Annotated in this window: 60 protein-coding genes and 1 riboswitch (2 of these 61 running past the window's edge); of the genes, 28 read left to right on the top strand and 32 right to left on the bottom strand. The window is 64.8% G+C overall.

Annotated features, from left to right (window positions below; all coding sequences use genetic code 11):
- A protein-coding gene (locus AB7G19_RS36735; protein ID WP_063985583.1) for a class I SAM-dependent methyltransferase crosses the window boundary here: on the top strand, positions 1-809 show its 3' portion. Its footprint begins 31 nt before the window's first position; only the last 809 of its 840 coding nucleotides appear in the window; its start codon lies beyond the left edge, outside the window; the stop codon is at positions 807-809.
- Positions 810-858: 49 nt separating this feature from the next.
- On the opposite strand, the gene AB7G19_RS36730 is transcribed toward AB7G19_RS36735, so the two are convergent.
- From AB7G19_RS36730 to uvrC, 7 genes are all read right to left on the bottom strand, one after another.
- Positions 859-1989, bottom strand: coding sequence for a YihY/virulence factor BrkB family protein (locus AB7G19_RS36730; protein WP_085403345.1), 1131 nt, complete (start codon positions 1987-1989; stop codon positions 859-861).
- 1 nt (position 1990) lies between these two features.
- Entirely contained in the window at positions 1991-2578 is a 588-nt protein-coding gene (locus AB7G19_RS36725; protein ID WP_085403344.1) for a hypothetical protein, read from the bottom strand.
- A gap of 90 nt (positions 2579-2668) precedes the next feature.
- Positions 2669-3628 (bottom strand): 50S ribosomal protein L3 N(5)-glutamine methyltransferase, encoded by a 960-nt coding sequence (gene prmB, locus AB7G19_RS36720; RefSeq protein WP_071909540.1) that lies wholly within the window; start codon positions 3626-3628, stop codon positions 2669-2671.
- Entirely contained in the window at positions 3628-4125 is a 498-nt protein-coding gene (locus tag AB7G19_RS36715) for a molybdenum cofactor biosynthesis protein MoaE (RefSeq protein WP_071909541.1), read from the bottom strand. Before AB7G19_RS36715 ends, prmB begins: the two co-directional genes overlap by 1 nt.
- A gap of 3 nt (positions 4126-4128) precedes the next feature.
- Complete coding sequence (gene moaD, locus AB7G19_RS36710; RefSeq protein WP_015688556.1) at positions 4129-4380, bottom strand: molybdopterin converting factor subunit 1; 252 nt, start codon at positions 4378-4380, stop codon at positions 4129-4131.
- The gene (gene pgsA, locus AB7G19_RS36705; protein ID WP_014491974.1) at positions 4377-4994 is read right to left on the bottom strand and encodes a CDP-diacylglycerol--glycerol-3-phosphate 3-phosphatidyltransferase; all 618 of its coding nucleotides are present in this window, start codon (positions 4992-4994) and stop codon (positions 4377-4379) included. The genes moaD and pgsA overlap by 4 nt, the downstream gene beginning before the upstream one ends.
- 96 nt (positions 4995-5090) lie before the next feature.
- Positions 5091-7154 carry an excinuclease ABC subunit UvrC gene (gene uvrC, locus AB7G19_RS36700; RefSeq protein WP_085403343.1) on the bottom strand — a complete coding sequence of 688 codons (2064 nt, stop codon included), beginning with the start codon at positions 7152-7154 and terminating at the stop codon, positions 5091-5093.
- A gap of 249 nt (positions 7155-7403) precedes the next feature.
- Between uvrC and AB7G19_RS36695 the strand changes: the two genes are divergently transcribed.
- Positions 7404-8027: an outer membrane protein gene (locus AB7G19_RS36695; protein WP_014491976.1), complete on the top strand. Its 624-nt coding sequence runs from the start codon at positions 7404-7406 to the stop codon at positions 8025-8027.
- An 85-nt stretch (positions 8028-8112) separates the two neighbouring features.
- Here the strand turns inward: AB7G19_RS36695 and AB7G19_RS36690 are convergent, their stop codons facing one another.
- The 4 genes from AB7G19_RS36690 to AB7G19_RS36675 form a co-directional block, all read right to left on the bottom strand.
- Positions 8113-8328: a cold-shock protein gene (locus tag AB7G19_RS36690; RefSeq protein WP_063986700.1), complete on the bottom strand. Its 216-nt coding sequence runs from the start codon at positions 8326-8328 to the stop codon at positions 8113-8115.
- Positions 8329-8582: 254 nt separating this feature from the next.
- Entirely contained in the window at positions 8583-9443 is an 861-nt protein-coding gene (locus AB7G19_RS36685; RefSeq protein ID WP_085403342.1) for a 23S rRNA (adenine(2030)-N(6))-methyltransferase RlmJ, read from the bottom strand.
- Between the two features lie 179 nt (positions 9444-9622).
- Positions 9623-10342: a ribonuclease T2 family protein gene (locus AB7G19_RS36680; RefSeq protein ID WP_085403341.1), complete on the bottom strand. Its 720-nt coding sequence runs from the start codon at positions 10340-10342 to the stop codon at positions 9623-9625.
- Positions 10343-10464: 122 nt separating this feature from the next.
- Positions 10465-10926, bottom strand: coding sequence for a hypothetical protein (locus tag AB7G19_RS36675; RefSeq protein WP_063985577.1), 462 nt, complete (start codon positions 10924-10926; stop codon positions 10465-10467).
- 183 nt (positions 10927-11109) lie between these two features.
- On the opposite strand from AB7G19_RS36675, the gene AB7G19_RS36670 reads away from it, so the two are divergent.
- Together AB7G19_RS36670 and AB7G19_RS36665 are read left to right on the top strand one after the other, a co-directional pair.
- Complete coding sequence (locus tag AB7G19_RS36670) at positions 11110-11403, top strand: hypothetical protein (protein WP_063985576.1); 294 nt, start codon at positions 11110-11112, stop codon at positions 11401-11403.
- 30 nt (positions 11404-11433) lie between these two features.
- The gene (locus tag AB7G19_RS36665) at positions 11434-11964 is read left to right on the top strand and encodes a DUF3617 domain-containing protein (RefSeq protein ID WP_063985575.1); all 531 of its coding nucleotides are present in this window, start codon (positions 11434-11436) and stop codon (positions 11962-11964) included.
- A gap of 169 nt (positions 11965-12133) precedes the next feature.
- Here the strand turns inward: AB7G19_RS36665 and AB7G19_RS36660 are convergent, their stop codons facing one another.
- The 3 genes from AB7G19_RS36660 to AB7G19_RS36650 are packed head-to-tail and all read right to left on the bottom strand — an operon-like array spanning position 12134 to position 14811.
- On the bottom strand, positions 12134-13522 hold the full coding sequence (locus tag AB7G19_RS36660; RefSeq protein WP_028151545.1) for an ATP-binding protein: 1389 nt from the start codon (positions 13520-13522) through the stop codon (positions 12134-12136).
- Positions 13523-13540: 18 nt separating this feature from the next.
- Positions 13541-14272 (bottom strand): response regulator, encoded by a 732-nt coding sequence (locus AB7G19_RS36655; protein ID WP_028169830.1) that lies wholly within the window; start codon positions 14270-14272, stop codon positions 13541-13543.
- Positions 14269-14811, bottom strand: a complete 543-nt coding sequence (locus AB7G19_RS36650) for a MarR family winged helix-turn-helix transcriptional regulator (RefSeq protein WP_063985573.1) — start codon at positions 14809-14811, stop codon at positions 14269-14271. The genes AB7G19_RS36655 and AB7G19_RS36650 overlap by 4 nt, the downstream gene beginning before the upstream one ends.
- Positions 14812-15147: 336 nt before the next feature.
- On the opposite strand from AB7G19_RS36650, the gene AB7G19_RS36645 reads away from it, so the two are divergent.
- The 5 genes from AB7G19_RS36645 to AB7G19_RS36625 all read left to right on the top strand — a co-directional run bounded on the left by AB7G19_RS36645 (position 15148) and on the right by AB7G19_RS36625 (position 19533).
- Positions 15148-16230 (top strand): branched-chain amino acid aminotransferase, encoded by a 1083-nt coding sequence (locus AB7G19_RS36645; RefSeq protein WP_085403340.1) that lies wholly within the window; start codon positions 15148-15150, stop codon positions 16228-16230.
- A 138-nt stretch (positions 16231-16368) separates the two neighbouring features.
- Positions 16369-16893, top strand: coding sequence for a YegJ family protein (locus AB7G19_RS36640; protein WP_085403432.1), 525 nt, complete (start codon positions 16369-16371; stop codon positions 16891-16893).
- A gap of 84 nt (positions 16894-16977) precedes the next feature.
- The gene (hisS, locus tag AB7G19_RS36635; protein ID WP_085403339.1) at positions 16978-18630 is read left to right on the top strand and encodes a histidine--tRNA ligase; all 1653 of its coding nucleotides are present in this window, start codon (positions 16978-16980) and stop codon (positions 18628-18630) included.
- Positions 18631-18685: 55 nt separating this feature from the next.
- The gene (locus AB7G19_RS36630) at positions 18686-18934 is read left to right on the top strand and encodes a tautomerase family protein (RefSeq protein WP_071909549.1); all 249 of its coding nucleotides are present in this window, start codon (positions 18686-18688) and stop codon (positions 18932-18934) included.
- A 206-nt stretch (positions 18935-19140) separates the two neighbouring features.
- Positions 19141-19533, top strand: a complete 393-nt coding sequence (locus AB7G19_RS36625; protein ID WP_063985570.1) for a thioesterase family protein — start codon at positions 19141-19143, stop codon at positions 19531-19533.
- A gap of 150 nt (positions 19534-19683) precedes the next feature.
- Here AB7G19_RS36625 and proC read toward each other — a convergent pair whose 3' ends face one another.
- On the bottom strand, positions 19684-20520 hold the full coding sequence (proC, locus tag AB7G19_RS36620; RefSeq protein ID WP_244623315.1) for a pyrroline-5-carboxylate reductase: 837 nt from the start codon (positions 20518-20520) through the stop codon (positions 19684-19686).
- 191 nt (positions 20521-20711) lie between these two features.
- Positions 20712-21212, bottom strand: a complete 501-nt coding sequence (locus tag AB7G19_RS36615; protein ID WP_028169834.1) for a YbjN domain-containing protein — start codon at positions 21210-21212, stop codon at positions 20712-20714.
- 387 nt (positions 21213-21599) lie between these two features.
- Positions 21600-21775, top strand: a riboswitch (FMN riboswitch).
- Positions 21776-21849: 74 nt separating this feature from the next.
- On the opposite strand from AB7G19_RS36615, the gene AB7G19_RS36610 reads away from it, so the two are divergent.
- From AB7G19_RS36610 to AB7G19_RS36570, 9 genes are all read left to right on the top strand, one after another.
- Positions 21850-22407: a 6,7-dimethyl-8-ribityllumazine synthase gene (locus AB7G19_RS36610; protein ID WP_071909551.1), complete on the top strand. Its 558-nt coding sequence runs from the start codon at positions 21850-21852 to the stop codon at positions 22405-22407.
- A 100-nt stretch (positions 22408-22507) separates the two neighbouring features.
- Positions 22508-23710 (top strand): MHYT domain-containing protein, encoded by a 1203-nt coding sequence (locus tag AB7G19_RS36605; protein WP_085403431.1) that lies wholly within the window; start codon positions 22508-22510, stop codon positions 23708-23710.
- A 365-nt stretch (positions 23711-24075) separates the two neighbouring features.
- Positions 24076-24939, top strand: a complete 864-nt coding sequence (locus AB7G19_RS36600; protein WP_085398496.1) for an FAD binding domain-containing protein — start codon at positions 24076-24078, stop codon at positions 24937-24939.
- A 13-nt stretch (positions 24940-24952) separates the two neighbouring features.
- On the top strand, positions 24953-25453 hold the full coding sequence (locus AB7G19_RS36595; protein WP_063985567.1) for a (2Fe-2S)-binding protein: 501 nt from the start codon (positions 24953-24955) through the stop codon (positions 25451-25453).
- Entirely contained in the window at positions 25450-27870 is a 2421-nt protein-coding gene (locus AB7G19_RS36590) for an aerobic carbon-monoxide dehydrogenase large subunit (protein WP_085398486.1), read from the top strand. Before AB7G19_RS36595 ends, AB7G19_RS36590 begins: the two co-directional genes overlap by 4 nt.
- A 2-nt stretch (positions 27871-27872) precedes the next feature.
- The gene (locus AB7G19_RS36585; RefSeq protein ID WP_085398487.1) at positions 27873-28739 is read left to right on the top strand and encodes an AAA family ATPase; all 867 of its coding nucleotides are present in this window, start codon (positions 27873-27875) and stop codon (positions 28737-28739) included.
- Positions 28736-29944, top strand: coding sequence for a vWA domain-containing protein (locus tag AB7G19_RS36580; protein ID WP_441268765.1), 1209 nt, complete (start codon positions 28736-28738; stop codon positions 29942-29944). The genes AB7G19_RS36585 and AB7G19_RS36580 overlap by 4 nt, the downstream gene beginning before the upstream one ends.
- 11 nt (positions 29945-29955) lie before the next feature.
- Positions 29956-30795: an XdhC family protein gene (locus tag AB7G19_RS36575; protein ID WP_085398489.1), complete on the top strand. Its 840-nt coding sequence runs from the start codon at positions 29956-29958 to the stop codon at positions 30793-30795.
- Positions 30796-30805: 10 nt separating this feature from the next.
- Complete coding sequence (locus AB7G19_RS36570) at positions 30806-31264, top strand: SRPBCC family protein (protein WP_085398490.1); 459 nt, start codon at positions 30806-30808, stop codon at positions 31262-31264.
- A 145-nt stretch (positions 31265-31409) separates the two neighbouring features.
- Here the strand turns inward: AB7G19_RS36570 and AB7G19_RS36565 are convergent, their stop codons facing one another.
- The 4 genes from AB7G19_RS36565 to AB7G19_RS36550 form a co-directional block, all read right to left on the bottom strand.
- A complete protein-coding gene (locus tag AB7G19_RS36565; RefSeq protein WP_063985561.1) occupies positions 31410-32444 on the bottom strand; it encodes a D-alanine--D-alanine ligase family protein in 1035 nt (344 codons plus the stop codon).
- Positions 32441-33469 carry a putative zinc-binding metallopeptidase gene (locus tag AB7G19_RS36560; protein ID WP_063985560.1) on the bottom strand — a complete coding sequence of 343 codons (1029 nt, stop codon included), beginning with the start codon at positions 33467-33469 and terminating at the stop codon, positions 32441-32443. The genes AB7G19_RS36565 and AB7G19_RS36560 overlap by 4 nt, the downstream gene beginning before the upstream one ends.
- Positions 33470-33723: 254 nt before the next feature.
- A complete protein-coding gene (locus tag AB7G19_RS36555) occupies positions 33724-34677 on the bottom strand; it encodes a ribose-phosphate pyrophosphokinase (protein ID WP_028151562.1) in 954 nt (317 codons plus the stop codon).
- A 193-nt stretch (positions 34678-34870) separates the two neighbouring features.
- On the bottom strand, positions 34871-35485 hold the full coding sequence (locus AB7G19_RS36550; protein ID WP_085398491.1) for a hypothetical protein: 615 nt from the start codon (positions 35483-35485) through the stop codon (positions 34871-34873).
- An 87-nt stretch (positions 35486-35572) separates the two neighbouring features.
- Here AB7G19_RS36550 and AB7G19_RS36545 point away from each other — a divergent pair, with 87 nt between their 5' ends.
- Positions 35573-36145, top strand: a complete 573-nt coding sequence (locus tag AB7G19_RS36545) for a hypothetical protein (RefSeq protein WP_135216021.1) — start codon at positions 35573-35575, stop codon at positions 36143-36145.
- A gap of 38 nt (positions 36146-36183) precedes the next feature.
- Here AB7G19_RS36545 and pgeF read toward each other — a convergent pair whose 3' ends face one another.
- The 4 genes from pgeF to AB7G19_RS36525 are packed head-to-tail and all read right to left on the bottom strand — an operon-like array spanning position 36184 to position 39679.
- Entirely contained in the window at positions 36184-36951 is a 768-nt protein-coding gene (gene pgeF / locus AB7G19_RS36540) for a peptidoglycan editing factor PgeF (RefSeq protein WP_085398493.1), read from the bottom strand.
- Complete coding sequence (locus AB7G19_RS36535; RefSeq protein WP_085398494.1) at positions 36948-38066, bottom strand: class I SAM-dependent methyltransferase; 1119 nt, start codon at positions 38064-38066, stop codon at positions 36948-36950. The genes pgeF and AB7G19_RS36535 overlap by 4 nt, the downstream gene beginning before the upstream one ends.
- Positions 38067-38087: 21 nt before the next feature.
- Positions 38088-38933: a prolipoprotein diacylglyceryl transferase gene (gene lgt, locus AB7G19_RS36530; RefSeq protein ID WP_085398495.1), complete on the bottom strand. Its 846-nt coding sequence runs from the start codon at positions 38931-38933 to the stop codon at positions 38088-38090.
- A 14-nt stretch (positions 38934-38947) separates the two neighbouring features.
- Positions 38948-39679, bottom strand: a complete 732-nt coding sequence (locus AB7G19_RS36525; RefSeq protein ID WP_085398497.1) for a dienelactone hydrolase family protein — start codon at positions 39677-39679, stop codon at positions 38948-38950.
- Between the two features lie 167 nt (positions 39680-39846).
- Here AB7G19_RS36525 and AB7G19_RS36520 point away from each other — a divergent pair, with 167 nt between their 5' ends.
- The 4 genes from AB7G19_RS36520 (at position 39847) to ychF (ending at position 42841) form a co-directional block, all read left to right on the top strand.
- Entirely contained in the window at positions 39847-40107 is a 261-nt protein-coding gene (locus AB7G19_RS36520) for an accessory factor UbiK family protein (protein ID WP_071909564.1), read from the top strand.
- Positions 40108-40305: 198 nt separating this feature from the next.
- Entirely contained in the window at positions 40306-41022 is a 717-nt protein-coding gene (locus AB7G19_RS36515; protein WP_071909565.1) for a 50S ribosomal protein L25/general stress protein Ctc, read from the top strand.
- Positions 41023-41083: 61 nt separating this feature from the next.
- Complete coding sequence (gene pth / locus AB7G19_RS36510; RefSeq protein ID WP_085399290.1) at positions 41084-41689, top strand: aminoacyl-tRNA hydrolase; 606 nt, start codon at positions 41084-41086, stop codon at positions 41687-41689.
- A gap of 54 nt (positions 41690-41743) precedes the next feature.
- Positions 41744-42841 (top strand): redox-regulated ATPase YchF, encoded by a 1098-nt coding sequence (gene ychF / locus AB7G19_RS36505; protein WP_135216022.1) that lies wholly within the window; start codon positions 41744-41746, stop codon positions 42839-42841.
- A 160-nt stretch (positions 42842-43001) separates the two neighbouring features.
- On the opposite strand, the gene AB7G19_RS36500 is transcribed toward ychF, so the two are convergent.
- The gene (locus AB7G19_RS36500; RefSeq protein WP_063985551.1) at positions 43002-43298 is read right to left on the bottom strand and encodes a DUF4282 domain-containing protein; all 297 of its coding nucleotides are present in this window, start codon (positions 43296-43298) and stop codon (positions 43002-43004) included.
- Positions 43299-43454: 156 nt separating this feature from the next.
- Between AB7G19_RS36500 and AB7G19_RS36495 the strand changes: the two genes are divergently transcribed.
- The 3 genes from AB7G19_RS36495 (at position 43455) to AB7G19_RS36485 (ending at position 44732) form a co-directional block, all read left to right on the top strand.
- Positions 43455-43907: a MaoC family dehydratase gene (locus AB7G19_RS36495; protein WP_085399292.1), complete on the top strand. Its 453-nt coding sequence runs from the start codon at positions 43455-43457 to the stop codon at positions 43905-43907.
- Entirely contained in the window at positions 43907-44386 is a 480-nt protein-coding gene (locus tag AB7G19_RS36490; protein ID WP_085399293.1) for a MaoC family dehydratase, read from the top strand. Before AB7G19_RS36495 ends, AB7G19_RS36490 begins: the two co-directional genes overlap by 1 nt.
- Positions 44387-44585: 199 nt before the next feature.
- Positions 44586-44732, top strand: coding sequence for a hypothetical protein (locus AB7G19_RS36485; RefSeq protein WP_166103493.1), 147 nt, complete (start codon positions 44586-44588; stop codon positions 44730-44732).
- A gap of 42 nt (positions 44733-44774) precedes the next feature.
- On the opposite strand, the gene AB7G19_RS36480 is transcribed toward AB7G19_RS36485, so the two are convergent.
- The 5 genes from AB7G19_RS36480 to AB7G19_RS36460 form a co-directional block, all read right to left on the bottom strand.
- On the bottom strand, positions 44775-44912 hold the full coding sequence (locus AB7G19_RS36480; RefSeq protein ID WP_014492018.1) for a hypothetical protein: 138 nt from the start codon (positions 44910-44912) through the stop codon (positions 44775-44777).
- A gap of 419 nt (positions 44913-45331) precedes the next feature.
- Positions 45332-45754 (bottom strand): hypothetical protein, encoded by a 423-nt coding sequence (locus tag AB7G19_RS36475; RefSeq protein WP_071909569.1) that lies wholly within the window; start codon positions 45752-45754, stop codon positions 45332-45334.
- Between the two features lie 215 nt (positions 45755-45969).
- On the bottom strand, positions 45970-46893 hold the full coding sequence (locus tag AB7G19_RS36470) for a hypothetical protein (RefSeq protein WP_085399294.1): 924 nt from the start codon (positions 46891-46893) through the stop codon (positions 45970-45972).
- Between the two features lie 381 nt (positions 46894-47274).
- On the bottom strand, positions 47275-47715 hold the full coding sequence (locus tag AB7G19_RS36465; protein WP_441268764.1) for a nuclear transport factor 2 family protein: 441 nt from the start codon (positions 47713-47715) through the stop codon (positions 47275-47277).
- A gap of 237 nt (positions 47716-47952) precedes the next feature.
- Positions 47953-48405, bottom strand: coding sequence for a nuclear transport factor 2 family protein (locus tag AB7G19_RS36460; protein ID WP_085399295.1), 453 nt, complete (start codon positions 48403-48405; stop codon positions 47953-47955).
- Between the two features lie 292 nt (positions 48406-48697).
- Here AB7G19_RS36460 and AB7G19_RS36455 point away from each other — a divergent pair, with 292 nt between their 5' ends.
- Entirely contained in the window at positions 48698-48934 is a 237-nt protein-coding gene (locus AB7G19_RS36455; RefSeq protein ID WP_028151579.1) for a hypothetical protein, read from the top strand.
- Between the two features lie 97 nt (positions 48935-49031).
- Here the strand turns inward: AB7G19_RS36455 and uvrB are convergent, their stop codons facing one another.
- Positions 49032-52004 carry an excinuclease ABC subunit UvrB gene (gene uvrB, locus AB7G19_RS36450; RefSeq protein WP_135216023.1) on the bottom strand — a complete coding sequence of 991 codons (2973 nt, stop codon included), beginning with the start codon at positions 52002-52004 and terminating at the stop codon, positions 49032-49034.
- Between the two features lie 245 nt (positions 52005-52249).
- On the opposite strand from uvrB, the gene AB7G19_RS36445 reads away from it, so the two are divergent.
- On the top strand, positions 52250-53806 hold the full coding sequence (locus AB7G19_RS36445) for a hypothetical protein (RefSeq protein ID WP_135216024.1): 1557 nt from the start codon (positions 52250-52252) through the stop codon (positions 53804-53806).
- A gap of 15 nt (positions 53807-53821) precedes the next feature.
- Here AB7G19_RS36445 and AB7G19_RS36440 read toward each other — a convergent pair whose 3' ends face one another.
- Positions 53822-54125 carry the final stretch of an HAD family hydrolase gene (locus AB7G19_RS36440; protein ID WP_085399298.1) on the bottom strand. Its footprint extends 593 nt past the window's final position, so 304 of the gene's 897 nt are visible here — the last part of the coding sequence; its start codon lies off the right edge, out of view; it ends in the stop codon at positions 53822-53824.

Here is a 54125-nt window from a genome sequence, read left to right as displayed (position 1 = left end):
TCGCCCAGCCCGATCTCGCCGCCGTCAAGCAGCGCCAGCACAGCGCCTGGTCATCCGGCGACTATGCCATTGTCGGCACCACCTTGCAGATCGTCGGCGAGCAACTCTGCGAGGCGCTCGACTTGCGCGCCGGCAGCAAGGTGCTTGATGTCGCCGCCGGCAACGGCAATGCGACGCTGGCCGCCGCGCGGCGCTGGTGCGACGTCACATCGACCGATTATGTTCCCGCGTTGCTCAAGCGGGGACGCGAACGGGCCGCGGCGGAGCATCTGATGGTCGAATTCCGTGAAGCGGATGCCGAAGCGCTGCCGTTTGCGGATGCCAGCTACGACGTCGTGCTCTCGACCTTCGGCGTCATGTTCACGCCGGATCAGGACAAGGCGGCGTCCGAGCTCGCGCGGGTCTGCAAGTCCGGCGGCAAGATCGGCCTCGCCAACTGGACGCCCCAGGGCTTCATCGGTCAGCTCTTCAAGACCATCGGCAGGCATTTGCCGCCGCCAGCGGGCGTGAAGTCGCCGGCCTTGTGGGGCACGCCGGCACGGCTTGAGGAGATGTTCGGCAGCCAAGCCTCCGAGATCGCCGCCGAGCCGCGCATGTTCGCCTTCCGCTATCGCTCGCCGGAGCACTGGCTCGAGGTTTTCAAATCCTATTACGGGCCGATGCTGAAAGCGTTCGTGGCGCTGGAGGAGACCGGCCAGGCCGCGCTGCGGCGCGATCTCATGGCGCTGCTCGGCGAATTCAACCGTGCCGACGACGGTACGGTGGTGGTGCATAGCGAGTATCTGGAGGTCGTGATCAGCAAGCGCTGAATTGCCGTCGTGATCCGGTCAGGCCGAGCCCCGGCCTGACCGCCGGCAATCACGATGGCGCGGCTGCGCCGACCGTGTCGGCCGAGACGGCCTGCCGGGTGCCGAGCGGCTTGGGCGGTCCGGTGGTCGTATCCCGAAGGGTCTGCCGCTCGATCTCCGAGTTCAGCTCGGCCCCGAACATGATGACGATCGCCGACATCCACATCCACATCATCAAGCCGATCGCCGCGCCGAGCGAGCCGTAGGTCGCGTTGTAATTGGCGAATTCCGAGAGATACCAGGACAGGAGCGCCGAGCCGGCGATCCAGAGGATGGCGGCCGTCACCGCGCCGAGGCTCAGCCATTGCCAGCGTGGCGCGTCGCGGCTCGGTGCGAAGCGGTAGAGGACGGCAAGCGCGGCCAGCAGGATGACGAACAGCACCGGCCATCTCGCGAGAGCGACGATCAGCCTGCTTTCCGGCGCGATGCCGAGATGGTTGAGCGCGAGCGGGAAGGCGACCACGGTGCCCACCATCAGCAGCAGCGCCGCGATGCCGCCGACGGTGAAAGCCAACGACACCGTGTTCAGCCGGACGAAGCTGCGCTTTTCGCGCTCCTCATAGGCGACGTTGAGGGCATCGAAGATGGCTTTGACGCCCGCATTGGCGCTCCAGATCGCGAGCAAGAGGCCAAACAGGAAGGTGACACCCAGGGCGGTATTGCCGTTGGACACCACGCGCGTAACCTGGTCCTCGACGATCTGGAACGCGCCCTCGGGCAGCAGCATCGCGAGCGAATGCAGGTTGGAACTGATCGTCGAGGGATCCGCGAACAGGCCGTAGGATGAGACCAGCGCGGTCACGGCGGGAAAGACCGCGAGCAGCCCGAAGAAGACGACGCCGCCCGCAGTCGCGAGCAGGCGATCGTCGTCGATGCGCTGATAGGTGCGCCAGAAGATGTCTTTCCAGCCCGCCCACGGGATCGCGAAAGGGCTTTTCGCGTGCCGGCCGTGGCCAAGCTGCATCGCCGCGCCGGCCGGGCTCGTTTCCGGCGAGTTTGCTTCATTATTGCGATGGTCTTGCGGAGGCCCCGGCCGGATGGGGCCGGACTCCTGAAAGTAGCGTTCCGCGGACAGCACGAAGACGGCCGTGGCGGCGACCAGCAACCAACTGTCGAGGTGCTCGGTGCGCCGCGCGCGCATTTCAAGCGTCCAATCTGTGGCCGTGCCGCCGCCGCCGTGCGGCCGTGAAGCCCAGCAGCCCGACGGCTGCGAGCATCAGACCCAGCTGCACGGGCCGGTTGGTCCGAGCCGACACGGCGTTGCCGCCACGGCCACGTTCGCCCGGTGCGAGCGACACCAGCGGAATCGTCGTTGCGACCTCTTTCACCGCCTGCTTGACCGTTCCGCGCGGGATCCGCGGGGTGGCGATCGCGACGCGCATACGGCTGGCAAGCGGCACGATCGGCTTGTCCCGACGCTTTATTTGGACCAGAGCCACGCCGGCGCAGGATACGGCCAGCACCAGGAGCACGGCCGCGACGGCACCAAAGCCCCAGAATTGTCCCTGGGTGATTGCGACCCAACGATAAAGGGCCATCAGGCCGACAAAGAGGGTGGCGATCAGGAACAGCCCGGCCATTGCGAGCAGTCCTGCCGCGACCGCATAGGACGTCGCGCGGCCCGTGGCCTGATTGGTGCGGTCGCGCAAGTACGATCGCGCGGCGCGCTTGAGATGATTGATCTTGAGCGCCATGCCGGCGCGCAGCAATTCGCCCGATGGCGCGAGCATGCGGACATCCTCCGAGAACGAAAAAATCGTCGGGGGATGAACGTGGCGGAATTTGACTTGTTCCGCGCGGAGCGCGGCTGCCGGGACGGATCAGCCGAGATCGGCGGCCGCGATCCAGAACACCTCGCCCTCGGACTCCTCGGTGTCGAGCCAGAGCAGCGGCAGTTCCGGAAAGGCCTCGTCGACCAGTTCGCGGCCGCGGCCGATCTCGCAGATCAAGCCGCCATCCGGCGTCAGGTGATCGGGCGCATCGCGCAGGATGCGGCGCACCACGTCGAGACCGTCGGGGCCGCCGTCAAAGGCGAGCTTTGGTTCGGCCCGGCATTCCGGCGGCAGCGCGGCCATGCCTTCCGCATCGACGTAAGGCGGGTTGGTGATGATGAGGTCGTATCTGTTGTCGCCGAGCGGGGCGAACAGGTCGCCGCGATGCAGGCTGATCCGGTCATCGAGCCCGAATTCGCCGACATTTCGCGAGGCAACTTCGAGCGCGCCCTTGGAGATGTCGACGGCATCAACGGTGGCATTCGGGAAATGGTGCGCGGCGAGGATGGCGAGACATCCAGAGCCCGTGCAGAGATCGAGCACACGTTCGACGGCCGTGGGGTCGTCGATCAGCGAGCCCGCCTCGCCGTCGCCGCCGAAATGCGACTCCAGCAGTTCGCCGATGAAGGAGCGCGGAACGATGACGCGCTCGTCGACATAGAAGGGCAGGCCGCGCATGTAGATCTTGTTGACGAGATAGGCGGCCGGTTTGCGCGTGGTGACGCGCTGATGGATGAGGTTGACGATGGTCTTGCCTTCCGCCGACGTGACGCAGGCATGGGCAAAGATCTCGAACTGGTCGGGATGCAGATGCAGGGCTTCGCAGACCAGGAAGGCTGCTTCCGCGACCGGATCGGTCGTGCCATGGGCAAAGGCGAGCTTCGCCTCGGTGAAGCGGCTCACGGCGTAGCGCACGAAATCGATCAGCGTGAGCAACTCGCCGCGGCCGACCTTCGCGAGTTTCGGTGCCGCGCGGCCGCGCGTGGTCTTCTTGGATGCTCTTGCCATCAGGATCGGGTCCAGCGTGCGGCGGCCTCGTCGTCACGGGCGTGGGCTTCGACCCAGCCGGTGCCGGTGGCGCTCTCTTCCTTCTTCCAGAACGGCGCGCTGGTCTTGAGATAATCCATCAGGAACTCGGCCGCCTGGAACGCCGCCTGGCGGTGCTGCGACGCCGTGAGCACCAGCACGATGTTCTGGCCGGGCATGAACCGCCCGACGCGATGAATGATGGTGACGCCGTTCAGCGGCCAGCGCGATGTAGCTTCGTCGGCATGGCGCTTGATCTCTTCTTCCGCCATGCCGGGATAATGTTCGAGCGTGAGGGCGGCGATCTTCGCGCTGTTCTCGTCGCCGCGGCAGATGCCGGAAAAGCTTACGACCGCGCCGATGTCGGTGCGGCTCCCGGTCAGGATCGCGATCTCGCGCGCGATGTCGAAATCGTCCTGCTGGATGCGGATGGTGACGGGGCAGGGGCTGACGGGGGCGGTGCTTACGGGGGAGGTCATGGCCTAGCCGCCGGTCATCGGCGGGAAAAACGCGATCTCGCGGGCGCCCGCGATCGCGGCGTCCGATTTGACGTGGGCATGATCGATCGCGGTGCGGATCACCTTCGGCTTCTCGAAGGCGTAGGCATAGGCCTCGCTCCGGCCGGACAGCCAGGCGATCAGCTCCTCGACGGTGCGCACGGTCGCCGGCGGCTCTATGGTCTCCTCGGCCTTGCCGACGCGTTCGCGCACCCAGGCGAAGTACTTCACCTTCATGCCTCATCCTCCTTGATGAGGTGATGGATGCCGGCGCGGAAATAGTCGTAGCCGGTGTAGATGGTGAGGATCGCTGACGCCCAGAGCAGCGCCAGCCCGATCATCGAGACCACGGGCACCACCTCATCGCCGGCCGGGCCAGCGAGCAGGAAGCCGATGGCGATGAGCTGAACGGTCGTCTTCCACTTCGCAAGCTTGGTCACGGGAACGCTCACCCGCAGCGCGGCGAGATATTCGCGCAGGCCCGAGACCAGGATCTCGCGGCACAGGATCACGATGGCGGCCCATAGCGACCAGCCATGGATGATGCCGTCGGCGGCCAGCATCAGCAGGCAGGAGGCCACCAGCAGCTTGTCGGCGATCGGATCGAGCATCCGGCCGAACGCCGATTGCTGATTCCAGATCCGCGCGTAATAGCCGTCGAGGTAATCGGTCACTGCTGCCGCGATGAAGATGGCGACCGCGACCCAGCGCAGCCACAGCGGCTGATCCAGAATCGATTGTGCATAGATGCACCCGACCACGACCGGGATCGCGGCGATCCGGCCATAGGTCAGGATGTTCGGGAGGGACATCGCGCGGCTGGTCGTCCCTCGTGTCGTGGCGATGTTCATCCGTCCTACCAATACCGCTCGTGCCTGAAGGTCAACCGTCCCGCTCCCCAAATGAGGTGCAGCATGCGACGACCATATGACCGCGGCTCCCTTAGTTCACCCCGGCTGGGGATGGAAATAGTCGAAAATCCTGCGAGCGCTCTCGGCGCTCACCCCCGGAACCTTGCCGAGATCGGCGATCGAGGCCCGCTCGATCTCCTTCAGGGTTCCGAAATGGTGCAGCAAGGCACGTTTGCGTGACGGGCCGATGCCCGGAATCTCCTGCAAACCGGCCTCGCGGATGTCCTTCTTGCGCAGCTTGCGGTGCGAGCCGATGACGAAGCGGTGGGCCTCGTCGCGCAGGCGCTGGATGAAGTAAAGCACGGGATCGCGCGGCTCCAGCTTGATTGCCTCGCGCTCCGGCATGAACAGGGTTTCGCGGCCGGCATCCCGGTCCGGTCCCTTGGCGACCGACATCAGCGACACCTGGGTCAGGCCGAGATTCGTAAAGATCTCCCGGACGGCGTTGAGCTGGCCGCGACCGCCGTCGATGATCACGAGGTCGGGCCATTGCGGGAAGTCGTCGTCCTTGGCCTTGCCGGCGGCGTCCTCGGGCGGATTGATCAGGCGCTTGAAGCGGCGCTCCAGCACCTCTTTCATCATGCCGTAATCGTCGCCCGGCGTGAGCCCTTCCGACTTGATGTTGAACTTGCGGTACTGGTTCTTCACGAAACCATCGGGGCCGGCGACGATCATTGCGCCGACCGCATTGGTGCCCTGGATGTGGCTGTTGTCGTAGACCTCGATGCGCTTGGGCGAATGCGGCAGGCTCAGCGTCGTGGCCATGGCGTCGAGCAGCCGGCTCTGCGTCGCGGTGTCCGCGAGCTTGCGGCCGAGCGCCTCGCGCGCATTGGTCAGCGCGTGGGCGACCAGCTCCTTCTTCTCGCCGCGCTTGGGCGCCGTGACCTCGATCTTGTGGCCGGCCTTGATCGACAGCGCGTTGGCGAGCAGCTCGCTCTCCTCGATCTCGTGCGAGAGCAGGATGTTCTTCGGCGGCGGCTTGTCGTCGTAGAACTGGGCGAGGAACGACCCCAGCACTTCCTCCGGCGTATAGGTCTTCTCCGCGCGCGGGAAATAGGCGCGGTTGCCCCAGTTCTGTCCGGTGCGGAAGAAGAACACTTCGACGCAGGAGAAGCCGCCCTCCTGGTGGATGGCGAACACGTCGGCTTCTTCCACCGTGCGCGGATTGATGCCCTGCTGCGACTGGATCGCCGACAGCGCGGCGAGGCGGTCGCGGTAGAGTGCCGCGGTCTCGAATTCGAGCTCGCCGGAGGCCTTCTCCATCTCGCCGGCAAGCTCCTGCTTCACCGCTTGGCTCTTGCCGGAGAGGAAGTCAGTCGCCTCGCGCACCAGCGTCGTGTAGCCGGGGAAATCGATCTCGCGGGTACAGGGGCCGGCGCAGCGGCGGATCTGGTAGAGCAGGCAGGGCCGCGAGCGGCTCTCGAAGAAGGAATCGGTGCAGGAGCGGATCAGGAACGCGCGCTGCAAGGCGGTGATGGTGCGGTTGACCGCGCCGGCGGAAGCGAACGGGCCGAAATAGCGGCCGGGCCGCGACTGCGCACCACGATGCTTGAGGATCTGCGGCGCCCAATGGTCGCCGGTGATCAGGATGTAGGGAAACGACTTGTCGTCGCGCAGCTGCACGTTGAAGCGCGGCCGGAGCTGCTTGATGAGATTGGCTTCCAGGAGCAGCGCTTCGGTCTCGGTGTTGGTCGAGACGATCTCCACGGTCACCGTGGCTGCGATCATGCGCAGGATGCGCGCCGGTTGCGGCGCGCTCTGGCGCGCATAGTTCGACAGGCGCTTTTTGACGTTCTTGGCCTTGCCGACATAGAGCACGTCGGCATTGGCGCTGAGCATGCGATAGACGCCCGGCGAGGTGGGCGCGAGGCGGACCGCGCGCTCGATCGCTTCATGGCCGGTCGCCAGCGGCTCTTCGCCGACCGCGCCGCTCTCCTCCAGGATGTCAGGCAGCAGCGCGTCGTCCTCGTCCTCGCCAGCGGTGGTGGCGGGATCGAGGTCCGGCGGCGCCAGGCTCTCCGGCGGGGCGTCGGCCGTCGTGCCGCGCGGAGATTTGCGCGCGCGTGCGTCGTCCGGATTGTCGGTGGAATCGTGAGCCATGATGCGAATTTAAGCGCTGGGGGTGCCGATTTGAAGTTCCAGCCTTGCGGCACACACAGGATGGCGGCGCGGTTCCGGGTAACACTTGCTTAAGCCTGTTAAGAGCGTGGTAACCCGGCTTAACAGGCCTTTAACTTAAAACTCTCGATAAATCTTACGCGAAAAAGAGGAGGTTCCGTAACCATGCGATTTTGCCTTGCGCGGCGGCGCAGGCATCGCGGGGGGCGGCCGTTGCGTTGGAGAGTACCGATGAGGGGGTTCGTTGTAGGCGCAGCCGTGTTGGTTGCAGCCGGCTGGACAGCTTCGGCAGAGGCCGCCGATCTCAATTACGGGCAGGGTGCGCCCTACACCGTCAATCAGCCGCTCAATGCCTATAGTTGGGCCGGTCCGTATCTCGGTGCCAATCTCGGCTATGAGTGGGGCTCGGTGAGTAACTCGCCCGTCAAGCCCTCCGGTTTCGTCGGCGGTGTACAGGCCGGCTACAATTTCCAGAACGGTCCATGGGTGTTCGGCGTCGAGGGCGATATCCAGGCCGCGGGCGCTGATGACACCTTCGCGCCGTGGAAGTTCTCCAACCCCTGGTTCGGCACGCTGCGCGGCCGTGCGGGCTATGCCTTCAGCAACGTGCTGTTCTACGGCACCGCCGGCCTCGCCTTCGGCGAACTGCGCGCGCAGACATTCGGCTGGACGGAGTCGCACACCACCGCAGGCTGGACCATCGGTGCCGGCGCGGAAGTCGGCTTCGCGCCGAACTGGAGCGCCAAGCTCGAATATCTCTACATCGATCTGTCGACGAGCCAGTTCGCAATTACCGGCGTGTCAAACGGCTATAGCGCCAGCGTTGTGCGCGCCGGCGTGAACTATCACTTCTGATAGTTGAAGAAGAAAATACCGGACAATAGCCTCCCGGCCGCTCGCGGCCGGGATTTTTTTCGCCAGGTGTTCGCTCGAAAACGCTCTAGGAGACGATGACCAAATTGACTGCCTTTGGTCCCTTCCCCTTCTTGTCCGGCTCGACTTCAAAAGTAATGCGCTGTCCTTCGGCGAGATCTTTCAGTCCCGCCCGCTCCACAGCAGTAATGTGCACGAAGACGTCGCGCCCGCCGTCGTCGGGCTTGATGAAACCGTAGCCGCGCTCGCCGTTAAAAAACTTGACCGTTCCCGTCATGGCCATCGGGAAACTCCCCCTCATTGCTCCTCCGTCGCGACGCAGACTCACGTCACGACATGACCGGGCCTTACGAAGCCCGGGAGCTGGCCATCCTTGGGCGGACCTTTCTTTCGGTCCGATCGGATCTTTCTTAGGCCTTCACTCCGCCGCAACCATTCGCGGAAGCGGAACGTAAAGCCAGTCACGGAAACAGCATAATACGGTTCTCTGCAGATTGACTACCGCTCCTGCATCTTTTTCCCAAGAATGCCGGTGTGTTACGGCCTCGGCACCTCTAATCGGAATCTGGCAGCTCCGCCCTGTCCGAGCGGTATCTCCAGCTCGGGCAGGATCGTCTTGAGCTCGCCATGCAGCGTGTACGGCGGATTGACGATCAACAATCCGGCGGAGGTGAGGGCGGCGCCATCAAGCTGCGGCGCGACACTGAATTCGAGACGCAGACATTTTCCTGGCGGTTTTGCTGCGGCTGCGAGCCGCGCCACTGATTGCACCAGCGTGTCGGTGGCGCGTCGGCTCTTGGCCGGGTACCAGATTACATAGATACCGGTCGGCCATTTCACGAAAGCCGCCGAGAAGGCGTCGCCGAGCTTTTCGAACTCGTCTTTCGCCTCGAACGGCGGGTCGATCAGCACGAGCCCGCGCCGTTCCTTCGGTGGCACAAAGGCCGGCAGCGCGACCCAGCCGTCGAGATCGACCACGCGCGCCTGTTCGTCGCGGCGCAGCACACCGATCAGCGCCTTGCGCGCCTTCGGCTCAAGCTCGCAGGCAACGAGGCGGTCCTGCGGCCGCAGCAGGCCGCGCGTGATCAGCGGCGAACCCGGATAGGCCTTGAGTTCGCCCTTCGGATTGTAGGCACGAACGATGTCGAGATAGGGCTTGGCCAGCGCCACGGCGTCGTTCGACAGGCGCGCCTGCATCAGCCGCGCGATGCCGGTCAGCCATTCGCCGCTGCGGCGCGCCTCGTCGCTTTCGAGATCATAGAGGCCGGCGCCGGCATGGGTGTCGATGACACGGAATGCCCCCGGCTTGTCCTGGAGGTAAGTAATGATGCGCGCGAGCACGATGTGCTTGATGACATCGGCGAAGTTTCCGGCGTGGAAGGCGTGACGGTAGTTCATGAGACAGGACTACGCTACGTCACGGCTTGAGCAAAGCGGCATGCGCGTCTGTCCCGGACGCGCTGCAACGCTCTTAGCGTTGCGGGCCAGGGCCCGGGTCTGGATTCCCATGCAGCATAGGCCCCGATTCTGCAGCGCACCGCCGAAGCGGCGCGGCGTACGGGGCATGAGCAGTTGGACTAGCCACCTCTGATCGGCGGCATCGTCACCTGGTCGCGGCGGCAGGCGCGGCGCTCGATCTCCTCGCAGGCCCGGAATTGCAGGTCCTTGCTGAGGCAGATGCGGACCTCCGAGAGCCGGGTCCGGTTGCAGGTGACCGAGATGGCCGCGTTGCTCAGGCCCGCATTGGCCTTGATGAAGGCTTCCTCCACCTCGCCCGGCGCCACGGTCTTGGCCTGCGACAGTTCGAGATATTCCGCCGGGATCTTGATCGCGGCGCGCGCCTTTCGGATCGTCTCGAAATAATTGCGGCTGTCGAGCCCGGAGCAGGTGCCGTGCTTGTCCCACTCGTTGAAGATCAGCCCCGGCGCCGGCATCAAATCGAGCATCGAAGAGACGATGTTGCGGTTCAGGCGTGGCGAGGGCCGCTGGCAATATTCAGGGAAGCCATTCTCATATTGCGGCCACAGCCCGTGCACCACGAACGCGTAGGGCCGCCCGCTGCACTGCATCTGCGAGCGACCACCGCCGCCGCCGCGGTTGCGCTCGGACGCCTCCTCGCAGAAGGAGGGCGACCATGACAGCGACAGCACATAGAAGTCGAATTCGCCGGGCGCGTTCTGCCGTTTGTCCTGGGCCTTCGCGCCGCCCGGCAGCGCGACCAGCCCGGCGGCCAGAACCAGGGGGAGGGTCAGTGAGATCACGAGACGGGTGAACGAATGCAATCTAAAATGAAACATGGCGACGCCCCTCAACTAGACTGTGCAGTCAGCCTAGCAGGCAACAAGAACATTTCAAGAACAAAATTCGGGCCGGCCCGTCAGGCGCCTGATCAGTCCGATTCAGGCCTTTCGATCGAGCCTCAGGGCCTGGCGGCGCGGCAGGACGGATTGTAGGCCCAGTTGCGGTCGAGCCCGACCACGCACCATTCCACACCATTGCCGTAGCCGGAGAAGCCGCCATCCTCGATGATCGAGAAATGCACCTTGCGCACCTTTCCGTCATTGAGCATGGCGTCGCCGGTGCAATAGCGGCGCGGAATGTTGTCAGACTGCCAGGGCCGGAACGCGATCTCGTGAACGGCGGCGAAGCCGGTGATCTTCAACGAGGAATTCCAGAACGAGCTTTCCTTCTCCCAGAACTGGGTGGCGATGGTCGGCAGCGCCCTCTCGCAATCGACGACGGCGCCGTCATAGCGCGGCCCGTTCAGCCAGAAGTTCAGCTCCAGCGGATTGGCGGCCCTGGCCTCACCGAGCGACAGCGCCCCGAACATGAGGCCAAGCAAGGTGGCAAAGCGGAGCGATTTCAGGGGGAGGGCGCGCATGGGCAATCCGGACAGCTGGGTCTTGCGAAGGATGGACGGTGCCGCGAAGGCCGGGGCAGGTCAAGTGCAGCGCGGCAACACTTGGCCAAGAGTTGACCCCAACCTCGCAGCCGGCGGGGCATCAGTTCTTTTCATGGACCTCCCGGCACCGTAAACTGGTCCCAACCAATTGGAGTAACGGGAATGCGAATCATTGCGGCCGCGGGCTTTCTTGCCCTGGGGATGATGGCCAGCCAGTCGGCACGCGCCGATCTCCTTCCGGTGCCTCCGTTCAAGGGCAACGACACCGGCGGCATCATCGCTTATTCGCTGGCGACCCAGGCTGATGCGCGGCAGGTCGCGGTCGATCACTGCGCGCGCTACGGCAAGGTCGTGAAATTCCTCGCGGTGCAGGCCTTTGAGGGCGGCTATATCTCGTTCTCCTGCCGTTGGGTGCCCTATGGCGCTGCCCAACAGCCGATCCGTACGCTGTACTGAGGCGCTTTCGGAACGTCGGGAGCTTCCCACATGACGCGCAAGCTCGCTTTGCTCGGCTCGGCCCTTTGTCTTGTGGTGTCGGCAGGCAGCGCCAGCGCCGACGATCTGCCGGTGCGCAAGGCCGGTCTCTGGGAAATGAAGATGGTCAGGACCGGCACGCCCATGCCCGAGATGACCATGCAGCACTGCACCGACGAGACCGTCGACAAGGAGATGAACAACAACGTCTCCCCGATGGCCAAGCAGATCTGCGCCAAGCAGGACATCAAGAAGACCGCGACCGGCTATGTCAGTGATTCCGAGTGCAACGTCGCCGGCATCAGCACGACCTCGCATGCCGAGATCACCGGCGATTTCAACTCGGCCTATACGGTGAAGACCTCGTCGCATGCACAAGGCGGCGCCGCCGGCGCAGCAGGCCGCGACACCACGATGCAGCTCGAAGCCAAGTGGCTCGGGGCCTGCAAGCCCGACCAGAAGCCCGGCGACATCGTGATGCCCGGCGGCTTCAAGATGAACGTGCGCGACATGGACAAGTTGAAGGCGTTGCTGCCGAAGTAGGTTTGTCTTCCCCTCTCCCCTTGTGGGAGAGGGTGTCTCGCCGCGTAGCGGCGAGACGGGTGAGGGGTATCTCTCCGCGCGTGACTCTCTTACTTCTGAATTCGCGGAAACAACCCCTCATCCGGCGCTTCGCGCCACCTTCTCCCACAAGGGGAGAAGGAAGAGCCGCCTACACCGGAATCCGGACACTCGCCCTTAATCCCCCCATCGGGCTGTCGCCGAGGGTGATGTCGCCGCCATGCGAGCGCGCGATGTCGCGGGCGATGGCTAGCCCCAAGCCGGTGCCGCCTTCGTCCTGGTTGCGGGCGTTGTCGAGCCGCAGGAACGGCTTGAACACCTCTTCGCGCAAGTGCGCGGGAATGCCGGGGCCGTCGTCCTCGACCGTGACGGTCAAATAACGGTGATCGCGCTGGCCGTTGATGGCGATGCTCTTGCCGTAGCGCGCCGCGTTGGTGACGAGGTTGGCGAGGCAGCGCTTGAACGAGGCCGGCTTCACGGTCACCACGGGCAGACCGTGGAACGCGACGGTCGCGGTGTGGCCGTGGCGCTCGGCGTCGCTGCGCAGCTCCTCGAGCGCCTGCGCCATGTCGGTCGGCTGCGACTGCTCGCCGGAATCGCCGCGGGCAAACGCAAGGTAGTCCTCCAGCATCATCGACATCTCGTCGACGTCCTTGCGCATGCCCTCAAGCTCTGGGTTGTCGCCAATCAGCGCCAGCTCGAGCTTGAACCGGGTCAGGATGGTGCGCAGATCGTGGCTGACGCCGGCTAGCATCGCGGTGCGCTGCTCCATCGTGCGCTCGATGCGTGACTTCATCTCGAGGAAGGCGACCGCCGCGCGCCGTACCTCGCGCGCGCCGCGCGGCCTGAAGTTCGGCGCCTCGCGGCCCTTGCCGAAACTCTCGGCGGCGTCTGCCAGCCGCAGGATCGGCTTGATCTGGTTGCGCAGGAACAGCACGGCTACGATCAGGAGGATCGAGGACGTGCCGACCATCCAGAACAGGAAGATCTCCGAGTTCGAGGCATAGGCGGCGCTACGCTGCGCGAACACGCGCATTACGGCATCGTCGAGCTGGATGCGGATCTCGACGAGGTTGGAGCGGCCGACGGTGTCGATCCAGAACGAGCGTCCGATCTGGCGGCCGAGCTGCACCGACAGCGTCTGGTCGAGCAGCGAGAAGAACGGTTTTGGGCCCGGCGGCGGCATGTCGCCGGCGGGGAGGAAGTCGACGACGAGGCCGAGGCGCTGCTGGGCGATGCGGCGGATCTCGTTGCGGTCCTTGTCCTGCGGATAGCCCTTGTAGACGTCGATCAGCGCGGCGATGTCCTGCACGACGGCAGCCGACAGGCGGCGCGTCACCGTGTTCCAGTGCCGCTCCATGAACACGAAGGCGACGACCGATTGCAGGATCACCATCGGCACGATCATGATGAGCAGCGCGCGGGCATAGAGGCCGGTCGGCATCCAGCCTTTGAATGCGTTGCCCATCCAGCCATTGGCGGCGGAGACGCGGCCGGCGGCGCTCTTCAACAGCGTCAGGCCGGTATCGATCGTGCTCATCGGTCGCGCTTCACTGCTTTATGGCGAGGCCACCAGGCGGTAGCCGATCCCGCGTACCGCCTGGAGGAACAGCGGATTGGCGGGGTCGGTCTCGATCTTGCGCCTGAGGCGGTTGATCTGCACGTCGACGGCGCGCTCGTTGACGCTGCCATTGCCGGTGAGCGCGCTGCGCGGCACGGTCTCGCCCGGGGTCTCCGAGAGAATCCGCAGCATCTCGCGTTCGCGGTCGGTGAGGTGAATGACCTCCTCGCCCTGGCGCAGCTCGCCGCGATCGAGATGGTAGACGTAAGGGCCGAACGCGATCTTCTCCACCGCGGCGGTTTGCGGCGGCGGTGCGGCGCGCTTGAGGATGTTGTTGATGCGCAGCGCAAGCTCGCGCGGCTCGAACGGTTTTGCCACGTAATCGTCGGCCCCGATCTGCAGGCCCTCGATGCGGGCTTCGGCCTCGTGCCGCGCCGTCAGCATCACGATCGGCACCGAGGAGGAGGTCCGGATGAAGCGGGCGAGATCGAAGCCGGTCTCGCCGGGCATCATGACGTCGAGGATCAGGAGATCGAAATGCAGCCCCATGAGCTTCGAGCGTGCATCGCCGGCGCTTGCGGCGGTAGTGACGCGATAACCTTCGCTGGCGAGGAAGCGCGACAACAGATCGCGGATGCGGCGGTCGTCGTCGACCAGCAGCAGATGCGGCGCATCGTCGGCCGGTTCTACCGGCGGGCGGGCGAGCGTGGCAGCGAACGGCACGTTCACTCCTTTCCGTCCTGATTGACGTTGGCGAAGATCGTCTCCAGCACCTTGTCCGGATCGTCGCGGTCGATCATCGCGCGCAGGAAACGCTTGACGGTATCGGCATCCTGCGGCGCCAACTCGGCGAGCGCCTTGGTGATCCGCGTGGTCTGGAGCCCGGCGAGCTTCTGCACCAGCGCCTCGCCCTTCGGCGTCGCGTAGAGCAGGCGCTGGCGGCGGTCATTGTCGCCGGTCTTCTGCACGATATAGCCCTCGTCCAGGAGCTGCTTGAGCACGCGGCCGAGCGACTGTTTTGTGATGCGCAGGACATCGAGCAGGTCGGCGACCTTGAGGCCGGGATAGCGATAGACGAAATGCATGACCCGGTGGTGGGCCCGGCCGAAGCCGAAAGCCTCCAGCTCCTGGTCGGGATCGCCGACGAAATCACGATAGGCGAAGAACAGCAGTTCGATGATATCCCAGCGCAAATTGCCTCCATCGCCTGCGGCCGGCCGCGGCTCGGCTGCGTCTTGAGAGGGAGTTGCGAAATTTATGTCAGGCATATTGACGTATCTTGGGTTCAATGTTACAAAACGATCAGCCCGCACGAAATTTTAGATCGCTTCGCGTCGGGTGGCAGTTCTAGGAGCGGCCGGAGAGAGCCGGACAGGCGACGACGGCCGAAGCAGATCTACCGTGCGATTGTCGAGCGGCATTTCGGCAAAACATACTGGACTTCCGCGTTCCGCAAAAGCATGTCCTCGGCGACATGCTGGCCACGGAAACCGGCCGTAACAAGGCTGGCGGCGGTCCAGCCACAACCTAATCAAGCCAGCCGGGCCCAAACAGGGCAGGCGGGCGCCAGAACAGCGCCGCTACCGGCAGCGGGAGGCAAGGACATGAGTATGAAATTCGACATCCAGCCCGCATCCAATCCGACATCCGAGAAGGACCGCGTCGCCAAGCTGGTGGACCCCGGCTTCGGTCGGGTTTTCACCGATCACATGGCGATCGTCCGCTACAACCAGGCCAAGGGCGGCTGGTACGAAGCACGCATCGAGGCGCGCGCCAACTTCCAGCTCGATCCGGCCGGCGCGGTCCTGCACTACGCGCAGGAAATCTTCGAAGGCCTCAAGGCCTACAAGCGTGACGACGGCGGTGTGAACCTGTTCCGCCCCGACGCCAATGCGCGCCGCTTCAAGGATTCCGCCGACCGCATGGCGATGGCGCAGCTGCCCGAGGACGTCTTCATCGAGGCGGTGGAGCAGGTCGTGCGCATCGACCGCGCCTGGATGCCGGGTGGCGAGGGCAGCCTTTATCTGCGCCCCTTCATGATCGCGAGCGAGACCTTCCTCGGCGTCAAGCCGTCGTCCGAATACATCTTCGCGGTGATCGCTTCGCCGGTTGGCTCCTATTTCAAGGGCGGACCTGCGCCGGTCTCGATCTGGGTCTCGGAGAACTACACCCGCGCCGCGATCGGCGGCACCGGCGCCGTCAAGTGCGGCGGCAATTATGCCGCGAGCCTGCGTGCGCAGGCCGAAGCGATCCAGCACGGTTGCGATCAGGTCGTCTTCCTCGACGCGGTCGAGCGCCGCTACATCGAGGAGCTCGGCGGCATGAACGTCTTCTTCGTGTTCGAGGACGGCTCGCTCTCGACGCCGCCGCTCGGCACGATCCTGCCCGGCATCACCCGCGACTCCATCATCGCGCTCGCGAAGGATGCCGGCAAGACGGTGCGCGAGAAGCCGTACTCGCTCGACCAGTGGCGCAAGGATGCGGCGAGCGGCAAGCTGAAGGAAGCGTTCGCCTGCGGCACCGCTGCCGTGATCTCGCCGATCGGCAAGGTGCGTTCGGTGAGCGGCGATTTCGAGATCAGCGGCGGCGCCGCCGGCCCCGTCGCCACGGGCCTGCGCAAGCAGCTCATCGACATCCAGTACGGCCGCACCAACGATCCGCACAACTGGATCCGCAAGGTGTTTTGATCGACGGCGATTACGTTTCCCCTCTCGCACAAGGGAGAGGGGAAACGCGCAACGTTTGTGGCTTATTGCGCTATGAACGTGCTGCTGCCGACACGCGACAAAGCCAGGAGACATCGAAGCATCCTGGACATCGCGAACATGGCAACAAAACTCTCCCAGCCCATGAAATGGGTCGTTCTCGCCGCAATCACCGGCGTCAGCGTTTTCGGCATCCTGACCATCGGGCCCATGCCGGAGGTCGTAGCGCAAGACCGCTCGCCGATCGTCGACGTGCGCACCACCGATCCCGAGATGAACACCGCGATCGCGCGCGCCCGCGGTACGCTTCCCACCTTCTGGGCGTCCTATGACGCGCCAAAGCCGTCGGAGAGCGGGCACGCCTTGAAGGTGCGCTTTTCGACCCGCAGGGGCGGAGAGCATATCTGGATCGGTGACGTGAAGAAGCTGCCGAACGGTACCTATTCGGGCCTCTTCGCCAACGAGCCGCGCGATCTGCCGGGCAAACGGGCCGGCGACGCGGTCAAGTTCAGCGAAGCGGACATTTCAGACTGGATGTTCATGCGCAACGGCAAGATCGTCGGAGGCGAAACCATCAAGCCGACGCTGAAGTCGCTGCCAAAGGCCGACGCGGATGCCCTGAGGGCCCGGATGGAGCAGCCGTAGATTCTCTTCCCCTCTCCCCGCAAGCGGGGCGAAGTAAAGCGAACTTCGGTTGCCGCACCGCGCGTCGGCTGGTAAACGCCGCGCATGGCCGAGAAACCCAAAAAACCCCAGAAACTGAAGGCGCGCCTGCCGCGCGGGCTCGAGGATCGCGACCCCGCCGCGATCCGGGCGACGCGCGAGATGGTCGAGAAGATCCGCACCGTCTACGAGCTCTACGGGTTCGAGCCCGTGGAAACGCCGGCGATGGAATACACCGACGCGCTCGGCAAGTTCCTGCCCGATCAGGACCGTCCGAACGAGGGCGTGTTCTCGTTCCAGGACGACGACGAGCAGTGGATCAGCTTGCGCTACGATTTGACCGCGCCGCTCGCCCGCTATGTCGGCGAGCGATACGGCACCGACGGTCTGGTCCTGCCCTACCGCAGCTACCGCGTCGGCTACGTGTTCCGCAACGAGAAGCCCGGCCCCGGCCGTTTCCGCCAGTTCATGCAGTTCGATGCCGACACGGTCGGCTCGGCGACGCCGGCGGCGGATGCAGAGATGTGCATGATGGCCGCGGACACGATGGAGGCATTGGGAGTTCCTCGCGGCTCCTACGTAGTGAAGATCAATAGTCGCAAGATATTTGATGGGGTATTGGAATCCATTGGACTGGGCGGCGAAGAAAATGCGGTACGTAGGCTCACCGTTCTGAGGACAATCGATAAACTTGATAAGTTTTCAACCGACGACATCAGGAAACTGCTCGGACCTGGTCGTTGGGATGGCGGTGAGGAAGGCAAAGGGGATTTTACTAAGGGCGCGGGCCTTACTCCAGATCAAATGGAGATAGTCTTTCGTGTTGCAGGCGGACACAATGAGTCTTGGGTAAGAGTTGATAGCGACAACCAGCCCTACGAAGACGACTGGTGCTTAAGTCCCGCGCAGTTCAAACAGCATTTGTCCGACAATCAAGCTTGGGCCGCAGATGATGGTGCCCCCGGCTACTTCTTTTCTAACGACACTTTGCTCACAAATTGGCGACCACTTCTGAATTCTCCAACCGGATTACAGGGGCTAGAGGAGCTTGAGCAGATTTGTTCTATCTTGACGTCGGCTGGTTATGGCTCTCAGCGGATACGTATTGCTTCCGAAGTCGTCCGCGGTCTCGAATATTACACGGGTTCCGTACTTGAGGTCGAGCTGCTGCTCGAGACCAAGGATGAAAAGGGCCGGCCCGTGCGGTTCGGCTCCGTCGGTGGTGGCGGCCGCTACGACGGCCTCGTCTCGCGCTTCCGCGGCGAGCCGGTGCCGGCGACCGGTTTCTCGATCGGCGTATCACGGCTTCAGGCCGCGCTGACGCTCCTCGGCAAGCTCGACACGCGGCCCGAATTCGGCCCCGTCGTCGTCACCGTGTTCGATCGCGACCGCGTCGCCGACTATCAGAAAATGGTGGCGTCCTTGCGCGCTGCCGGCATCCGAGCCGAGCTCTATCTCGGCAATCCCAAGAACATGGGCAACCAGCTCAAATATGCCGACCGCCGCAACAGCCCTTGCGTGATCATCCAGGGCTCGGATGAAAAGGCGCGCGGCGAGCTGCAGATCAAGGATCTGATCGAAGGCGCCAAGGCCGCCGCCGCGATCGCCTCCAACCAGGAGTGGCGCGAGAGCCGCCCGGCGCAGTTCTCGTGCAGCGAAGCCGACCTCGTCGCCAAGGTGCGCGAAGTCCTGGGCCGCCATGACGTAAAGTGGGGATAGCCATTCCGGAAGGCCGTCACGCCCGGGCTTGTCCCCGGCATCCACGTCTTGTTTGATGGCGACCGTCAATGGCCGGTGTTCGGCCGCAAGGGAGAGAACGATGCCTGAGATTACCGTCAGCATGGCCGAAGGCCGCACCGACGAGCAGAAGGCCGGCATGATGCGCGACATCACCCAGGCCCTGGTGAAGAATCTCGGCGTCGATGCCGATGCCGTCGTCATCCAGATCAACGAAGCCCCGCTCCGTCACAAGATGAAGGGCGGCAAGACGTTTGTGGAGCGCGCGGCGGCTGCGAAGAAGTAGCCAGCGCTATATCGGCAGTCTCCACTGTCGTCCCCGCCGAGTGCGCAATTGCGCACGGGAGCGGGGACCCATAACCACAGGCAGTGGTTATTTGGCGAGCTGGTAACTCCGAGTCTTCGCCAAACTACTCCCTGTGGTTATGGGTCCCGGATCGGCGCTCCGCTTCGCTGCGCTTGTCCGGGACGACGGCGGAGTTTGAGGCCCCCATGGACGCACGCGACTTCATCAAGGTCGGCATGAGCGCCGAGCGCACGCTGGTGGTGCCGGCCGAGCGGACGGTCGGGCATTTCGTGCCCGGCATGCCCATGGTCTATGCGACGCCGATGATGATCCTGGAGATGGAGATGACGTCGGGCGATGCGATCCGCGCCGCGCTTCAGCCGGGCTGGGTCACCGTCGGCACCGAAGTCGACATCCGCCACCTCGCAGCCGCTCTCGTCGGTGCGACGGTGCGGACCACCGCGAAGGTGGTCGCGGTCGAGCGCCGCGTCATCCGTTTCGAGGTCGAGGCGTTCGAGGGCACGCGCAGGCTCGGCGAGGGCCGCCATGCGCGCGGGCTCGTGAATGTCGAGATGTTCAACAAGCGGCTCGGGGCGTAGCGGCGAGCGCGATGCCGTAGGGTGGGCAAAGGCGCGAAGCGCCGTGCCCACCATCTTTTCGGGATCGCGAACGAAGTTGGTGGGCACGCTTCCGCCTTCGCTCGTCGAGCTTCGGCGGACAAGCCGCTTTGCCCACCCTACGACACCTGCTTACTTCGCCAGCTCCTTCGACCGCTTCGTCGCGGCCGCGATTGCGCGGATCATCAGATCGCGCAGGCCCGGCTCGCCCATCAGCACGCCGAGTGCCGCGGCGGTGGTGCCGCCGGGCGAGGTGACGTTCTGGCGTAGCGTGCTGGAGGGAAGCTCCGACTGGTGCAGAAGTTCACCAGAGCCGGCGACGGTTTCGCGTGCAAGCTTCGTCGCCAGCGCCTCGGGCAGTCCGGCCTCGACGCCGGCGCGCGCGAGCTCTTCGGCGAGCAGGAACACATAGGCCGGGCCTGAGCCGGACACCGCGGTGACCGCATCCATCAGGCCTTCATCCTCGACCCATTCGACCGAGCCGGTGGCACGCAGCAGCGCATCGGCTACCGCGCGCTGCGTGGTGCTGACGTTCTTCGCCGCGACGGCGACCGTGATGCCGCGACCGATCGCGGCCGGCGTGTTCGGCATCGCGCGCACCACAGCGCCACCGCAGACCTCTTCGAGCGATGCGATCGTGGTTCCCGCCATGATCGAGACCACCGAGGTCTTGTCCGAGACGAATTGCTTCAGTTTGGCGCCGGCCTCGCGGAACATCTGCGGCTTCACCGCGACGACCAGAGTCTCGACCGTGCCGACGGCGCTGACATCGGGATTGAGCGCAACGCCGTTGGCGGCAAGCGCGGTGATCTCAGGTGAGATGTGCGGATCGATCACCGCGACGCGGCGCGGATCGAGCCCGCCCGAAAGCCATCCGGTCAGCATCGCGCCGCCCATCTTGCCGGCGCCGGCGAGGAGGATGGTGCCGGTGATGTTCTTGAGAGTGCTGCTGTCTGCCACTGTGGTCACCACAAACAAAGGTGTCGTCCCGGCGAAGGCCGGGACCCATAACCACAGGCGGTTCTAGTGGATGGAGGGCGGAGCAACAAGCATCGCGCGATACGGAGAAATCACGCGGTATGGGTCCGGATCTGCGCTCCGCCTGTCCGGCACGATGCTGAGGAGGGCGCGCGCGCCCCTCACCATCTTGGAGAGAGGCCTTACGCCTCTCCCACCGTGTCGAACATCGCCGCGTCCATCGCCTGCGCGGTGGTCTTGCCGGCCCACACCACGAACTGGAACGCCGGAAAGTAGCGCTCGCAAGCGTGGATGGCGCCGGCGAGCATGGCTTCGCATTGCGCGGTCGAGGCGGTGAGCCCGCCCGGCAGCACCAGGGCCTGGCGGTGCATGATCATGCCGGTGTTGGTCCACAGGTCGAAATGGCCGACCCACAATTGCTCGTTGACCGCAGCGACCAGCCGTTGCACTTCGCTCCGCCGTGCAACCGGAATCTTCATGTCGAAGGCGCAAGCCAGATGCAGCGCCTCGATCTCACCCATCCAGGTGAAGGAGATCTGATAGTCGGTCCATTGTCCCTTGGAGACAATCGTGAGCTCGTCTTCGCCGGAGCGTTCGAACGGCCAGTTGTTGCTGGCAGCGATGTCCTCGACCACCGCGAGCGGGTGATTTCTGGAATCGATAGTGCCTTCGAGCAGGGACATTCCGTCTCGACCTCTTGCCTTTTTGTTGTCTTTGATACGCACTCGGTCGGCCCGGCGCGCTCCCTCAACGTCGCTGTCGCGATCCCCTCGGATCAGCGCGAGCCTATCGCGGATCAAGTGATGTGATTTGCGGAATCTGCGCAACTGGCTGCCGAGTCCGTCCACAAGCCAGGACTCGTTCGTCCACAGCTCATCTCCGCCACAATTCTTAACGAATGAGAACAAATCGGAATCGGATTCGCCGATGGCGCGCCAATCGTTAATTCCGCCGGGCGAGGCCACACCCGTCATGGCGGCATGGGACCATGCGGTTTTTCATGCGGAACGCGCTTGCTGCGGCCGCCGGGTGGCGTCATATTTCCGGTCAGGCCGTTCATCCCGGGCGGCCGATGTTCTCAGGGCGGGGTGAAAGTCCCCACCGGCGGTAAGGGTCGCAAGGCCCAAGCCCGCGAGCGCCTTCCCCCAAGGATCTTCCTGAAAAGGAATTTTGCCGAAGGGAAGGGTCAGCAGATTCGGTGCAACTCCGAAGCCGACGGTTAAAGTCCGGATGAAAGAGAACGGTCGGTGGCAGACGCATCGCAAGGTGCGGCTGCTTGTCGTTCCGTGTGCCCTGATTCTGGTCCTTTGAAGGAAAGCCATGAATCAGATGTTGCAAGACCCCCAAACCGAAACTTCCGAAGTCACCCAACCGCCGGTTCCGCAGGATCCGGCACCCGAGCATCCGCGCTTCGCGAAACCGCAGCGGGTGGCCTTCGTGCAGGCCTGCTGGCACCGCGACGTGGTCGAGGAGGCCCGCATCGCCTTCGTGAAGGAGGCGGCCGCACGTCACCTCAATCATGTCGACGTGTTCGAGGTGCCGGGCTCGTTCGAGATCCCGCTGCATGCGCAGATCCTCGCCAAGACGCGGCGCTACACCGCGATCGTCGCGGCGGGCCTCGTCGTCGACGGCGGCATCTACCGACACGAGTTCGTCGCCGACACCGTGATCAAGGCGCTGATGGACGTGCAGCTGCGCACCGAGGTGCCGGTGTTCTCGGCGGTGCTGACGCCGCAGCAATTCCACGAGACCGAGGTGCACTACGATTTCTTCCGCAGGCATTTTGCGATCAAGGGCGTCGAGGTCGCCGCAGCCTGTGCCGAGACATTGCTCGGCCTGGAGCGCCTGCGCGGTCAGGTCGCGGCGGGCATTGTGTAGCCGTCCGCTCACACGCCGCTGATTGTCAATCCCGTCGCCGTCCCTATAAAGTCGGCGGCGGGAGGAGGCCGTGCCGTGGAGACGGGCGGCCGACAAGATCATGTTCGAAGGACACGATCCCTATCTCGTCGCGCTCTCTGTGGCGATCGCGAGTCTGGGTGGCTATACCGGCTTTGCGCTTGCTGCTCGCATCCGCAACACGCCCGGCGTCAGCAACCGCGTTCTGCTCGCGGGTGCGGCGGCATTTCTGGCCGTCGGCATCTGGACCATGCATTTCGTCGGCATGCTGGCCGCGCCGCTGCCGCCGGACACGGTCTATCTCGTTCTTCCCACCATCATCTCGTTCCTGATCTGCGCGCTGGTGGTCGGCATTTCTCTTTTCTTTGTCTCGATCGGCGAGCCATCCCTGAAGCGAGTGGCCTCGTCGGCGGTCCTGCTCGGCGTCGGCATCGCCAGCATGCATTATGTCGGCATTCATGGTCTCGCCGGTCACTTCGGCATCGTCCACGACCGGACCATGGTGCTGCTCTCGGTCGTGGTCGCGATCGTCACCGCCTATGGTGGTTTGCGCGCCTTCCTGGCGCAGCAGGAGGGCGTCCGGCTGATCGTCAGTTCGGTTGCGTTCGGCATCGCCGTCTCCGGCATGCATTACACGGCGATGCTCGGCATGCATTTCGAGCCGCTGACCGGCGCGGCGCATCACCATGCCGGCGGCGGTCTTGCCGCGTCGCAGCAAATCCTGTCGATCATCGTTGCGGTGCTGTGCTTCGTCATCGCAGCCGGCTTCCTGCTGTCGCTGGTTCCCGACCAGCGGCGTCAGACGTCGACCTCTGTTGCTGCCGAACCGGCTGCTTCGCCGGTCGCGGCGGCCGCCATCGAACTGATCGCTGCGCCGGCTGCAGCTCCGCGCCCGGTGGCCCCGCTCGGCGGTCTCGGCCAGCCGCCCCGCACGCCGGTTCCCCGGTTGCCGGTCGAGAGCGCCGACGGCACGCACTTCATCGAGACAGCCAATGTCCGCAGCGTCCGGGCCGATGCGCATTACACCCGTGTTCACGACGGCACCCGCGAGCGAATGTGCCCCTGGTCGATCTCGGAGGCCGAGGCCCAGCTCGATCCCTCGTTGTTCCTCCGGGTGCACCGCAGCCATATCGTTGCCATCCCCCATGTCGCATTGGTCCGCAAAGAGGGGGATGGCGCCGTGCTCGAGCTCGACGGTCCGTCGCCGCATCGGGTCCCGGTCAGCCGTGCCAAGATAGCTGAGGTGAAGGCAAGGTTGGGCCTAGCGAACCGGCGGCACGCGTAGAGTCGGGCCGCACGGGAGGCGCGTTCTTTCTTACCCTCCCCTGGAGGGGGAGGGTCGCTTCGCATGGAGCGGAGCGTAGTGCGGAGCGGGGTGGGGTGACGGTCCCTCCGCGATGAATACCCCCCGAGTGGAGAGATCACCCCACCCCGCCCGCGCTTCGCGCGGTCGACCCTCCCCCTCCAGGGGAGGGTAGGTGGCCGCCGCGCCATACGTCGCCTCACCTGACGCAATTCGTGCGTTCCCCGCCGCAACTCGTGCGAAATCCGCTGTTCCGTGCCCGAATGATTGCGGGTTGCCCCTCTCGGAGTGACCGTCCCCTCCAACGTCCGCGCCGTCACGCGCAAGAGGACGACGAGGAGGAGATGATGATCCCAGGCTCATTCAGCTATCACCGGCCGGCGAGTGTCGCCGATGCCGTCAAGCTCTTGGCAGACCTCGGCGAGGATGCCCGGCCGCTGGCCGGCGGGCACAGTCTGGTGCCGATGATGAAGCTTCGGCTCGCCACCCCCGCCCATCTGATCGACCTGCACGGCATCGCCGCCCTCAAGGGCATCAGCCGCGACGGCAACAATCTTGTCATCGGCGCGATGACCACCCAGCACGAGCTGCTGGCCTCCGACGAAATCGCCCAGTCGATGCCGATCCTGCATGAAGCGGCACTGCTGATCGCCGACCCGCAGGTGCGCTACCGCGGCACGATCGGCGGCAATGTCGCCAATGGGGATCCCGGCAATGACATGCCGGCGCTGATGATGACCTTGGGGGCAACCTATCGCCTCGAAGGCCCGGGTGGCTCCCGCGACGTCGCGGCGGCCGACTTCTATCAGGGCGCCTATTTCACCGCGCTCGAGCCCGGCGAGATCCTGACCTCCGTCTCGGTTCCCGTGCCCGCGGCCGGCCACGGCTACGCCTACGAAAAACTCAAGCGCAAGGTCGGTGACTACGCCACCGCCGCCGCCGCCGTGGTTCTCACCATGTCCGGCGGCAAGGTCGCGACCTGCGCGATCGGGCTCACCAACGTCCACGAGACGCCGCTGCTGGCTGCCGATGCCGCCAAGGCCGTGATTGGCACCAGCCTCGATGCGGCGACGTTGAAGAAGGCCGCCGCTGCGGCCGCAGCGATCATGGCACCAGCTGCGGATGCCCGCGGCCCGGTCGAATACCGAAAACATGTCGGCGGCATCATGGTGACGCGCGCGCTTCAGCGCGCCGCCGCTGTCGCGAAGTAAGGGAGGGGGATCGATGGCTAAAACACACGTCACCATGAAGGTGAACGGCGCCGAGGTCGAAGGCCTCGTCGAGCCGCGCACGCTGCTGGTGCATTTCATCCGCGAGAATCTGCAGATGACCGGCACCCATATCGGCTGCGAGACCACGCATTGCGGCGCCTGCACCGTCGACATCGACGGCATGTCGGTGAAGTCCTGCACCATGTTCGCGGTGCAGGCCGATGGCTCCGACATCACCACGATCGAAGGCATGGCCAACGCCGACGGCACGCTGTCGGCCTTGCAGGAAGGTTTCCGCATGATGCACGGCCTGCAATGCGGCTTCTGCACGCCCGGCATGATCGTCCGCGCGCATCGGCTGCTGAAGGAAAATCCCTCGCCGAGCGAGCCGGAAATCCGGATGGGCATCTCCGGCAACATCTGCCGCTGCACCGGCTACCAGAACATCGTCAAAGCCATTCAATACGCCGCCGCAAAGATCAACGGCGTGGAATTCCAGGAGGCCGCAGAATGAACGACCTCACTCCCACGCGGGAACAACGCACCGCCGCACTCGAAGGCATGGGCTGCAAGCGCAAGCGCGTCGAGGACATCCGCTTCACCCAAGGCAAGGGCAATTACGTCGACGACGTCAAGCTGCCCGGCATGCTGCACGGCGACTTCGTCCGCTCGCCGCACCCGCATGCGCGCGTCAAGAAGATCGACGACAGCGCGGCGCTGAAGGTGCCCGGCGTGCTCGCGGTGATCACCGCCGAGACGCTGAAGACCGTGAACCTCGCCTGGATGCCGACCTTGGCCGGCGACGTGCAGATGGTTCTGGCCGACGGCAAGGTGCTGTTTCAGAATCAGGAGGTCGCCTTCGTCGTCGCCACCGACCGCTATGCGGCCGATGACGGCATCAACGCGGTCATCGTCGAATACGAGCCGCTGCCGCCGCTGGTCGATCCCTTCAAGGCGATGGACGCGAACGCGCCGGTGCTGCGCGAGGATCTCGTCGGCAAGATGTCCGGCGCGCATGGTCCGCGCAAGCACGACAACCACATCTTCGAGTGGACCGTCGGCGACAAGGACCTCACAGACGCCGCCTTTAGGAAGGCGGAGGTCACGATCAAGGAGATGATCTCTTATCACCGCACCCATCCGTCGCCGCTCGAAACCTGCCAGTGCGTCTGCTCTTTTGACAAGATCAAGGGCGAGCTGACGATCTACGGCACCTTCCAGGCCCCGCACGTGATCCGCACCGTGGTGGCGCTGATCGCAAAAATTCCGGAGCATAAGATCCACGTGATCGCGCCCGACATCGGCGGTGGCTTCGGCAACAAGGTCGGCGCCTATCCCGGTTATATCTGTGCGGCGGTGGCCTCCATCGTCACCGGCAAGCCGGTGAAATGGGTCGAGGACCGCATCGAGAACCTCACCGCGACCTCGTTCGCGCGCGACTATCACATGACCACCGAGATCGCCGCGACCAAGGACGGCAAGGTCACCGGCCTTCGCGTCCACGTGCTCGCCGATCACGGTGCGTTCGACGCCTGCGCCGACCCGTCGAAATGGCCGGCCGGCTTCTTCAACATCGTCACTGGCTCCTATGACTTCCCGACCGCACATCTGGCTGTCGATGGCGTCTACACCAACAAGGCGCCGGGCGGCGTCGCCTACCGTTGCTCGTTCCGCGTCACGGAGGCGGCCTACTGCATCGAGCGCGCCATGGATATTCTGGCGCAGAAGCTCAACATGGACCCCGCTGAACTCCGGCTGAAGAACTTCATCAAGCCGGAGCAGTTCCCCTATCACTCGGCGCTCGGCTGGGAATACGATTCCGGCGACTACCACACCGCCATGCGCAAGATGATGGAGACGACCGGCTACGCCGCGCTCCGGAAGGAGCAGGCGGAGAAGCGTGCCGCGTTCGCGCGGGGGGAGACCCGCGAGATCATGGGGCTCGGCATCTCCTTCTTCACCGAGATCGTCGGTGCTGGCCCGTCGAAGAACTGCGACATCCTCGGCATTGCGATGTTCGACTCCTGCGAGATCCGGATGCATCCGACCGGGGCCGGCATCGCGCGGGTCGGTTCAAAAAGCCAGGGCCAGGGCCACGAGACCACCTGGGCCCAGATCATCGCCACCGAGATCGGCATTCCCGCCGATAACATCATGGTGGAGGAGGGCAACACCGACACCGCGCCCTATGGGCTCGGCACTTACGGCTCACGCTCGACGCCGGTCGCGGGTGCCGCAATCGCCATGGCCGCGCGAAAGATCAAGGCCAAGGCGCAGATGATCGCGGCCTACAAGCTCGAGGTCCACGAGGACGATCTCGAATTCGACATCGACGGCTTCCGGGTGAAGGGCCTGCCGGAGAAGTTCATGTCGATGAAGGACATCTGCTGGGCGGCGTACAACTCGGTGCCGCCGGGCATGGAGCCGGGACTGGAAGCGGTGAGCTATTACGATCCGCCCAACATGACCTATCCGTTCGGCGCTTATCTCTGCGTGATGGACATCGACGTCGATACCGGCGTGTACAAGGTCCGGCGCTTCTATGCGCTCGACGATTGCGGCACCCGGATCAACCCGATGATCATCGAGGGGCAGGTGCATGGCGGCCTGACCGAAGCCTTCGCCATCGCGATGGGCCAGGAGATCCGCTACGACGAGGTAGGTAACGTCGTCACCGGCTCGTTTATGGATTTCTTCATGCCGACTGCGGTGGAGACGCCGCATTGGGAAACCGACTTCACCGTCACCCCGTCGCCGCATCACCCGATCGGCGCCAAGGGCGTCGGCGAAAGCCCGAATGTCGGCGGTGTGCCGGCCTTCTCCAATGCCGTCAACGACGCGTTCTCGTTCCTGGGCAGCACGCACATCCAGATGCCGCATGATTTCTGGCGCAACTGGAAGGCGGCGAAGGATCTGGGCGCGGTGGCGTAGCGATGAAGGGCCGTGATGAGATCGCGCAAGCGCTGGCCGCATCGGGCTATATCGCCGATGCGGACCTCGCGACTGCGATCTCGCTGATGCAATTGTTGCGGCGTCCGCTGCTGCTCGAGGGCGAGGCGGGCGTCGGCAAGACGGAAGTGGCGAAAGCACTTGCAAAAGTGCATGCGACCGAGCTGATCCGGCTGCAATGCTACGAGGGCCTAGATCAGTCCTCCGCGCTCTACGAGTGGAATTACCAGCGGCAATTGCTGGCGATCCAGGCCCATCGCGGCAGCGATAGCATCGAGGACCAGGTGTTCTCGGAAAAATACCTGCTCGAGCGCCCCTTGCTCGCCGCGATCCGTCGGCCGAAGGCGCCGGTGCTGCTGATCGACGAGATCGACCGCGCCGACGACGAGTTCGAGGCGTTCCTGCTGGAGCTGCTTTCGGACTTCCAGGTCTCGATCCCCGAGCTCGGCACCATTCCCGCAATCACCATCCCGCATGTCGTGCTGACCTCGAACGGCACGCGCGAGCTCTCCGACGCGTTGCGCCGGCGCTGCCTCTATCACTATGTCGACTATCCCGACGTCGACCGCGAGACCCGCATCATCCTGGCGCGCGTCATGGGCGCGAGCCCGTCGCTGTCGCTCCAGATCGCGCGCATGGTCGAGGGTGTGCGCAAGGAGGAGCTGCGAAAAGTCCCGGGCGTGGCGGAGACGCTGGATTGGGCGGCAGCTCTCGTCGGCCTCGACGTAACCAATCTTCACGACGCACCCGAGATTGTGCATGAGACGCTCGTCTGCCTGTTGAAGACTCACGAAGACCGCGCCCGTGTCACGCCAGAGGTGACACAGCGCCTGCTGGGAAAGGTCGCATGAGCTGCTGTGGCTCCAGCCCCGGATATGATGACCTCAACGAGGTCTCGCGCCTCGTCTCCGCGAAGCTTGCGGCGTTCCTGCGCACGCTACGCGAGGCCGGCTTTCGCGTCGGGCTCGCCGAAGGGCAGGATGCGGCGACGCTGATATCATCGGGCTATGCGGCGCGGCCGGGTCTGCTGCGCACGGCGTTCAAGCACCTGTTCTCGGCACGCAAATCCGACTGGGACAAGTTCGACGGTCTGTTCGACGCGTTCTGGTTGGGCAAGCGCGTGCGCTCGCGCTCCCGCACGATTGGATCAACACCGGGCGCCAGCAATCCCTCGCTGAAGAGCTTGCAGGATGCCGCGGCGGAGCAGGGCAGTAACCAGTCCGCCGTAGACCAGCTTCCGTCCTCCGACGACGCGCCGGAAGGCCGTTCCGGCGAGGGCCGCATGGAAGGTGCTTCACGCGCCGACAATTTTGCCGAGGTCGATTTCCGAAAGCTGAGCGATCCAGACCAGGTCGCGCAGGCCCATGAGGCCGCAGCAGCGCTCGCCAAGGCAATGCGGACGCGGCTGACCCGGCGCGATCTGGCGCGCCGGCGTGGCTACCGGCTTGATCTCCGCCGCACGATTCACCGCAACATCAGCCATGGCGGCGTTCCCATCAGCCTGGTGAAACGCCAGCGCAAGGACAAGCCGTTGCGGCTGGTCGTGCTGCTCGATGCCTCGGGCTCGATGAGCATGTACACGGCAGTCTTCTTGCGCTTCATCCACGGTGTGCTCGACCAGTTCCGTGAGGCCGAGGCGTTCCTGTTCCACACGCGCCTCGCCTACGTCTCCGACGCGATGAAGGAGAAGGACGCCGGCCGCGCGCTCGACCGGCTCTCGATCATGGCGCAAGGCGCGGGCGGCGGCACCAGGATCGGCGAGTGCTTGCAAACCTTCAATCGCTGGCACGCCGCGCGCGTGATCCATTCCCGCAGCTGCGTGATGATCGTGTCCGACGGCTACGAGACCGGCGATGCCGCATTGCTTGGCCGCGAGATGGCGGCGCTGCACCGGCGCTGTCGCCGCATTGTCTGGCTCAACCCGATGATGGCGTGGGAGGGCTACACGCCCGAAGCGCGGGGCATAAGAGCTGCGTTGCCGCATGTCGATCTCTATGCGCGCGCGAATTCGCTGAGCAGCCTGCGAGCGCTCGAACCCTATTTAGCGAAGCTTTGAGGAGGCTTCCGATGACCGCTCATGTCGAAGTGCTTGATGTAGTCGCTCAGATGAAGGCCGCCGAGCGTGCCTTCGTGCTCGCGACGGTGGTGCGCACGGTGTCGGTGACCGCGGCGAAGGCTGGCGCCAAGGCGATCATCGCCGCCGACGGCACCATCGTCGCGGGTTGGATCGGCGGGGGCTGCGCCAAGGGCGCGGTGCTGAAGGCGGCGCGCGAGGCGCTCGCCGATGGCGAGCCGCGCATGGTCTCGGTGCAGCCGGAGAACCTGCTGGCCGAGCTCGGCGTCAGCGCGGGGGAGAGCCGCGACGGCATCCGCTTTGCCAGCAACATGTGCCCGAGCAAGGGCACGATGGACATCTTCGTCGAGCCGGTGCTGCCGCATCCCTCGCTCGTCATTCTCGGTGCGAGCCCGGTGGCGCTGTCGCTTGCGGCGCAGGCGCGCGTGCTCGGCTATCACGTCACGTTTGCTGCGCCGTCCGCCGATCTCACGGCGCAGCCGGACGCCGACGCGGTCATCGATGGTTATCAGCTCGGCGAGCTCAACGACTCCAAGCGCTTCGTCGTCGTCTCGACGCAGGGCAAGGGCGACGAGGCCGCCTTGCGCGCGGCGGTCGCGACCAAAGCCTGTTATCACGCCTTCGTCGGCAGCCGCCGCAAGATGGCTTCGCTGCGCGCAAAACTCCTTGCAGAGAGCGCCAGCGCGGCTGCGATCGACGATTTCAAGGCGCCGGCCGGCCTCGATCTCGGCGCGATCACGCCGGAGGAGATCGCAATGTCGATCCTCGCCGAGATCACCAGAGAACGCCGGCGTGGCCAGCGCGCGGCCAATCAAACAGCAAGCAGAGAGTGAGACACCGATCATGCAGATGAACGACAGCCAGCGAATTCCCGCCTCACGCGAGCAGGTGTGGGCGGCGCTGAACGATCCCGCTGTGCTGAAGCAGTGCATCCCGGGCTGCCAGTCGCTCGAGGTGACCGCGCCGAACGAGATGACCGCGACGGTGGTCTTCAAGGTCGGCCCGGTGAAGGCGACGTTCAGCGGTAAGGTGACGCTGTCCGATTTCGATCCGCCCAACAGTTACCGTATCTCAGGAGAGGGCTCCGGCGGCGTCGCCGGCTTCGCCAAGGGTGGCGCGGTGGTGCGGTTGGAATCCGAGAGCGCCGACGTGACGGTGTTGCATTACGAAGTCGATGCGCAGATCGGTGGCAAGCTCGCGCAGTTGGGAGCACGGCTGATCAATTCGACCGCGACGAAGCTGGCGGGGGAGTTCTTCAAGTCATTTGCCGACGTGGTGAGCGCGAAGGCCGAGGCAGGCTAGCTGCCGTAGGGTGGGCAAATCGACTTGTCCGCCGTAGCTCGAAGAGCGAAGGCGGAAGCGAGCCTACCGTCTTCATCGCTACAAAAGAAGGTGGGCACGGCGCTTTGCGCCTTTGCCCACCCTACGATAGTCGCGCAAGCCGCCATCACCCCAACGACACCCCCGCCTTGGCCCGGCTGATCCCCAGCGTCAGGATGCGCTGCAGGAGATCCGGATATTTGAGCCCGGCATGTTGAGCCGCCGTGGCGAACTCCTGGCTCTTGGCGATCTCGGGGTTGGGATTGGCTTCGATGAAATACGGCGTGCCGTCGGCGGCGAGACGAAAATCGATGCGTGCGTAGCCGTCGAGGCCAAGCGCCCGGTAGATGCGCTTCGCGGCGCGCTGGATGCGCGCGGTGACTTCGGGCGCGAGGTCCTTGGCCGGCCCGTCGACGATGCCGAGCTTCTCCTGATAGTCGGTGTCGTGCTTGGCTTTCTCCGTGGCGATGTGCCGTGATCTGCGCCCGCCCATGCTGCCGAATTTCAGTTCCCAAACCGGCAGGACGCGCAGCCGGTTGTTGCCGAGCACGCCGACATAAAGCTCGCGCCCCTCGATGAACTGCTCGGCGATGGCGGCGGATTCGACCCGCTCGTGGATGAAGGCGACGCGCTCCACGAGCTTCTCGTCGGTATCGACGATCGAGGCCTGCGAGATGCCGAAGGACCCGTCCATGTTCAGGCTCTTGACGATCAGCGGCAGCGCAAGGCGCGTCGGGCGCTTCACCTTGCGGCGCATCGGGAAGACGGCGAAGGCCGGCGCTGCGATCCGGCGGTGATGCACCAGCGTCTTGGACAAATCCTTGCCGCGCGCCAGGATCAGGCCGCGCGGATTGCACCCGGTATAAGGGACCTTCATCAGCTCGAGATAGCTGGCGATGTGCTGGTCGTAGGCGACGTTGTTGTGGAATTCCTCGAGCAGCGTGAAGACCACGTGGGGCTTGAATTCTTCGATCGCCTCGCGGATCGGCTTGATCTCGTCCTGCGCACCGAGGGCGCGAACCTCGTGGCCGGCCGCACGCAAGGTGCTCACCACGTCGTATTCCGTCTTCCAGTTGTTGATTTCCTGCGGCGTGTATCCGTCGGAGGAGTCCGGAGGCATGAAGTCCGGATGCATCAGCACCAGAATGCGTGAGCGTCTCATAGCGCGATCCATTTGCGCCGAGACGGGCCAAACAGCGCGTGCATCGTCTTGGCGGTCACGAGGACGGTGAAATCGAGAACGAGCTTCTGTTCGGGGCCGACGGCGCGCAGATCGAGCTCACGGCAGCGGGAGATCATATCATCGAGCACGGCATCGAGCGTGAGCTGGTTCTCGCCCGTCCACCGCGCGACCAGCTGCCTGATCTGCGCGCGGTGCCGTCTGATCAGGGCCGAAGCCGGCTTTGAGCGGTGATGCCGTGGATCGGCTGAAAACAGCCGGGAGAGGTCGCGGTCGTAGGTCTTCGGCGCTGTGAAGGCGTAGAACGCCTGCTTCTTCTTGTAGTGGTCTTCGAGCGTCTGGCTGAGCCGGCCCAGCGTATCGACACGCTCCCGCGTCGTGATCAGCGGCCGCTTTCCCGCAATCTCGTGCATCAGCTCGTCGACATATTCGAGCTTCTTCAGCGCCGGCCATCCGGCATATCGCGTCCGCCAGTTCGAGCGTGGGCGCAGCCACACCGCGAAGGTCTCGGCGAAGTCTTCATCCGGATGGCTTTGCGCGTACCACAGCCGGAGGTGCTGGACGTAGCGCCTGCTGGCAGGATTGGGCCGGTAGTAGCGCGGGTAGTGTTTCGACGACGGGCCGAACAGCTGCTGCCAGCGCCGGCGGCGCTGCAGCTGATAGCCGTGCTGCACGGCATGGCCGGCCTCGTGACGGAGGATACCCATGCACTCGCGCCAGGTTCCGCCCTCGACGTCGAACATCATCTTCTTCTCGAGCTTCATCAGACGGGGATGGGCGAGATAGAAGGGGATGGCGATGCCCGGCACATCGCCCGGACTGAACCATTCGCTCGAGATCCATGTGTGCGGTCGCAGCCGGATGCCCCGCTCTTCGAGCTCCTCATGGAGCGTGCTGACGCAGTCCTCGAGCCAGGTGCCTTTGACCGTAACCCTCAGGCTGGAGAGGCGCTGCTTGAGCAACTCGTCATCCGACAGCTTCTCCCAGGCAAATTTCCGGCGCGGCATCAGGAATCCAGGGGGCAGGGATGACTCGGTATCCGGATGATGTCATGGGCGGCGGCGGGCAACAACCCGTGGGGCTGCGAAGCGGGCTGCGGCGCGTCAGCGCTCAACGCCGTAGGGTGGGCAAAGCGACTTGTCCGACGTAGCTCGGAGAGTGAAGGCGGAAGCGTGCCCACCACCTTCAATATAAAAAGAAAAGGTGGGCACGGCGCTTTGCGCCTTTGCCCACCCTACGAGACCTTCCGGGATCGGAAAAACTAGTCGAACAGGCTCGACACCGACTCTTCCGCCGCGGTGCGCGCGATGGCGTCCGAGATCAGGCTGGCGATCGGAAGCGTGCGGATGTTCGGAGCCTTGGTCACCGCCTCCGTCGGCAGGATCGAGTCGGTGATCACGAGCTCCTTCAGCTTCGAGCCCGCGATGCGGGCGGCCGCGCCGCCGGAGAGCACGCCGTGGGTGATATAGGCGTAGACGTCCTTGGCGCCCTTGGCGATCAGCGCGTCGGCCGCGTTCACCAGCGTGCCGCCGGAGTCCACGATGTCGTCGATCAGGATGCAGGTGTAGCCGGCGACGTCGCCGATCACGTTCATGACCTCGGATTCGCCCGCCCTCTCGCGGCGCTTGTCGACGATCGCGAGCGGGGTGTTGATGCGCTTGGCAAGGCCACGTGCGCGCGCCACGCCGCCGACGTCAGGCGAGATCACCATCGTCTTGGAGAGATCGAACTTGTCCTTGATGTCGCGCACCATCAGCGGTGCCGCGTAGAGATTGTCGGTCGGGATGTCGAAGAAGCCCTGGATCTGGCCGGCATGCAGGTCGAGCGTCATGACGCGGTCGACGCCGGCCTGCGTGATCAGGTTGGCGACGAGCTTGGCCGAGATCGGCGTGCGCGAACCCGATTTGCGGTCCTGCCGGGCGTAGCCGAAATAGGGCAGCACCGCGGTGATGCGGCGTGCCGAGGAGCGGCGCAGCGCATCGGTGATGATCAGCAGTTCCATCAGATGGTCGTTGGCGGGGAACGAGGTCGACTGGATGACGAAAGCATCCGAGCCACGGACGTTCTCCTGGATCTCGACGAAGATCTCCATGTCGGCGAAGCGCCGTACCACGGCCTTGGTTAGCGGCAGGTCGAGGCCTTGCGCGATCGCCTGCGCGAGAGCCGGGTTTGAGTTGCCGGCGACAAGCTTGATGGAGCCGTTCTTGGCCGACATGGACGCTTCCTCCCGCGCTTTGCTGGATACGACGTTCAACATCAGAGAATACCCACTGGAAGCACGGTTACGACGGGCGAGGAAATATCAGGCCGGGGCCTGCAATGGCAACCCGGCATGCTACGTTTTCCCTCCGAAATCCTGAGTCGGGCCAACGGTTTGGCCGCAACTTGGGGCCGTGGTTTCGCGGGGGTTATCGCTCGGCATAGCCCAGCGCCGAGGCCGGCATCTCGGCCGCCGGAGCCTCCGGGATCACGCTGGCCACCGCCGGTCCCCGCAAGCCGGGAACAGTGCTCGGCGCGTCCGGCGTTCCGTTGATCATGTTGGAAAGTCCGCTGAATCCGGCCTGGGCGATCTTCCGCAGCACGAGGTCGTCGGCGGCGCCCCAGGGATCGCGGCCGCCCTTGGCGGCGGTCAATTCCTCGCCGGAGAGGCGCAATGCCCGCTGCTGGTTGGCGTCGTAGACGTCCCAGACCCAGGCGATCACGGTCTTGCCGCGCACGATTTGGGCGGAGAGGTAACTGCGCACGCGATAGGCAGCCGTCCCCTCGCGGGAGACGACGGACAGGCTGCGCAGCTTGGATTCGCTGTCGAGCACGCCGACCATGCGGTCGAACACCTGCGGGGGCGGCCCGTCGATCGATTCGAAGGCCACGGTCGCCCCTGAGCCGGTACTCGGCGCCATCGCATAGGAGTTGGCGGCACCGCCGCCGCCGGCGCAGCCGCCAAGCGCGACCGCCGCTGCCAGCAGCATGACCGCCAGCACACGCGAACCCGCGCGGCCCAGGATGAATGACGCGTCCCTCATTATGGGGGGCAGCGATATCGTTAAAATCGATTAAGGTCTAGGGCAGGAAGGACACATCATTGGGCCGATCCGGCCGAGGAATTGTCGATGAGGGGAGCGACTTTGGGGGTAATCGTTGCCTGCCTCATCGTGGGGCGGGCCGCGGCGGCAGAAAGTGCGGCCGAGGCAATCCGGGCTTTCGGACTGACCGGTACCTGGTCGGTTGATTGCAAACGGGATCCGTATCAGGCCTGTGAGAACAACCGCTGTGGCGCGCGATTGACGTACATCGCGTCGTCCTCCGGAGCGCCGACGACAAGGAATGTGATCGGGACGTTCACACCTGGGCAAGTAAGGACATTCATCAGCGCGATCTATTCGGCGACGCGTATTGCCGACGACAAGATCAAGATCGTGTCGGTTCAGGACCCTCCACCCAGCACGACACTGATCTGGTGGCGTCAGCCGGGCGAGGTTTGGGAGATCGTTCTGCTCAAGGTCGGCGACAAATATCGGACTTTCTCCGCGCATCGCGACGATTGGAAGAAGATCGAAGTCGATGAAGGTTTCGAGGTCCGACCGCCGCCGCCGCCTCCACCAGCTCAAATGTACGTTGATTTGCCGACTAAATGGCTTCGCGGAAAGAATGAAACGCCATTGTTCGAAAGATGCAGCGACTAACCTAATGGGTTGCGGCAAGAACTAGGCCGAATTCGTTCTTAATTCTCCAGCGCGATCGCGTGGATGTGGCGGCCGTAATCCGGCTCCTTGCGATGTACCGAGCGGCGATAGCTGAAGAAGCGCTCGTCGGCATAGGTGTCCAGGCCAAGATCGTCGATCATCAGGATGCCGGCGGCTTCGAGCCGCTTCCGGATGAAGCCGGCGAGGTCGAACATCGCGTGTCCGGCGCGCACCGACGGGATGAAGAACATGGCGTTGTCCGCGTCCGCCTCGATGAAGCGGGCCACGAACTCGTTGCCGACCTCGTAGCTGTCCTGTCGGATCAAGGGGCCGATCGCGGCGATGATGCCGCTGCGCGTGGCGCCGAGCTTCTCCATCGCCGAGATCGTCTGTTCCAGCACGCCGGTCAGCGCGCCTTTCCAGCCGGCATGGGCGCCGCCGATCACGCGCGCGTTGGGATCGACGAACAGCACCGGCCCGCAATCGGCGGTGGAGACGCCGAGCGCGATGCCGGGTGTTTTCGTGACCAGCGCATCGCCCTTCGGCCGCGGTCCGCTCGGCCACGGCGCTTCGGCAATGAGGACATCGGGCGAATGGATCTGGTGCAGGCTGATGAAGCGCTCCGGGGCGACGCCGACATGCTCGGCCATGCGGCGGCGGTTCTCCGCGACATGCGCCGGATCGTCGTTGGAGCCGAGCCCGCCATTGAGCGCCGAATAAATCCCGCCTGAGACACCGCCCTCGCGGGTGAAGAAGGCATGGCGCAGGCCGGGCACGGCCGACAGCAGCGACGAAGCAAGCGTCATGAAGCGCCTCCGGCCCGTTCGAGATCGCTGAGGCCGGCGATGCCGGTCAGCCGCGGCTCGGAGATGCCGAGCACCTTGAACATCGAGCCCATGCCGCTGCGCCCGGTATCGGTCAGGCGCTTGAGCGCCACCGAAATGTCGGTGGCGACTTCAGGCGTCGCCTTCTGCATCAGGGCAGCTGCGCGGGTATCGATGCCGACGCGCTTGAGGAAATCGCCCTGCGTCACCGGGCCGTGCACACGGGCGCCGACATCCTCGGCCGCGCGCGCCAGGGCCTGGAAGTCGACATGGGCTGTGACGTCGGCCTGGCCCGGCGCCTTCAGGGGATCGGTGAAGGTGTGGCGCGCGATCGCCTGGAACGTGTCGCCGGCATCGCTGCGCAGATGGCCGTAATCGATGATCAGCGCCGCGCCGTCCTGGTCGCGCACGCGCGTGGCGAGCTTCATGATCTCGCCGTCGGGGCGCCATTCGAACACGGCGCCAACGGGAGCGGCGCGCACCAGAGGCGGCAGCAGCACGTCGAAGCGCGGCGTCGGGTCGGCGGCCGCGCCGAATTGAAGCTTGCCGTTGGGATCGATCTCGATCACGCGCTCGTGCCAGCCGTTCTCGCGCTTCACCATCTGGCGGATCGGCAGCACGTCGAAATATTCGTTGGCGAGGATGATGCTCGGCCCTTCGGGCACGTCGTCGATGCTGTCGTGCCAGGCGATGTTGCGCACGCCCGCCAGCGTCGCACTCTGCCGCTCGCGCAGCACCGGATTGACCTCGACCATGTGGACGTGAAGCGCCTGGTAGAGCGGCGGCAGCACGCGCAGTGCGCGCAGCGCATCCGCCATCATGGTGCCGCGGCCGGGGCCGAGCTCGATCAGCCGCAGGAATTGCGGCGAGCCCATCTGCTTCCACACCGAGGCGGTCCACAGCCCCAGGAGCTCGCCGAACATCTGGCTGACCTCGGGCGCGGTGGTGAAGTCGCCTTCGCGCCCGAGCGGATCGCGCGAGACGTAATAGCCATAGCGCGGATGCATCAGGCACAGTTCCATGTACCGCCAGACCGGCATGGGCCCTGAGGATTTGATCAGCGCCCTGATCTCGTTGAGTAGCGGCTGTTCGGTCACGGTCTGTCTTCTCGAAAGGAATTAACTGATAGCCCCGGCGGGCTTCGGCGCGCCGCGCCTGATAGCCAATACAATAAGTATGAGGCCTACAATAAGCATCGGGATCGACAACAGCATGCCCATGGTTAATCCGCCCCAGAGGAAGCCGAGCTGGACGTCCGGCTCGCGGAAATGCTCGCCGGCGATGCGGGTCAGGCCATAGATCAGGATGAAGGCGCCGAGGATCATGCCGGGCCGCTTCAGGGCGCCGAAACGGATCATGATCGCGAGCACGGTGAACAGCAGGATGCCCTCCATGCCGGCCTCATAGAGCTGGCTCGGATGGCGCGGCAGCTGCGTCGGATCGTTGGGGAAGATCATCGCCCAGGGCAGGCTGGGGTCGGCGGCGCGGCCCCACAATTCGCCATTGATGAAATTGGCGATGCGCCCGAGCAGCAGCCCGACCGGGGCGACTGCCGTGGTGATGTCGCCCAGCGACAGGATCGAGATGCGGTTGCGATAGGCAAACCACATCACCGCGACGACGCAGCCGAGGAAGCCGCCATGGAAGGACATGCCGCCCTCCCACAATTTGAAGATCGCGGCGGGGTGATCGATGAAGAAGGGCAGATTGTAGAACAGCACGTAGCCGGTGCGGCCGCCGAGGATGATGCCGAGCGTGACCCACAGGATGAAGTCGTCGATCTGCACCAGCGACATCGGCGCGGGGCCGCTCCACAGGCGCTCTTTCTTCAGCAGCGAGCGCGCATAGAGCCAGCCGAACACGATGCCGCTGATATAGGCCAGCGCATACCAGCGGATCGCGAACGGACCGATCTCGATGGCGATCGGCTTGAAGGCGGGAAAGTCGATGAGCAGAAAGGGCATCAGGCCTTCTAGACTTAAACGAGATTGCGGCGATAGAGCGCCAGCAGACGCTCCCAATGCCGCTCGGCAGCGTCGCGGTCGTAGACCGGACGCTTGGGGAAGGCGAAGCCGTGATGCGTGCCGGGATAGATCTCGACCTCGGCCTTGGCACCGCTCATGCCCTGCTTGACCTTCTCGATGACCTCGGCGGGCGCGTAGATGTCGGTCTCGGCGCAGGCGAAATAGAGCTCGGCCTTGGTCTTGCCTGAGGCGAGATGCGGGCTGTTGTCTTCGTCGGTCGCCAGATGCGTTCCGTAGATCGAGGCGGCGGCCTTGACGCGGTCGGCAAAGTGCGTGGCCGCGTTGACGGCGTAACGGCCGCTCATGCAATAGCCGACGGTGCCGACGATTTTCGTATTGGCAGCCGCCTGGCCCTCGGCATAGGTGAGCAGGGCCCTGGTGTCCTCCATGATCATGGGAATGTTGAGCGAGGCCATGAGCTGGAACATGCGCTTGCGCTCGGGTGCATTCGGATCGGCCGGCAGCGCGCCGAGCTCCATCACGCCGGAGCGGTAGTAGAGGTTCGGCAGCATCACGTAATAGCCCGAGGTGGCGAGCCGGCGCGCCATGTCGCGCAGCTCCTCGCGGATCGCCGGCGCATCCATGTAGAACAGGATGATCGGAAACGGCCCGCCGCGTTCGGGATGGGTGATGAAGGTTGCGGTGTGGCCGTCCTTGGTGGGAATCGCGATCTGCTGATCGATCATCTCGTGCGCCTTCTGATTCTTGTTATGCAGGGACGTTGAATACGATTGCAAGGAAACCGGGGCATGACAAGGATACCGCCGATCGGCCCTTGAACCGTTTCGCCCGGATTGCCATTGTCTTTTCGCGCGTTCGCGCAAAGTTTATCTGAGGCCGCCAGGAGACCGACATGACCCAGACCAACAACCGGTTTTTCGACGAGATCGGCCGCCTGATGAACGACGCCGCCGGTGCCGCCCAGGGCGTCAAGCGCGAGTTCGACACCGTGATGCGCACCCAGGCCGAGAAATTCCTGCGCGACATGGACCTCGTCAAGCGCGAGGAGTTCGAGGCGGTCAAGGACATGGCCCGCCTCGCCCGCGAGGAGAACGAGGCCCTGAAGGCGCGCATCGTGGCGCTGGAGGCCAAGTTCGGCGGAACGCCGACATAAGGCCGCCGTTCTCGCTTACCCTCCCCTCCAGGGGAGGGTGGGGACCCCGCCGGGCGGGCCATTCTCCTTGTCATTTCCGCATCTTCCGGGTAAAAGCCCGCCAAGTTCGCGGCCCCCGCACCCCTGGAGGCTTGCTGCGAACTGCACCATGGGCCGCGCTGCGGCCCATTAACTTTTGCAAAAACAAGGACTTAGACTATGGCGACGACCGTCAAGGAATTGAAGGCGACCGCACGTCCGAAGAGCGGCAAGGGGGCCGCCCGGGCTGAGCGTCGCGCCGGGAAAGTGCCCGGAGTGATCTATGGCAACAAGCAACCCCCGCTCCCGATCTCGGTTGACGATCGTGAACTGCGCCAGCGCATCCTCGCCGGCCGGTTCCTCACCACGCTGGTCGACATCGACCTCGAGGGCAAGAAGCACCGCGTGATCCCGCGTGACTATCACCTTGATCCGGTCAAGGATTTCCCGATCCATGTCGACTTCATGCGTCTCGGCGAAGGTGCCACCATCCGCATCAGCGTTCCCTTGCATGTGGTGAAAGCGGAAGGTTCGCCCGGCGTGAAGCGCGGCGGCGCCGTCAACATCGTCGCGCATTCGATCGAGCTCGAATGCGGCGTCGAGAGCATCCCGCAATTCATCGAGGCTGATGTCGGCTCACTCGAAATCGGTCACTCGCTGCATCTGTCGGACATCAAGCTGCCGGCCGGCGTGAAGGCGCTGACCCGCGAGGACGCGACCCTCGTCACCATCGTGCCGCCGTCCGGCTACGCCGAAGAGCAGAAGGCCGCGGCTGCGGCTGCAGCTCCGGGCGCTGCTGCGGCTGCTCCGGCGGCTGGCGCTGCGGCTCCGGCTGCGGGTGCTGCTGCTCCGGCTGCGGCTGCCAAGGCTCCCGCCGGCGGCGACAAGAAGAAGTAATCTCTCAAAGAGCTGGGCGCGCGGTCCTTGATCGCGCGCCGAGCGAGGGGCGCGCCGCGTCATGCGACTCTTTGTTGGGCTCGGCAATCCCGGCGCGAAATACGCACGTAACCGGCACAATATCGGCTTCATGGCCGTCGACGAGATCGCGCGGCGGCATGGCTTTGCACCATGGCGCCGCAGGTTTCAGGGCGAGACCTCGGAAGGTGCGCTCGGTACTGAGCGCATCATCCTGCTCAAGCCGACAACCTACATGAATGACTCCGGCCGCAGCGTTCAGGAGGCGGCAAGCTTCTTCAAGATCGCGCCCGGCGACGTCACCGTGTTCCATGACGAGCTCGAACTGCCGCCGGGCAAGGTGCGGGTGAAGATCGGCGGCGGCATCGCCGGCCATAACGGCCTGCGCTCGATCTCCGCGCACATCGGCAACGAGTATCGCCGGGTCCGGCTCGGCATCGGTCATCCCGGCGTCAAGGAACTGGTGCACGGCCACGTGCTGTCGGACTTCGCCAAGGCCGACAACGACTGGGTGGCGACGCTGTGCGAGGCGGTGGCCGAGCACGCGGCACTGGTTGCCAAAGGCACGGACGCGACCTTCGCCAACAGGGTGCATCTCGCCATGCAGGCGAAGGGCTTTTTGACCAAGGACGAGAACGGCAAGGAATAGGGCACCGTTTTCTCCGTCAGGCCCGGCCATGACGAATACGGATAGAGGACGACCATGGGATTTAAATGCGGGATCGTCGGGTTGCCGAATGTCGGCAAGTCGACCTTGTTCAATGCGCTGACCGAGACGGCCGCGGCGCAGGCCGCGAACTATCCGTTCTGCACCATCGAGCCGAATGTCGGCGAAGTCGCCGTGCCCGATCCGCGGCTCGACAAGCTCTCGGCCATCGCCAAATCGGCGCAGATCATCCCGACCCGGCTGACCTTCGTCGACATCGCCGGCCTCGTGCGCGGCGCCTCCAAGGGTGAAGGCCTCGGCAACCAGTTCCTCGCCAACATCCGCGAGGTCGACGCCATCGCGCATGTCGTGCGCTGCTTCGAGGATTCCGACATCACGCATGTCGAGGGCAAGATCGCCCCGCTCGCCGACATCGAGACCATCGAGACCGAGCTGATGCTCGCCGACCTCGACAGCCTCGAGAAGCGCGTCGACAACCTCACGAAGAAAGCCAAGGGCAACGACAAGGACGCCAAGGAGCAGCTCGACCTCGTCAACCGCACGCTGGTGCTGCTGCGCGAGGGCAAGCCCGCCCGCCTCGTCGAGCGCAAGGCGGAGGAGGAGCGCGCCTTCGGGATGCTCGGCCTGCTGTCGTCGAAGCCGGTGCTCTACGTCTGCAACGTCGAGGAAGGCTCGGCCGCCACGGGTAATTCGTTCTCCAAGGCGGTGGAGGAGCAGGCGGCCAAGGAAGGCGCCGTTGCCGTCGTCATCTCCGCCAAGATCGAATCCGAGATCGCCACCATTTCACGCGAGGAACGCGCCGACTTCCTGGAGACGCTGGGTCTCGAAGAGGCCGGCCTCGATCGCCTGATCCGCGCCGGCTACACCCTGCTCGACCTCATCACCTATTTCACGGTGGGCCCGAAGGAAGCGCGCGCCTGGACCATCTATCGCGGCACCAAGGCCCCGGGCGCGGCCGGCGTGATCCACACCGACTTCGAGAAGGGTTTTATCCGCGCCGAGACGATGGCGTATGAGGACTATGTCGCGCTGAACGGCGAAGCCGGCGCCCGCGATGCCGGCAAGCTGCGTCTCGAAGGCAAGGAATACGTCGTCGCCGACGGCGACGTGATGCATTTCAGGTTCAATACGTAAGACGCGAAAGAGCGGTGCTGTAGGGTGGGCAAAGCGACTTGTCCGCCGTAGCTCGAAGAGCGAAGGCGGAAGCGTGCCCACCACGTCTCTCTCAAATCGCGAAAGGATGGTGGGCACGGCGCTTTGCGCCTTTGCCCACCCTACGGCACCTGCAGCCGCCTCACCGCGCCCCGCCGCCCTGGTCGCGGATCGCGCCGAGATGCTCGTTGATGCGGAAGACGATCAGGATCAGCTCCGCGGCGATGCGCGAGAACACGATGCCGACAACGATGCTCGCGATCGATGACAGCAGCACCAGGAAGCCGCCGAACGGGCTGATCGCCATCGTCGCGAGACCGGAGAAGATTCCGGAAAGGCCGAACAGGCAGATCAGTGCGATCACCAGCCAGTAGAAGGTCTTGATGATCGTAGGGGTTATGAATCGGTCCCATTGAAACAGGTCGCTGAATGAAAACATTGCTCTCCCCAGGGCAAATCGGGCCTCGGCCTGCCGGTTGATCCGACTCAAGACCAACGCCGACACCCCATATGTAGCACGAGCCATGCGGGCCGGCGGGTTGAGATTGCCGCAAAGTGCGGCCACAATCTGTCATTCCCTCAAAGCATTCCCGAGATGACCCTGACCTTCGAAGATTTCCCGCCCGGCCGGTTCGGAACATTCGGCCCGCGCCATGTCACCCGCGACGAGATCTTGGCTTTCGCCGCCGAGTTCGATCCGCAGCCGATGCACCTCGATGAGGAGGCCGCGGCCAACAGCATGCTGCGCGGCCTGTCCGGCTCGGGCTGGCACCTCTGCTCGCTGATGATGCGGATGATGGCCGATGGCTTCATCACACGCGCCGCTTCGCTCGGCTCGCCCGGCGTCGACGAGGTGCGCTGGCTGTCACCCTTGCGGCCCGGCGACGATCTCATGCTCGACGTCGACGTGCTGGAGGCGCGCGCCTCGAAGAGCCGGCCGGAGCTCGGCATCGTCAAGTTCAAATGCACGGTGCGCAACGCCAAGGACGAGGCGCTGTGCGAGATGACCTCGCCGATCCTGATCAAGCGGCGCGAGAGAGCAGTCTGATGCCCTTCTTCGAGGAGATCGAGATCGGCCACCGCCGCGAGATCGGCGCCTATACGTTCACCGCGGAGTCCATCAAGATTTTCGCCGCAAAGTTCGATCCACAGCGCTTCCATCTCGACGAGGAGGAAGGCAAGAACTCGCTGTTCGGCGGCCTTGCGGCCTCGGGCTGGCATGTCGGCTCGGCCTGCATGAGCCTGCTTGTCGCGGATGGCCAGCGTCTGGCGCGTGAGGCCGCTTCGCGCGGCGAGGAGGTCGCGGTGTGGGGGCCGTCGCCGGGCTTTCGCGACCTGCGCTGGATCAGGCCGGTGCTCGCCGGCGACACCGTCGCCTACGTCAACGAAGTCATCGACAAGCGCAGCTCCGCCTCGCGCCCCGGCTGGGGCATTCTGACGGCCCGCACCACCGGCACCAACCAGCGCGGCGAGGAGGTCTATTCCATCACCGCCAGCGCCTTCGTGCCGATGCGGAAGGGCGGTTAGACCTGTTCCAGGATGAACGGTCCAAATGTATGCGCGAGTGTTGCCCGCGCGCTATGGACGCGATTCCGGGCGGCTGCCATAAGCCTGCTCAACATGATGACCCGCGAAGCAGTTGGCGGAACCATCGAGTTGCTAACCAATTATGAACCTGTCGCTGTCTAATTGAAACGAATTGGGCAGAGAACAGGGGACGAGGACCATGGCAGACCGCGGCGCACTCAAGCTGGTGGGATTTATCTTTGCGACCGCGACGCTGGCAGTGATGCTGGTCGCCGGCATGGTGGTGAAGGGCTATGCCGATGGCGGCTACACCTTGGAAGCCTCGACGGTCGACGCGAGCCGTTAAGGGCTCGTTAACTCTTCGGGGCCGGACGTCCGGCCTCCGCCGTCAGCGGCTATAGACGAACGCCAGCACCGCGATCGCCACCGCCAGCAATCCGACGAAGCGCAGCATGATCGTGCCGAACTGGTTCGGCGCGGGCCGCAGCGGGATAGGGTCCGTGTTGTCGGGCCGAATGCTTTCCATCTGAAATGTCCCCAGGCCCGGCCGCAAGGCTGCGGGCGCTTGGCATTGGTCGGCGCTGGGGCGCGGAGGGTTCAAAGCGAACCGGGTCGGCTGCATTGACTGCGTGAACGCATGTCCACTGCCTCAATCTTTCGCAGCCACACCCTCCGCTGTCATGCCCCGGCTTGACCGGGGCATCCAGTACGCCGCGGCGTCCCGGCTCTTGCCTCATTGTCTCTGGAATACTGGATCGCCCGATCCCGTCTCCGCCAAGGGCTTCGCCGGGCCAAGAACTCACTCGGCCGCCGAAGCCTTAGCGAAGGCGGCAAGTCGGGCGATGACACCTATCGTGGGGAGCTTGTGCGCACCCAACTCCCCGCGAATCAAAACCGCCGCGTCCTTTGCGGAACGCGGCGGCCGGTGATGCTTGACGTGAGTGATCAGCTGTTGCGCAGGCCGTCGGCGGCGCGCTTCCACTGCGCGACGTTGTCGGCGATCATGCGGGTCGACTTCATCGCGGCCTGGCTGAGCTGGGCGTAGCCGGAGATCTCGCGCTGGACGCGCTGGCCCTCGGCATGGAGCAGGTCGCGCAGGCTCTCGAGCTCGGAGATCAGGTTCTCGATCTCGGCGAGCGAGGTGCCGGCGACGCGCTGGATCAGCGAGTTGACGTTGGTGACGGTGGCTTCCGCGCTCGGATCGAGCGGCGGCGTGTCGGTGGTTCCCGATGCCGGCCGGCGCAGATAGGCGATGTCGTTGCGGACGAAGTCGCGGATGCCGGCTTCGACTTCCGTCACTGCGGCGAGGTTGGTGTCGACCGTCTCGGTCTCGGTGGGTTCGGTCTTTTCCGGACGCATGGCGTTCATCGTTATTCCCCTGTTCGCGTTGAGCGCAGCGCGAGTGTCCCCCGCACGACGAGTTCGGTCATCCGACTAGGGCGTCGGATTTTGACCGCAACTTGGCCGAGATACGGCAAGGGCGGACGATTCGGGGGCTTTGCCGTGGCGTATGGTTACGAGAGTCTGAACTGCTGGGAAAACGAACCTATCCCGGGATGATGGCAGAGGGGGGCGCAGGACTGCTACCAGCTCTTCTTGAAGCCCGCCGTCAGGCTCTTGTTGATCGCGCCCTGCGAGGTCTCGCCGACCGAGCCGGAGACGGTGACGTTGTCGAACAGCTTTTGCTCGGCGCCGACCTTGCGCAGCCATTTGTCGTCGGTGGTCGACAGCGACTGGCCGGCGGTGATGCTGGTGCCGGTGTCGGTGAGGGTGACCTTGGCGCTCTGCTCGGTCTCGTAATTGCGCGTGATGTGGCCGCCGATGCCGGGCACCGCGGTGGTGCCCTGCTGGTTGACGCTGTAGCCGTTCTGGAGCGTCAGCGACGTGTCGCTCGACAGCGGCACCGACTTGATCAGCGACGCCCCGATCTTGCTCTGCTCGGCGCCGGGATCGACGCGGGCTTCCACCGCGGTCTTGTCCCAGATCGAGCCGGCGCCCGGCGCGGTCGCGGCCGCCCAGGCGCTGCCGGAGGATTGCGGCAGGCTGCCGCCATTGGTGGCTTTCTGCGCCAGCAGCTCGGACATCGTCCGCGGCTCGCTCGTCACCGTCATGTCGGCGCCGATGCGGGCGTCCCAGAACGAGGAGACCGACTGCTTCACCGTCACCGCGGAGGAGCCGTTGGCGTTCGCGTTCGACGACCAGTTCAGGCCGTCCTTGGCCGCGGCCTGGGCGCGCTTCTTGGCGGCCATGACGTCGTTGCCGGTACCGGCGTCGACCGCGAGTTGACTCCAGTCGAGCTTGTCGACGTCGATGCCCTTTAAAATGTCGGGGTCGTTGACGTCGGGAGCTGCGGCGGTCTCCGTGGCTTCGGTCTCGGCCTCGTCGTCAGGCGCAGCCGCCGAGAAGGGCGGGATGATCTGCGCCGAGACCGTCAGAACCGAGCCCAAAATGAATGCGGCCGCCAGCACCGGCAGCCTGGTCCAGCCAAAACCTGTCGAGAATTCCATCGTCCTGCCCGCGAGCCCAGCGCATGCCTGCCGCCACTATAATGCGGCCTTCGGTGATGACCATGCGCCATTCCGTCCGCTCAACACATGGTGATCTATCGTTGCGAAATTGTGGCGGCTCGCCTCGGCCAGAGCATGATCCGGACCCGAAGGGCCGCGCCAGCGCAAAGTGTGCAGCGGTTTTCCCTCGCGACAAACGCGGAACGCGTTTGCGCGGAGATCATGCTCAAACCACTGGAATGGCGAACCAACGGGCCGCGCGAAAGGCGCGCCCGATGACGAGCTTCGCCACGACGGCATCCGGCGGGGCTGGAGGCCAGGACGCGGGTCGGGCGAGCATCAATCATCGGTCCCGGCAAGCGGGGCCCGTTGGCGTCCCCCTCAGCCGACGCGGGTCATCTTCGGCAGATGAATGGCGCGGCCGAGTACCTGTTCAACCAGATCGAAGGTGTCGACCAGCACGCGCATGCTGATCAGCTTGCCCGCCCTGAACTGGGCGAACTGCGCCACCCGCAAGCTGATCGGCTTGTCGGAATCCAGCGCGGTCAGCGAATAGCGCAGCATCGAGGCGGCGGAATCCACGCCGAGCATGATGCTCTCGCGGTCGAAGCGGCGGACGTGGAAATTGTCGGCGAGCTGGCGGATGACGTCGAGCACGGCGTCCCGGCCCTGGCGCGCGCCGAGGAACGGAAACATGTCGATCGGGCCGTAGATCGCCCACTCGACGTCCTCGTCGATCAGGGCCTCGATGTCCCTGAAATCCCGGTCGTTCACCGCGCGATGCAACGCGCGCGAGAAACGCCAGAGGCTGTGCTCTGTCATTTGGGGGCGTCCTGAAGCTGGCTTGCAGAAAAAACGGAAAGCAACCCCATGCACAGAAAAGGTGCGGGGGCCGCTCAATTCATTCGTATACAAATAAAATAGGCGATTTCGGCCAAAACGCAATTCACGTTTTCGCAATGCACAATTGATGCGGGTTTGTGAGATTTACAACAGAACCCCGTAATCTCCCGGTCTCTGCTCCACCTCTGCCCGTCAGAACGGGGCGAGCGCGAAGGATCATCCCCCGTCCGCCCGCGCGCCCACGATCAGCGGCCCGATCTCCCGCTCCAGCACCTGCTGCACCAGATCGTAGGAATCGATGATCTCGCGGATCTGCGCCACCAGTCCGCCCCGGAAGCTGTAGAACACCGCCATGTCGAACTGCACGACGCGATCGTTGCTGCGCTTCTTGAAGTAGGTGTGCATGTAGGTCGCGACCTCGTCGCCCTCGGCGAGGATGTGCGGCGCCCTGTAGCGGATTTCGGAATAGCGCGACCAGACGGTCTGCCACAGATCGCGCAGCTGCTGCTTGCCGTGGCGCGGCACCATGTGCGGCAGTACGTCGATCGGCGCGTGGGTAAGAAAGTCGACGTCGTCGGTGCAGCACGACAGCGCGGCCTCGATATCGCCGCGCGCAAAGCTGTCCAGCAGATGCAGCACGCGTTGCCTGTTCAGCGATCCAACCGTCATGCCGCTCCCGCCCTCGTGGGGTGTCGATTGCAAACGCCAATGCGCGCTCTGCGGGTCCAGCAATCCGCAAAAACAATGGTGTCCGGATCATATGACGCGCCGATGCAAAGCCCGGTTCATGAAATGCAATTAAAGCTTGTGTTGATGGCCGCCTGCAAGAATTCGAGCGGGCTTTCGCGTCCCGCATGACGCCGCGTGCATGCCGGTGGGCGCGTCCGCCACGCACGGCACACGGGAACCCGCGCCCGTCGGTGCTCGTTGAGACACCGAAACCGATCCGGAGACATCGATCATGAAATCCCCGCTTCTCACCGTCGCCGCAGCACTTCTGATGCTGGGCGCGACCTCCGCCGCCAACGCCAAGGGCTGCATCAAGGGCGCCGTCGTCGGCGGCGTCGCCGGCCACTATGCCGGCCATCACGGCGTCCTGGGCGCCGCCGCCGGCTGCCTCTACGGCAGGCATCACGCCAAGGAGCAGGAAAAGCAGCAGCAACAGCAGGGTCAGGTAAACGGGCAGGGGAAGTTGTAGGCGCGAACGGCACCACATGCTCCCTCGTCATTCCGGGGCGCGCGAAGCGCGAGCCCGGAATCCATAACCACGACAAGCGCGGACGATACTCCGCCGCCTACCTCTTCTTCCACCCACCCCGCCGTCCCGGCTGTCCACCCGTCGACTTCGGCGCAGGTCCGAACTCCGGCCCGGACTGCCTCGAGTCCGTCGGCTGGATGATCCGGCTCGTGCTGCCGAACGGCTTTGCCGGCAGGCTCGGGTTCTCGCGATAGGGCAACGACTCCGGCCCGTGCATCTCGTCGAGATGCGGCTTGTGCACCTTCGAGCCGCTGCCGCCGCCGCTGGCTTTCAGTGCGGAGCTCACGGTCTTTTTCTTCATCGCGCTGACGGGGAGGTTGGCGGCGTCGCCGTACTTCTTGGTGCCGGCATAGGCGCCGGCCTTGCCCTGCACGGTGCGCTGCTTGACGGTGGGGTCGTCGACCACTGCGAGCTCGGTGGCGCGCAGGCGTTTGACTTCGTCGCGGAGGCGGGCGGCTTCCTCGAAGTTCAAATCGGCGGCGGCCTCGCGCATGCGGGTTTCGAGATCGGCGAGCACGGCTTCAAAATTGTGGCCGATCGAGATGACGTCGTCGGTCATGTCGTGGCCGCCGACCTCGACCAACACGTGGTCGCGCTCGTAGACGGAGTTGAGGATGTCGCCGATCTGCTTCTTCACGCTCTCCGGCGTGATGCCATTGGCGGTGTTGTACTCGACCTGCTTTTCGCGGCGCCGGTTGGTCTCGGCGATGGCGCGCTCCATCGAGCCCGTCATCTGGTCGGCATAGAGGATCACCTTGCCGTCGACGTTGCGCGCGGCGCGGCCGATGGTCTGAATCAAGGACGTTTCACTGCGCAAAAAGCCTTCCTTGTCGGCGTCCAGAATCGCGACCAGTGCGCATTCGGGAATGTCGAGACCCTCGCGGAGCAGGTTGATGCCGACCAGCGCGTCGAAGGCGCCCAAGCGAAGATCCCTGATGATCTCGATACGCTCGATGGTGTCGATATCGGAGTGCATGTAGCGAACGCGAATACCCTGCTCATGCAGATATTCGGTGAGATCCTCCGCCATGCGCTTTGTCAGCACCGTGATCAGCGAGCGATAGCCTGCCTGGGCGGTGGCGCGGACCTCGCCGACGAGATCGTCGACCTGGGTGCGGGCGGGGCGGATATTAACGGGAGGATCAATAAGTCCGGTCGGGCGAATGACCTGTTCGACGAACACGCCGCCGCTTTCGTTCAGCTCCCAGCCGCTCGGCGTCGCCGACACCGCGACCGTCTGCGGCCGCATCATGTCCCACTCCTCGAAGCGGAGCGGGCGGTTGTCCATGCAGGAGGGCAGGCGGAAGCCGTATTCGGCGAGCGTCGCCTTGCGGCGGAAGTCGCCGCGGAACATGCCGCCGATCTGCGGCACGGTGACGTGGCTTTCGTCGGCGAACACCAGCGCGTTGTCGGGGACGTATTCGAACAGCGTCGGCGGCGGCTCGCCGGGCAGGCGCCCGGTGAGATAGCGCGAATAGTTCTCGATGCCGGCGCAGCTTCCGGTCGCCTCCATCATCTCGAGATCGAAGGTGGTGCGCTGCTCCAGCCGCTGCGCTTCCAGCAGACGGCCCTGGTCGTGTAGCTGGTCGAGCCGCTGCTTCAGCTCCGATTTGATCGACTTGATCGCCTGCACCAGCGTCGGGCGCGGCGTCACATAGTGCGAGTTCGCATACATCTTGATGAATTCGAGCTCGTCCTGCTTGTGGCCGGTGAGCGGATCGAATTCCTCGATGGTCTCGATGGTGTCGCCGAACAGATTCACGCGCCAGGCGCGGTCTTCATAGTGCGCGGGGAAGATGTCGATGACGTCGCCGCGCACACGGAACGTGCCGCGGGTGAAATCGGCCTGGGTGCGCTTGTACTGGAGCGCGACGAGGTCGGCGATCAGCTGGCGCTGGTCGATGCGCTCGCCCTTCTTCAGCGCGAACGTCATCGCGGTGTAGGTCTCGACCGAGCCGATACCGTAGATGCAGGACACCGAGGCGACGATGATGACGTCGTCGCGCTCGAGCAGGGCGCGCGTCGCCGAGTGGCGCATGCGGTCGATCTGCTCGTTGATCGACGAGTCCTTTTCTATGTAGGTGTCCGTGCGCGGGACATAAGCCTCGGGCTGATAGTAGTCGTAATAGCTGACGAAATACTCGACCGCGTTATCAGGGAAGAAGCTCTTGAACTCGCCATAGAGCTGGGCGGCGAGCGTCTTGTTCGGCGCCAGGATAATGGCGGGACGCTGCGTCTTCTCGATCACTTGCGCCATGGTGTAGGTCTTGCCCGAGCCGGTGACGCCGAGCAGCACCTGCGAACGGTCGTTGCGCTCGATGCCCTCGACCAGCTCCTTGATCGCGGTCGGCTGATCGCCCCGCGGCTCATAGTGGGACTTAAGCTCGAAGCGCACGCCGCCTTCGGACTTTTCCGGGCGCGGCGGCCGGTGCGGCGTCCACACCTTGGTGGAGCCGTCGTCCCTGCGGAACTCCGGACGGCCCTCGCGGATCAGCGATTCCAGCGCATCCGCGGTCGCCTTGACCCCGAGCGCCTCCATTTTGTTGCGCGGCGGACGCGCCAGCGCTTCCGCATCGTCCTCCTCTGTCGGCATCCCGAGCTGCCGCGCCAGTTCCGGATCGAGCGTCGGGATCGTGGCCGCGGTGCCGTAATTGGCCTGCGGCGCCTCGTCGAAGCCGCCGCTCTCCGACGCACGCGCCCCCGGCGGCTGCGGATTGGGCCGCAGCGGCATCGGCTTAGTCAGATTCTTGGCATTATCCTGCGGAAAATCTCTCGGTGTCGAGGCGCGCGCCCGGTGCGCGGCGGCCTCGCCCCCGGCGCGGCGGTCGCGCGAATTGTCCGGCGGCGGCTGCAGCCCGGTGCCCGATCCCAGCCCGGCATCGCCGCGATTGATCGCGGGATTCAGAAGTTCGGCCAGCGCCGGCCCGATCGGCTGCACGTCGGGCCGATGTGCCTTCGAGTTCGGGGCTTTGGATTTGGGGGATTTCGGGGGAGCAGGTTTCTTCGCCATGCCCCGAATATGGGACGAGTCAGCGCTTCAGAAAAGGGCGAATGCCCTTCCGTGCTCAGGCTGCTGACAGCAGGTTGGCAGCAGGAGCCATGATCGCCCCGACGCGACAAATTTGTCGTTGCGTCGGACGGCGATGGCGCTACTTTAGGTAGTGTTTATTGCGCGATGATCTGACCATTTTCATGCATCTCGGCGGCGCTTTCGGCCGCAGGCGCGGCCAGTCGCCTCAACAGCGGGTAGATTCCATGACAATCAATTTCATCCCGAACGACCCCAATGCCGTGACCGACATGCCGCAACGGCAGCAGGACGCGCGGCCCGACCGTCCGGCCGGGCGTGCAAATTTCAACTATGAGGCTCACGCGGCCGAGGCCCCGTTCGGTGTCAATCAGCGGGACTTTCTGTTCTGGCAGAGCCGGGAAGCGGCGCTCGCCGCTGTGGAGGCCTGGGAGACCTATGCCGGCAACCTCGCCAGATGGTCGCAAGGGCCTCGCATCGACATCAGCCTGACCTACAATGACGGTGAAACGGTCGGCCCCCGGCGGTTGAATGCCTATTACGACACGCAAGGTGTTCGGTTCTTCGACTTCAACGACGGCACCACAACCACCTTCTCCGCGGCCAGCACCGACACGGTCAGCCATGAGGTCGGCCACGCCCTGCTCGATTCCCAGCGGCCGGAGCTGTTCAACAGCCCGCTACCTGAGGTCGGAGCGTTTCACGAAGCGTTCGGCGACGTGGTTGCCCTGCTGACCGCGCTGTCGGACCAGGCGACGCGGATCAAGCTGCTTCAGATCACGCCCGACCTGTCCCAGCCGAATTTCGTCGAGGCGAGTTCCGAATATCTGTCGGCCGCCATTCTCAAGCAGTTCGGCAACGTCAACCCCTCGAAGCCGCGGCGGGCGCTGAATACGTTCAAATGGCAGCTGCCCAGCACCTTGCCGGCCGGCAAGTTCGAAGATCCGCCCGAATTGCTCACGCGCGAGAGCCACAATTTCAGCCGCGTCTTCACCGGCGCATTCTATGACACGCTCCGCGGCGTGTTCGCGGCGAGCGGCGCCGGCAGCGAGGCGGCGCTGCTGACCGCCGCGCAGACCTGCGGCAGGCTGTTGGTCGAAGCGGTGCGGCAGACGCCGGAGACGGCGCGATATTTTCAGTCCGTGGGCCGGGCCATGGTCAAGGCCGACGGCCAGATCAACAACGGCGCCAATCGCGAGATCATCGGCAAGGCGTTCTCCGATCACGACATCATGCTCGGCAGCGCCGCCATGACCGCGCCGACGGCGGCGTTGGCGGGGCCGCCACCCAAGATCCTGAAGGCGAGCGCCACGATCGCGCCGAGCACGCTCTCGGATCTGCGCGAGCGGATCGGCGCGAAGGGCGCCAGATTCGCGATCCGCCCGCTCGCCATGCTCGGGGAGGGCGTGGCGGAAGCGGTGCATCGGCGCGAAGTCCCGCTCGGCGATATCGACACCAGACTTCGCGGCGTGGTCGCCTTCGCGGCGGAGCCGGTTCTGATCGGCCGCTCCGGCGCCCGTGCGGCGGTGCTCGGCGCGTTGCCAGAGCACAATCGCACGGAGGACGAGGTCGGCGCCTTCGTCGAGACGCTGCTCAGGAACGGTCGCATCGAGCTCGACGGCAAGCCGAAGGCGGCCGCAAAGACGGCGAAGAAGAAAGGGCTGGTGGCCGCCGCCGCGGCCGACGATGCGTCGTCGAACAATATTCGCACCCACGTCATCCGCACGGTCGGCGGCAAAAAGGTGCTGACCCGCATCCGCTTCCTGTGCGGCTGCTGCATTTGAGGCGGCGGTCTGCGGTCAAAAGGCCGTCAAGCGGCGGCGGCGCAGAATGCGCCGCCCCTCAGAATCCGTTTCCACCCGATAGGTCGGCAGCACGGGCGATGCGGGATCGGGCGGACCGTCGGCGATCTGCTTGTTGGCCGCGAGCGACTGCACATTCAGAATGGCCTCGGCCACGTCGTCAGGACGGGGCGTCGAGTGCACCGTGGTGATGCGACCGGCCGAATCGAGGCTCGCCGCGACCTCCACCGGCAACTCAACATGCACGTCGTTGAAGCTGCCGAGGTCGGGCGAATGCAGCTGCACCAGATTGCGTGCAGTG

This window comes from Bradyrhizobium sp. 215_C5_N1_1, assembly GCF_052075935.1.
In the GTDB taxonomy this organism is placed as follows: Bacteria; Pseudomonadota; Alphaproteobacteria; order Rhizobiales; family Xanthobacteraceae; genus Bradyrhizobium; species Bradyrhizobium barranii.
The sequence above is the reverse complement of the archived record's forward strand: the minus strand, read 5'-3'. Positions and strand labels throughout refer to the sequence as shown.

Bases quoted from the DNA above. Each gene is read 5' to 3' on its own strand.
- AB7G19_RS36595 (WP_063985567.1), top strand. From the start codon at position 24,953: ATGGCTAAAACACACGTCACCATGAAGGTGAACGGCGCCGAGGTCGAA.
- AB7G19_RS36715 (WP_071909541.1), bottom strand. From the start codon at position 4,125: ATGACCTCCCCCGTAAGCACCGCCCCCGTCAGCCCCTGCCCCGTCACC.
- AB7G19_RS36730 (WP_085403345.1), bottom strand. From the start codon at position 1,989: ATGCGCGCGCGGCGCACCGAGCACCTCGACAGTTGGTTGCTGGTCGCC.
- pth (WP_085399290.1), top strand. From the start codon at position 41,084: ATGCGACTCTTTGTTGGGCTCGGCAATCCCGGCGCGAAATACGCACGT.
- uvrB (WP_135216023.1), bottom strand. From the start codon at position 52,004: ATGGCGAAGAAACCTGCTCCCCCGAAATCCCCCAAATCCAAAGCCCCG.
- hisS (WP_085403339.1), top strand. From the start codon at position 16,978: ATGGCCGAGAAACCCAAAAAACCCCAGAAACTGAAGGCGCGCCTGCCG.
- AB7G19_RS36545 (WP_135216021.1), top strand. From the start codon at position 35,573: ATGAGGGGAGCGACTTTGGGGGTAATCGTTGCCTGCCTCATCGTGGGG.
- AB7G19_RS36515 (WP_071909565.1), top strand. From the start codon at position 40,306: ATGGCGACGACCGTCAAGGAATTGAAGGCGACCGCACGTCCGAAGAGC.
- AB7G19_RS36640 (WP_085403432.1), top strand. From the start codon at position 16,369: ATGGCAACAAAACTCTCCCAGCCCATGAAATGGGTCGTTCTCGCCGCA.
- AB7G19_RS36565 (WP_063985561.1), bottom strand. From the start codon at position 32,444: ATGAGACGCTCACGCATTCTGGTGCTGATGCATCCGGACTTCATGCCT.
- AB7G19_RS36550 (WP_085398491.1), bottom strand. From the start codon at position 35,485: ATGAGGGACGCGTCATTCATCCTGGGCCGCGCGGGTTCGCGTGTGCTG.
- AB7G19_RS36460 (WP_085399295.1), bottom strand. From the start codon at position 48,405: ATGACGGTTGGATCGCTGAACAGGCAACGCGTGCTGCATCTGCTGGAC.
- AB7G19_RS36680 (WP_085403341.1), bottom strand. From the start codon at position 10,342: ATGTTTCATTTTAGATTGCATTCGTTCACCCGTCTCGTGATCTCACTG.
- AB7G19_RS36495 (WP_085399292.1), top strand. From the start codon at position 43,455: ATGACCCTGACCTTCGAAGATTTCCCGCCCGGCCGGTTCGGAACATTC.
- AB7G19_RS36500 (WP_063985551.1), bottom strand. From the start codon at position 43,298: ATGTTTTCATTCAGCGACCTGTTTCAATGGGACCGATTCATAACCCCT.
- AB7G19_RS36695 (WP_014491976.1), top strand. From the start codon at position 7,404: ATGAGGGGGTTCGTTGTAGGCGCAGCCGTGTTGGTTGCAGCCGGCTGG.
- AB7G19_RS36555 (WP_028151562.1), bottom strand. From the start codon at position 34,677: ATGTCGGCCAAGAACGGCTCCATCAAGCTTGTCGCCGGCAACTCAAAC.
- AB7G19_RS36610 (WP_071909551.1), top strand. From the start codon at position 21,850: ATGAATCAGATGTTGCAAGACCCCCAAACCGAAACTTCCGAAGTCACC.
- ychF (WP_135216022.1), top strand. From the start codon at position 41,744: ATGGGATTTAAATGCGGGATCGTCGGGTTGCCGAATGTCGGCAAGTCG.
- AB7G19_RS36475 (WP_071909569.1), bottom strand. From the start codon at position 45,754: ATGAACGCCATGCGTCCGGAAAAGACCGAACCCACCGAGACCGAGACG.
- AB7G19_RS36615 (WP_028169834.1), bottom strand. From the start codon at position 21,212: ATGTCCCTGCTCGAAGGCACTATCGATTCCAGAAATCACCCGCTCGCG.
- moaD (WP_015688556.1), bottom strand. From the start codon at position 4,380: ATGAAGGTGAAGTACTTCGCCTGGGTGCGCGAACGCGTCGGCAAGGCC.
- uvrC (WP_085403343.1), bottom strand. From the start codon at position 7,154: ATGGCTCACGATTCCACCGACAATCCGGACGACGCACGCGCGCGCAAA.
- AB7G19_RS36600 (WP_085398496.1), top strand. From the start codon at position 24,076: ATGATCCCAGGCTCATTCAGCTATCACCGGCCGGCGAGTGTCGCCGAT.
- AB7G19_RS36605 (WP_085403431.1), top strand. From the start codon at position 22,508: ATGTTCGAAGGACACGATCCCTATCTCGTCGCGCTCTCTGTGGCGATC.
- AB7G19_RS36625 (WP_063985570.1), top strand. From the start codon at position 19,141: ATGGACGCACGCGACTTCATCAAGGTCGGCATGAGCGCCGAGCGCACG.
- AB7G19_RS36490 (WP_085399293.1), top strand. From the start codon at position 43,907: ATGCCCTTCTTCGAGGAGATCGAGATCGGCCACCGCCGCGAGATCGGC.
- AB7G19_RS36670 (WP_063985576.1), top strand. From the start codon at position 11,110: ATGCGAATCATTGCGGCCGCGGGCTTTCTTGCCCTGGGGATGATGGCC.
- AB7G19_RS36445 (WP_135216024.1), top strand. From the start codon at position 52,250: ATGACAATCAATTTCATCCCGAACGACCCCAATGCCGTGACCGACATG.
- lgt (WP_085398495.1), bottom strand. From the start codon at position 38,933: ATGCCCTTTCTGCTCATCGACTTTCCCGCCTTCAAGCCGATCGCCATC.
- AB7G19_RS36650 (WP_063985573.1), bottom strand. From the start codon at position 14,811: ATGCCTGACATAAATTTCGCAACTCCCTCTCAAGACGCAGCCGAGCCG.
- AB7G19_RS36485 (WP_166103493.1), top strand. From the start codon at position 44,586: ATGGCAGACCGCGGCGCACTCAAGCTGGTGGGATTTATCTTTGCGACC.
- AB7G19_RS36575 (WP_085398489.1), top strand. From the start codon at position 29,956: ATGACCGCTCATGTCGAAGTGCTTGATGTAGTCGCTCAGATGAAGGCC.
- AB7G19_RS36480 (WP_014492018.1), bottom strand. From the start codon at position 44,912: ATGGAAAGCATTCGGCCCGACAACACGGACCCTATCCCGCTGCGGCCC.
- AB7G19_RS36675 (WP_063985577.1), bottom strand. From the start codon at position 10,926: ATGCGCGCCCTCCCCCTGAAATCGCTCCGCTTTGCCACCTTGCTTGGC.
- AB7G19_RS36725 (WP_085403344.1), bottom strand. From the start codon at position 2,578: ATGCTCGCGCCATCGGGCGAATTGCTGCGCGCCGGCATGGCGCTCAAG.
- AB7G19_RS36570 (WP_085398490.1), top strand. From the start codon at position 30,806: ATGCAGATGAACGACAGCCAGCGAATTCCCGCCTCACGCGAGCAGGTG.
- AB7G19_RS36455 (WP_028151579.1), top strand. From the start codon at position 48,698: ATGAAATCCCCGCTTCTCACCGTCGCCGCAGCACTTCTGATGCTGGGC.
- AB7G19_RS36560 (WP_063985560.1), bottom strand. From the start codon at position 33,469: ATGCCGCGCCGGAAATTTGCCTGGGAGAAGCTGTCGGATGACGAGTTG.
- AB7G19_RS36470 (WP_085399294.1), bottom strand. From the start codon at position 46,893: ATGGAATTCTCGACAGGTTTTGGCTGGACCAGGCTGCCGGTGCTGGCG.
- AB7G19_RS36665 (WP_063985575.1), top strand. From the start codon at position 11,434: ATGACGCGCAAGCTCGCTTTGCTCGGCTCGGCCCTTTGTCTTGTGGTG.
- pgsA (WP_014491974.1), bottom strand. From the start codon at position 4,994: ATGAACATCGCCACGACACGAGGGACGACCAGCCGCGCGATGTCCCTC.
- AB7G19_RS36580 (WP_441268765.1), top strand. From the start codon at position 28,736: ATGAGCTGCTGTGGCTCCAGCCCCGGATATGATGACCTCAACGAGGTC.
- prmB (WP_071909540.1), bottom strand. From the start codon at position 3,628: ATGGCAAGAGCATCCAAGAAGACCACGCGCGGCCGCGCGGCACCGAAA.
- pgeF (WP_085398493.1), bottom strand. From the start codon at position 36,951: ATGACGCTTGCTTCGTCGCTGCTGTCGGCCGTGCCCGGCCTGCGCCAT.
- AB7G19_RS36525 (WP_085398497.1), bottom strand. From the start codon at position 39,679: ATGATCGATCAGCAGATCGCGATTCCCACCAAGGACGGCCACACCGCA.
- AB7G19_RS36585 (WP_085398487.1), top strand. From the start codon at position 27,873: ATGAAGGGCCGTGATGAGATCGCGCAAGCGCTGGCCGCATCGGGCTAT.
- AB7G19_RS36690 (WP_063986700.1), bottom strand. From the start codon at position 8,328: ATGGCCATGACGGGAACGGTCAAGTTTTTTAACGGCGAGCGCGGCTAC.
- AB7G19_RS36630 (WP_071909549.1), top strand. From the start codon at position 18,686: ATGGCGACCGTCAATGGCCGGTGTTCGGCCGCAAGGGAGAGAACGATG.
- AB7G19_RS36660 (WP_028151545.1), bottom strand. From the start codon at position 13,522: ATGAGCACGATCGATACCGGCCTGACGCTGTTGAAGAGCGCCGCCGGC.
- AB7G19_RS36590 (WP_085398486.1), top strand. From the start codon at position 25,450: ATGAACGACCTCACTCCCACGCGGGAACAACGCACCGCCGCACTCGAA.
- AB7G19_RS36645 (WP_085403340.1), top strand. From the start codon at position 15,148: ATGAGTATGAAATTCGACATCCAGCCCGCATCCAATCCGACATCCGAG.
- AB7G19_RS36685 (WP_085403342.1), bottom strand. From the start codon at position 9,443: ATGAACTACCGTCACGCCTTCCACGCCGGAAACTTCGCCGATGTCATC.
- AB7G19_RS36465 (WP_441268764.1), bottom strand. From the start codon at position 47,715: ATGACAGAGCACAGCCTCTGGCGTTTCTCGCGCGCGTTGCATCGCGCG.
- AB7G19_RS36520 (WP_071909564.1), top strand. From the start codon at position 39,847: ATGACCCAGACCAACAACCGGTTTTTCGACGAGATCGGCCGCCTGATG.